45 protein-coding genes are annotated in these 57,671 nt (G+C 54.3%); 39 read left to right on the plus strand and 6 right to left on the minus strand.

Annotated features, from left to right (window positions below):
• Positions 1-555: 555 nt before the first annotated feature.
• From BM062_RS00010 to BM062_RS00020, 3 genes are all read right to left on the minus strand, one after another.
• Entirely contained in the window at positions 556-1,038 is a 483-nt protein-coding gene (locus BM062_RS00010; protein WP_092391834.1) for a GTPase domain-containing protein, read from the minus strand.
• Positions 1,039-1,160: 122 nt separating this feature from the next.
• Positions 1,161-1,679 (minus strand): hypothetical protein, encoded by a 519-nt coding sequence (locus BM062_RS00015; RefSeq protein ID WP_139219945.1) that lies wholly within the window; start codon positions 1,677-1,679, stop codon positions 1,161-1,163.
• A 40-nt stretch (positions 1,680-1,719) separates the two neighbouring features.
• Positions 1,720-3,168: an SEFIR domain-containing protein gene (locus BM062_RS00020; protein ID WP_092391838.1), complete on the minus strand. Its 1,449-nt coding sequence runs from the start codon at positions 3,166-3,168 to the stop codon at positions 1,720-1,722.
• A gap of 132 nt (positions 3,169-3,300) precedes the next feature.
• On the opposite strand from BM062_RS00020, the gene BM062_RS00025 reads away from it, so the two are divergent.
• From BM062_RS00025 to BM062_RS00075, 11 genes are all read left to right on the plus strand, one after another.
• On the plus strand, positions 3,301-3,588 hold the full coding sequence (locus tag BM062_RS00025; RefSeq protein ID WP_092391840.1) for a hypothetical protein: 288 nt from the start codon (positions 3,301-3,303) through the stop codon (positions 3,586-3,588).
• 1 nt (position 3,589) lies between these two features.
• Positions 3,590-5,026, plus strand: a complete 1,437-nt coding sequence (locus BM062_RS00030; RefSeq protein ID WP_092391842.1) for a baseplate J/gp47 family protein — start codon at positions 3,590-3,592, stop codon at positions 5,024-5,026.
• On the plus strand, positions 5,026-5,670 hold the full coding sequence (locus BM062_RS00035; protein ID WP_092391844.1) for a hypothetical protein: 645 nt from the start codon (positions 5,026-5,028) through the stop codon (positions 5,668-5,670). The genes BM062_RS00030 and BM062_RS00035 overlap by 1 nt, the downstream gene beginning before the upstream one ends.
• Positions 5,671-5,685: 15 nt before the next feature.
• A complete protein-coding gene (locus BM062_RS00040; RefSeq protein ID WP_139219946.1) occupies positions 5,686-6,516 on the plus strand; it encodes a hypothetical protein in 831 nt (276 codons plus the stop codon).
• 7 nt (positions 6,517-6,523) lie between these two features.
• The gene (locus tag BM062_RS00045; RefSeq protein WP_175500831.1) at positions 6,524-7,306 is read left to right on the plus strand and encodes a hypothetical protein; all 783 of its coding nucleotides are present in this window, start codon (positions 6,524-6,526) and stop codon (positions 7,304-7,306) included.
• Complete coding sequence (locus tag BM062_RS00050) at positions 7,303-7,770, plus strand: hypothetical protein (protein ID WP_139219947.1); 468 nt, start codon at positions 7,303-7,305, stop codon at positions 7,768-7,770. Before BM062_RS00045 ends, BM062_RS00050 begins: the two co-directional genes overlap by 4 nt.
• A 74-nt stretch (positions 7,771-7,844) precedes the next feature.
• Positions 7,845-9,287 (plus strand): phage tail-collar fiber domain-containing protein, encoded by a 1,443-nt coding sequence (locus tag BM062_RS26205; protein WP_092391850.1) that lies wholly within the window; start codon positions 7,845-7,847, stop codon positions 9,285-9,287.
• Between the two features lie 10 nt (positions 9,288-9,297).
• The gene (locus BM062_RS00060; RefSeq protein ID WP_092391852.1) at positions 9,298-9,900 is read left to right on the plus strand and encodes a tail fiber assembly protein; all 603 of its coding nucleotides are present in this window, start codon (positions 9,298-9,300) and stop codon (positions 9,898-9,900) included.
• Positions 9,897-10,196, plus strand: a complete 300-nt coding sequence (locus BM062_RS00065) for a hypothetical protein (protein WP_092391854.1) — start codon at positions 9,897-9,899, stop codon at positions 10,194-10,196. Before BM062_RS00060 ends, BM062_RS00065 begins: the two co-directional genes overlap by 4 nt.
• Positions 10,196-11,194, plus strand: a complete 999-nt coding sequence (locus BM062_RS00070) for a hypothetical protein (protein WP_092391856.1) — start codon at positions 10,196-10,198, stop codon at positions 11,192-11,194. The genes BM062_RS00065 and BM062_RS00070 overlap by 1 nt, the downstream gene beginning before the upstream one ends.
• A gap of 2 nt (positions 11,195-11,196) precedes the next feature.
• On the plus strand, positions 11,197-11,703 hold the full coding sequence (locus tag BM062_RS00075) for a hypothetical protein (protein WP_092391858.1): 507 nt from the start codon (positions 11,197-11,199) through the stop codon (positions 11,701-11,703).
• 98 nt (positions 11,704-11,801) lie between these two features.
• Here the strand turns inward: BM062_RS00075 and BM062_RS00080 are convergent, their stop codons facing one another.
• Positions 11,802-13,769 carry a patatin-like phospholipase family protein gene (locus tag BM062_RS00080; RefSeq protein WP_092391860.1) on the minus strand — a complete coding sequence of 656 codons (1,968 nt, stop codon included), beginning with the start codon at positions 13,767-13,769 and terminating at the stop codon, positions 11,802-11,804.
• 256 nt (positions 13,770-14,025) lie between these two features.
• Between BM062_RS00080 and BM062_RS00085 the strand changes: the two genes are divergently transcribed.
• The 3 genes from BM062_RS00085 to BM062_RS00095 are packed head-to-tail and all read left to right on the plus strand — an operon-like array spanning position 14,026 to position 23,249.
• Positions 14,026-15,954: a defense against restriction DarA-related protein gene (locus BM062_RS00085; RefSeq protein WP_092391862.1), complete on the plus strand. Its 1,929-nt coding sequence runs from the start codon at positions 14,026-14,028 to the stop codon at positions 15,952-15,954.
• 5 nt (positions 15,955-15,959) lie between these two features.
• Positions 15,960-22,808, plus strand: a complete 6,849-nt coding sequence (locus BM062_RS00090) for an SNF2-related protein (protein WP_092391864.1) — start codon at positions 15,960-15,962, stop codon at positions 22,806-22,808.
• 12 nt (positions 22,809-22,820) lie between these two features.
• On the plus strand, positions 22,821-23,249 hold the full coding sequence (locus tag BM062_RS00095) for a hypothetical protein (RefSeq protein WP_092391866.1): 429 nt from the start codon (positions 22,821-22,823) through the stop codon (positions 23,247-23,249).
• Here the strand turns inward: BM062_RS00095 and BM062_RS00100 are convergent, their stop codons facing one another.
• Positions 23,250-23,621, minus strand: coding sequence for a type II toxin-antitoxin system VapC family toxin (locus BM062_RS00100; RefSeq protein ID WP_092391868.1), 372 nt, complete (start codon positions 23,619-23,621; stop codon positions 23,250-23,252).
• Positions 23,618-23,815, minus strand: coding sequence for a type II toxin-antitoxin system VapB family antitoxin (locus tag BM062_RS00105; protein ID WP_092391870.1), 198 nt, complete (start codon positions 23,813-23,815; stop codon positions 23,618-23,620). Before BM062_RS00105 ends, BM062_RS00100 begins: the two co-directional genes overlap by 4 nt.
• A gap of 147 nt (positions 23,816-23,962) precedes the next feature.
• On the opposite strand from BM062_RS00105, the gene BM062_RS00110 reads away from it, so the two are divergent.
• From BM062_RS00110 to BM062_RS00230, 25 genes are all read left to right on the plus strand, one after another.
• Positions 23,963-25,501: a hypothetical protein gene (locus BM062_RS00110; protein ID WP_092391872.1), complete on the plus strand. Its 1,539-nt coding sequence runs from the start codon at positions 23,963-23,965 to the stop codon at positions 25,499-25,501.
• Positions 25,488-26,318 carry a hypothetical protein gene (locus BM062_RS00115; RefSeq protein ID WP_092391874.1) on the plus strand — a complete coding sequence of 277 codons (831 nt, stop codon included), beginning with the start codon at positions 25,488-25,490 and terminating at the stop codon, positions 26,316-26,318. The genes BM062_RS00110 and BM062_RS00115 overlap by 14 nt, the downstream gene beginning before the upstream one ends.
• Position 26,319: 1 nt before the next feature.
• Positions 26,320-28,665 (plus strand): lysozyme family protein, encoded by a 2,346-nt coding sequence (locus BM062_RS00120; RefSeq protein ID WP_092391876.1) that lies wholly within the window; start codon positions 26,320-26,322, stop codon positions 28,663-28,665.
• A 172-nt stretch (positions 28,666-28,837) separates the two neighbouring features.
• The gene (locus tag BM062_RS00125; protein ID WP_092391877.1) at positions 28,838-30,340 is read left to right on the plus strand and encodes an AAA family ATPase; all 1,503 of its coding nucleotides are present in this window, start codon (positions 28,838-28,840) and stop codon (positions 30,338-30,340) included.
• Between the two features lies 1 nt (position 30,341).
• Positions 30,342-31,244 carry an HNH endonuclease gene (locus BM062_RS24875; RefSeq protein ID WP_139219948.1) on the plus strand — a complete coding sequence of 301 codons (903 nt, stop codon included), beginning with the start codon at positions 30,342-30,344 and terminating at the stop codon, positions 31,242-31,244.
• A 126-nt stretch (positions 31,245-31,370) separates the two neighbouring features.
• The gene (locus BM062_RS00135) at positions 31,371-31,859 is read left to right on the plus strand and encodes a hypothetical protein (protein ID WP_092391881.1); all 489 of its coding nucleotides are present in this window, start codon (positions 31,371-31,373) and stop codon (positions 31,857-31,859) included.
• Between the two features lie 5 nt (positions 31,860-31,864).
• Entirely contained in the window at positions 31,865-32,350 is a 486-nt protein-coding gene (locus tag BM062_RS00140) for a hypothetical protein (RefSeq protein ID WP_092391882.1), read from the plus strand.
• Positions 32,351-32,353: 3 nt separating this feature from the next.
• A complete protein-coding gene (locus BM062_RS00145) occupies positions 32,354-33,247 on the plus strand; it encodes a hypothetical protein (protein ID WP_092391884.1) in 894 nt (297 codons plus the stop codon).
• Positions 33,248-33,250: 3 nt separating this feature from the next.
• On the plus strand, positions 33,251-33,844 hold the full coding sequence (locus BM062_RS00150) for a hypothetical protein (protein WP_092391886.1): 594 nt from the start codon (positions 33,251-33,253) through the stop codon (positions 33,842-33,844).
• Positions 33,845-33,865: 21 nt separating this feature from the next.
• Positions 33,866-34,357 (plus strand): defense against restriction DarA-related protein, encoded by a 492-nt coding sequence (locus BM062_RS00155; RefSeq protein WP_092391888.1) that lies wholly within the window; start codon positions 33,866-33,868, stop codon positions 34,355-34,357.
• A gap of 775 nt (positions 34,358-35,132) precedes the next feature.
• A complete protein-coding gene (locus tag BM062_RS00160) occupies positions 35,133-36,806 on the plus strand; it encodes a hypothetical protein (RefSeq protein WP_092391890.1) in 1,674 nt (557 codons plus the stop codon).
• A gap of 27 nt (positions 36,807-36,833) precedes the next feature.
• Positions 36,834-37,262 (plus strand): hypothetical protein, encoded by a 429-nt coding sequence (locus BM062_RS00165; RefSeq protein ID WP_139219949.1) that lies wholly within the window; start codon positions 36,834-36,836, stop codon positions 37,260-37,262.
• 9 nt (positions 37,263-37,271) lie between these two features.
• Positions 37,272-38,891, plus strand: coding sequence for a hypothetical protein (locus BM062_RS00170; RefSeq protein WP_139219950.1), 1,620 nt, complete (start codon positions 37,272-37,274; stop codon positions 38,889-38,891).
• A gap of 28 nt (positions 38,892-38,919) precedes the next feature.
• Entirely contained in the window at positions 38,920-39,621 is a 702-nt protein-coding gene (locus BM062_RS00175; protein ID WP_254784839.1) for a hypothetical protein, read from the plus strand.
• Between the two features lie 82 nt (positions 39,622-39,703).
• Positions 39,704-40,522: a hypothetical protein gene (locus BM062_RS00180; protein WP_139219951.1), complete on the plus strand. Its 819-nt coding sequence runs from the start codon at positions 39,704-39,706 to the stop codon at positions 40,520-40,522.
• Positions 40,523-40,541: 19 nt separating this feature from the next.
• Entirely contained in the window at positions 40,542-41,333 is a 792-nt protein-coding gene (locus tag BM062_RS00185; RefSeq protein ID WP_092391898.1) for a hypothetical protein, read from the plus strand.
• A gap of 247 nt (positions 41,334-41,580) precedes the next feature.
• Positions 41,581-41,952, plus strand: coding sequence for a holin (locus tag BM062_RS00195; protein ID WP_371326531.1), 372 nt, complete (start codon positions 41,581-41,583; stop codon positions 41,950-41,952).
• Positions 41,936-42,202, plus strand: a complete 267-nt coding sequence (locus BM062_RS24880; RefSeq protein WP_139219952.1) for a hypothetical protein — start codon at positions 41,936-41,938, stop codon at positions 42,200-42,202. The genes BM062_RS00195 and BM062_RS24880 overlap by 17 nt, the downstream gene beginning before the upstream one ends.
• Positions 42,199-42,636, plus strand: coding sequence for a D-Ala-D-Ala carboxypeptidase family metallohydrolase (locus BM062_RS00200; RefSeq protein WP_092391904.1), 438 nt, complete (start codon positions 42,199-42,201; stop codon positions 42,634-42,636). The genes BM062_RS24880 and BM062_RS00200 overlap by 4 nt, the downstream gene beginning before the upstream one ends.
• Complete coding sequence (locus BM062_RS00205) at positions 42,633-43,157, plus strand: hypothetical protein (protein WP_092391906.1); 525 nt, start codon at positions 42,633-42,635, stop codon at positions 43,155-43,157. The genes BM062_RS00200 and BM062_RS00205 overlap by 4 nt, the downstream gene beginning before the upstream one ends.
• 314 nt (positions 43,158-43,471) lie before the next feature.
• Positions 43,472-45,247 (plus strand): ShlB/FhaC/HecB family hemolysin secretion/activation protein, encoded by a 1,776-nt coding sequence (locus BM062_RS00210; protein WP_092391908.1) that lies wholly within the window; start codon positions 43,472-43,474, stop codon positions 45,245-45,247.
• A 37-nt stretch (positions 45,248-45,284) separates the two neighbouring features.
• Positions 45,285-54,884 carry a hemagglutinin repeat-containing protein gene (locus BM062_RS00215; protein ID WP_092391910.1) on the plus strand — a complete coding sequence of 3,200 codons (9,600 nt, stop codon included), beginning with the start codon at positions 45,285-45,287 and terminating at the stop codon, positions 54,882-54,884.
• Positions 54,881-55,246, plus strand: a complete 366-nt coding sequence (locus BM062_RS00220) for a DUF7674 family protein (protein WP_092391912.1) — start codon at positions 54,881-54,883, stop codon at positions 55,244-55,246. Before BM062_RS00215 ends, BM062_RS00220 begins: the two co-directional genes overlap by 4 nt.
• 341 nt (positions 55,247-55,587) lie before the next feature.
• Positions 55,588-56,112: a hypothetical protein gene (locus BM062_RS00225; RefSeq protein WP_217647547.1), complete on the plus strand. Its 525-nt coding sequence runs from the start codon at positions 55,588-55,590 to the stop codon at positions 56,110-56,112.
• Complete coding sequence (locus tag BM062_RS00230) at positions 56,109-56,468, plus strand: immunity 8 family protein (protein WP_092391914.1); 360 nt, start codon at positions 56,109-56,111, stop codon at positions 56,466-56,468. Before BM062_RS00225 ends, BM062_RS00230 begins: the two co-directional genes overlap by 4 nt.
• Positions 56,469-57,671: the final 1,203 nt, after the last annotated feature.

Genomic DNA, 57,671 nt, shown 5'->3' on the forward strand with positions numbered 1-57,671 from the left:
ATAATTGAATTTGTGGGCACAATTCATTTCGCACCCAATTCAATCATGCGGACATCGGATCAGGCAGTACAGACGTTACTGGGAAGACGCTTACTATTGGATGTTGAGATTGCTGTTATCTAGACTGGCAGCTCGCGCGATTGCTGTTAACGTTTTCGGCGTGTATTTCAAGATAAAGGTCTGGTGTTGAGAGGTTTCCATAATGCCCCCAAATATCTAGATTTTTTTCGAGATTAATGCGAACCACGAGGTCTGATTATAATGAATCTGTTCTGTGCTTTATACATAGATTGCCACCAGTTATACAGTGACTGCATCCATGCATTGTTATACCTTTTTTAGGTTTGCATCATATATATTCGCTATGTTTCGTGTGGTCGATATGCAGTATAAGCAATCTATCTATAGGAGCATCGGCCTTGCATTCGCGCGCATTAATCTAGTCAAATCTAAAATAGATCTAGCTCGAAATATCTTGCCTGAAAAGGTATTTATGCTAAAGGGCAGATTTCTATTCATTGACTGCACCATTACCTATGCCGCACGATGGATGGACTAGCACGCAATGCGAGTTTTCGAGTTGATGATTTGCGCATTGATGTGTGAGAAGCGTTCACCGTTTAGCAAGAAATGTTTCGTTGGATAGGACTTCAGGCGGGTAATAATAGCATTGCTATTTGATAGGCTACCGCTTCGACCAGGATCAAGAAGGAACGCATGCATTTGGAAGTTTGCAGTGGTTGCTACTACCTGAAAGATCGCTTCCATGGAAAGACGGGCGCGCGGCACGGTTGGCTGAATTGCCATGACGATGCCCTGGCAGTTGGGATCCGTCTCGGATGTTTTTAGCGCTTTGCGAAAGTCTGCGAGAGAAAGCAAGTGCTCCTGTGGAGAGCTGCAAATGACATAGATACTCCGGCCCGTGGATAGATCGCTTATTGAGCCACGAAAGGAACTTGTCCGGCAGCCGGTGAGGCTCTTGATGATGGTGGACTTACCGGAGTTTCGATCCCCAATGATTGCGACAAACTTGCGCATAAATTTCCTCCTGCGAGAAATATTCATTTAGAAATAATGGATCGGAGCAGATGATAGGCGCTTCAGAGGCGCAATGGTTCATCCAGCGATACGTTCTGTATGTCCACGTAATGAGCTTTTAACTAGTCTGTGTCTGCCCAGCCGGACCCCGCAAAGTAGGCCGAGTCCCTGACGATTAAAGTCAATTTTGACTTGTAGATTCTAGAATTAAGATCTTTGTAGTGAATTTCGATTGCAGCAGATGCTCCGTAAATTAATACATTCTTTTTCTTGTCGGTACTGGTAAGTCCAAATCCGTTTTTTACGCTTTTCCCAGGGTGAAGTACTGCGATGCGACCCTCCTCCGAAAAGCAACGTTTCACTTCGTCTTTGTAGCGGTCACGAGCGGTTGGCTCAACTAGCATTTGGATGATTTCACTGCTGGCAGCGAGGCGGATTTCTGTAGCCGGGCGATTGCCAACGTTATGAACCACAAGATTGAACAAAATGGACTCACTACCTGCGTCGTGTGTGGTAATTTCTGCAGTGACAATTGGACGATTAGTTTCTAGCCACGACCGTCTAGAGAAAATGGATGCCGACAGCGACACTAAGAGAGCGCCCGCAGAAATTACGGTAGGGAGAGTTGAGAGCGCGTCCATTGCAATTTAGTAGCCTGCGAAAATGAAGAAGATATTGTTATTAGGGCTTTGTGGCCAAATTGTTATAGCCTAATAATGCACCAGGATTAAAGCTATGGTGGCCCCATTGTGGAAGTCTGAACGACGAATTTCCTTGATAGGCGGTTAGTAGCTGTTCTAGTTCAATTGGTTTTTCAATATTCAATAATATTTTGACGCGATCGAAATATGATTTTGAAATTGATCTAGCAAAGATTTCAAAAGGACTGTTAAAAGAATTTAAATATAGCAGTGTTTCTGGGAACCACCGCTGACTCCAGTCGAATTCGTTCTTCATGTCTATATCTGAGCGCATGAATGCAACAAAATCTGCTTGCATGAGATGGCGAAATTCAAGTCCTGTTCCTATGCAACGTTCCTTCAATAGATCGGAGTGAAGCGAAAGACGCCGTAATTTTAACCGTTCATTTCGGTATTCCAAGGATTCTAAATGCGTTCGGAATATCGAAAAATTGGTACTTACTTTTTTCCCATTGTCTAAATTTCCAGGAACGTAATATTGTTGTTGAATTAAAGTATTTGCTTGGTCGAACCGCTCATACTTTATTAGGATTGAAAGTGCATATAAGAAAAGCTCATGAACTAGAAATTTGAAGTTGTCAAAATCGCGATTGCTCCATGATGTAATGTTCGCGGGGCGGTCCCTATATGGGATCAAATCTTCTAGAAAACGGAAAATTCTTTGAATAAATTCAGTTGTCGGTGCGTATTCCGCAATAGTTGTAAATAACTGAATTGCTTCGTTTCGATGCGGAAGAAATTCATCAAGGTTTTTTACCAGGGCATCATCGAATTCGCCATCAGATTTTGGTAATCTGAATCTTTCAAAATTTGAAGAGAACAACCGGCAGTATTCATGAAGAGCGCCGGCGGCATATGCTTTATCGTTTTTAATCGCGTCAACGCACCGCTTGAAAAGGGCCGTAGTTCCTAGGGTGAGGTGCTCACCTTCTGATAAAAATGAAGGTCTGTTTCCAATCTCAGGCTTAACAAAGAGCGGTTTGTCGAATATCCATCGCAAGAGCTGCTCAAAATTATCTGCGTACCGATCGGCACTGCTGAGATCAATATAGATACGTGACTTGTAGTAGGTCGGCAGATACGGTTTGCCATTTTCGCTTTTTGAGGTTATGACAGCGACAAATTTTTCTTGTGCCTGGTTGTCGTAGACCTCTTTCGAAATGATCTGCGTTTCGGTGCCCACGCCACCGGCTCGACCATCGGCCTTTGAAGCATATAATTCATCGCAAATGATGGCGACCTTTTTGATTTCCGAGTTGTTTACCATTTGCTCCATAAAAGCGATAGAGTCGTGTCCCTCCCTCAAGTCCCACTTGTCCAAGATTACGTCAACGCCCGATTCGCGTAGTTCTGTTGCTAGATTGAGGACTAATTGCTCGTGTTCGGGAGTCGACCAGCTATAGGAAATGAAGAGTTTAGGAGGGGTCATAGATTTCCTTTAAGGAGGAAGAGCAATATTGACATAGATAAATTATATCATTATGGCAATATTGACAAGTTGTCTTAGTCGTTAGGAAAACCCCCGCATTCCCTCTCTGGCGATGGTTCTATCATCATCGCCATGAAACCGACTATCACCGCCCAAGACATTCAAGCCATGGTCAGCCACTGGCTGAGTACGCCGCCTAACGGCTATCTCGGTTCGGATTACGGTGCTGATCCCCAGTCGCTGTTGCAAAATCCCATGGCCGCCGGCATCGGCGATGCGTTCATCGGCAAGATGCGCGAGGACGTGCCGGCGCTGGAGGCGATGCCGGCTGGCGCCGTGAATGTGTTCTACGTGGATACGCTGCCGGACCGCCGCGAATTGATTGTTGACATCGCCGGCTGGCAGGAGCGGGTGAGCTGACATGGCCTATTCCAAAGAAGACTTTGATCGGGTAATCGTCAATTCGGTCTCGCAGTTTCCCGAGTTAGCAGCGCTGTACCAGGTGGGCGATCCGCGGCTGCTGCAGGCGCAGTCCGCAATCGCCCAGATGATGGCGATGATGTCGCAGCAGATCGAGCTCGGCGCGATGGAGCCCTTTGATAAGGTGCGTGATTCGACGGTGCTGGCCGATGCCTCGCTGAAGGGATTGATGCCGATGGCAACACCTGCGCGCGTGAAGGTGAAAGTCGAGAACCCAACCAATGCGCCTTTTTCCATTGGTGCTGGTCGCGGCCTGCTGGATTCCAGCGGGCGCATGTACGTTGCCGATTCGCCAGTAACGGTGCCAGCAGGTGGCGTGGGGCATGCTGAGTTGCTGCAAAAGCAGGTGCGTTCCATCGAACATACCGTGACCGTTTCGCAGGCATTTTATAAGATTGAGGTGCCGCAGCCCAGTGACGGGCGCTTTATCAGCGGCATCTCAGTCGCCGATGCGGCCGGCACACCGTATACCTATAGTGTGGAATTTACGAATGTTGCCAACGGCGACAAAGTATTCCATGTGGAATGCGACGAATACCGGCGCTTGTTCGTCGTGTTTGGCTATGCCGGTTATGTTGGGTATCAACCCAGTGTTGGTGAGGTGCTGACCCTGACCGTATATGAGACCACAGGGGACGTGCGGCCGGACGCCGGCAGCCCCTTTGCCCTGGACTATGCGATAGCACCGCAAGATGGCCTGATCAAAATCACGATGGACTCGTTGCTGATTCCAGGAGCTGCGCCTATCGACATCGCGACGCTGCGAGAGCTCTGCAAATACCCGTCGGCCTATGACCAGACAGCGGTGTACCTGGGCGAGTTTGATTTCCTGGTTCGTCGTAATATCGCCGGGCTGAAATTTCTCTCGATCTGGAATGAAACGATTGAAGAGTTGGTGCGCGGGCCGAGCCTAGACAATATCAATCGGCTGTTCGTTTCCTTTGTTCCACCTGATGGCGCCACGCGTGAGTCAATCGAGCAAGAGATTGCGCGCGTGATCAAAGCCGCAGACGACTCCTATCGCATCGTGTTCATCACGCCGGCCATTCTTGCCATTGGCATGACAATCATCGCGGAGGTGGCGCGTATTCACGACGCCGTTGCTGTCAAAAAGCAGATTCTGGATGTGTTGCTGAAGGAATACGGCGAGAAGGCCGTGCCGATTCGCGCCGGCATGCTGGTGGTGAAATACAAGGCCATCTATGCACTGCTCAAGAATAATGTCCAGGCGCTGCAAGATTCGGGGAGTGATTTTTCAGTGACGATCACACCGATGCAGGGCAAGCAGCTCCCTGAGCATTTCCGCTACATGACCCCAGAAAGCCTGAATGTCTCGGTGACGCTGGCTAATTACAATCTCGGCTCCTGGGGGCAGTAATGGACGTCGACAGCAGAATTCCGTCGCTTGCGCCGCTCCAACGCAGCCACGACGCCAACGCACTAGAAGCGGAGTTGAAGCAGCTGGTGTTGTTTCTGTTCGAGACCTACTTGCGGGACGCCGAGCGCGAGCTGAACGTCTATGGCGTCCCGCACCTGGGTTCCTTACCCTTGATCGAGCGGCACGTAAAGCGGGAAGGGTTGGCACTGATCCGCACCGAAGAGCCGGCCATGCGCTATCTCTATAAAGCCTGGCGTGCGCGCAATCCAAAACGGGGATTACATTTCCTGCGTATGTATCTGCAATTGCTCTGGCCGAATGGCTGGATCGTGGAGCAGCTTTGGCAGGATAAGGGCAAGCCCTATCCGACGGCTTTGAGCAGCGCCAGCAGCATTGGCAACGCAGATCCTAGCGCCACGCATTATCTGACCAGTCGGATCCGGGTGTCGATCGATGATGAGGGAGAGTTGGGAATGAACATTCCGATGGTAGCGCCCGCGTTGCGCGCGGTGATCGCCGCCAAGTATGTGCTGCAGTTATCGCTGCTGAAGCGTTTTGAGAATGAGGTTGGTCTATTTAACGGCGCCATGGCGCAGCAATTTTATCGAGCTGAAGGCGAAGCGATACTGCCTTCACCACACTAGATATGGGAGAGTAGGGTGCGAACAGGTGTGATTCAGTACAACCTCAATGAGCGTGGTCGCGAACTGACTGGGAAGCCGCGGCATTTTAATATCGACAAAGTCGCCGCGTTTATCAATGGCGCCAGGACGCAGGAGCGTATTCAAAAGCGCGATATGTTCGGCTATTACGGCCACTGGCCACGCGTCAAATTCGGCATGATGCCGCCGGAAGGCGGAATTTATCAGGGCAAACTGGTCAAATTGGAGCCGGCCATTGCGACGGTGCATCTAAAGGCCTTCCCAGATGGCACCATCGAGCATGAAGAAGAATTCCTGGCGACGGATGCTGGCCGTACTGCGCAAAAGATGTTCGAAAGCAAAAAGGGCGGATTCTCTTCGGCGCTGAGCGAGGTCGAAGGGCGTTTCTTCGGGTTCGATTATGTCAATGAACCCAATTTCGATGACAACCGCGGCTACGTGCTGGATGCGGCAAACGCAGATGACGGCGGCGGGATTCTGGATGATGCTGTCATTGCCGACTACAACCAGAATTTGCACGGCATGCTGGCATTGCTGGATAGCGCCCAGGCTAGTCTCGGGGATGCGCGAGCGGATCATGAGCGTGCGCTGACGGTCATCGCCAGACTGGAGGAGGAAAACGAACAGTACCTCGCTATGCTGGCCGGCAGACAGGCTACGTTGGATTCGGCTGGATCGCTACCCATGATGGTCAGTAAGGCCGGCGTGAATGCAATGCGTGCGGGTGCGGCTGAATTCAAACGGGCGATCTTGCCTGGCATCGTCGTGCCAGATCAGGCAGAGGGACGTAGCGTTGACAACCTAGTCAATCGTCTGCTGCGGCGCTGAGGATCCCATGCTTGAATTGAAAGAAGCCTTTGGCCGGTACATGGGGCGTTATTACGCATCGCTCACGCCGACCACCAGAGCGATGAAGTCGTTTGTCGAACGCGGGGTCAGTACAAGCATCGTCTGGGCGCCGGATCGGATGATTGACCAGGTGCAGGACATGCTGGGCGCTTGGCGCAAGAACGACAACGACGGTGGGCCGGGCAGCAGTGCGCATCTGCCGGTAATGATTGTGGCGACCGGCAAAGACTACTCGCCGGTGCCGGGGGACTTTTCTCGCCAGGTACCGGAACCGGAGTGGGTGACGCTGCCAGACGATCCGCTGAATCGGATTTTTCAGTTACGGCAGATGCAGGGTGAACGCCGCGCGCAGATCGTCATTTGCGCCGCGGAGGATGAGACGGCGCGCAGCATGGCGGCTCAATTTACTTTGTTTATCGCAGCGGTCGTCAATCGCCGCTTTGATGCGACTTACCGCTTTGCCAGTATCAACCATCAATGGCCGGTGATGCTGGAAGCGACTGATGTGCCGGCCATGAATATCGACTCTGGGCAGAAGAACCTGACGATCTTGGCAATTGATCTGACTCTGAAAGAGACGATTCCCTTGTTTTCTGGGCCGAAGGCAGGCGAACGGAACGACGGCAAGGGCGACGGCAGCGCTGATAATCCGCATGGCTATCCGGAGGTGGGGCAAATGGTCTCGCACGATCTTGTGCACAACGTCCATAGCCATGTTGCTGATGGTGCGCCAGATGTGCCCCGGCATCAGGGAGTACCAGAACTATGAAAATCCAAGCCTCTATATCAGGCTATGGTATGGCGCCAGCCACGGTGTATTCCTTCTACGAGGCGGAATCGGACATATTGCTAGTCAGTAAAGAAGCGCTATATCGCGCCGACCGCTTCAGCGACGCAATTCTGATCGGTGGCGTTGGCCTGGCCGACCGGGATTGCTTGTTTACCGATGTCGACTTCATGGATGCCATCGAAGAGTTTTTTATTCGCTCCAACGGTAAAACGCTGATGATTGACGATAAGGCCGCGCGATGTGATCCGCGCCAGAAGCTGGAGCCGGATGGCATGAACGACTTTGGCAAGCGGCTGTATCGCGTATCGCCGGACATCACTTGCGGGCAGGTGGCGGTGCTGGCGACGGCGTTGTATGTCAAGAAAGCGTTGGGAATCGGTAGTGCGATGGCAATGCAGGATTGGTTTCTCGCTGCCGGCCAAGGCGGGTTCGTGACGATCTGAATGGAAAACTGTCGTAATGGCACGGGCGAGCTTGGCCGAAAATAGCTTTCATATTTTTAACCAAGGCAGCCAGAATGTCCGCCCTTAATTCGACTAATGCTATAGCCAAGGCACAACCAAGAACTATCATTCCGACCATTACCGAGGTCGGGTTGATTGCCTCGACCAACGCTGCGAACACTGGCATTGAAATTGCGATTACCCACATTGCTTTCGGTTTGGCGAAATACAAACCAAGTGGTGCTGAGGAAGTTTTGCAAGACGAAATAATGCGGGTTGCCATTGCTGGCGGCGGCAAAGTTTCCTCTACGCAGATTCAAGTACATGCAGAGGCAATTGCACCTGCCGGTTCGCCATTTTGGTGCGGTGAGGTCGGTTTTTTTGCCGATGGAATCCTGTTAGCGATATACAGCAAACCAGATGCCCCGACGCTGTATTTTGCAGACGATAGCGTCACAACCGTCTCGTACACTTTGGGCTTCTCTGCTCTACCGGCAGATACCGTGACAGTGCTGATTGATCCGAACATTAATACCGCCATACAGTTGATTGGGGCACATGAAACCGCTAATGACCCTCATCCGCAATATCGGAGGCTCGCCACCGAGACGCACACTGGTGTACTCGAAATCGCCACGCAAGCCGAAACGGATGCGGGCACGGATGACGAACGCGCGATCACTGCAAAAAAATTGGCACAATGTTTGGTTCGCTTCGCTCCTCTCGATAGTCCAGCTCTTTCCGGCACACCGACAGCGCCGACGCCAGCCAATGGCGACAACTCGCTCAAGATTGCCAATACGGCCTTTGTGCAAAAGGCCATTGTCCAGGCGGTGATCGGACAAATCGTGTTTGAGGCGCGCACCAGCGCCCGCGCCGGGTATCTGAAACTCAATGGCGCGCTGGTCGATCGCGCCGATTATCCCGACCTCTGGGCCTACGCCCAGGCAAGCGGCGCGCTCATTGCGGAGGCAACTTGGGCGAACGGTAACTGGGGTTGCTTCTCTTCTGGCGACGGCGCCACAAATTTCCGCATTCCTGAATTGCGCGGGGAAATGCTGCGTTGCTGGGACGATGGGCGCGGCGTCGATGCCGCACGCGGTATCGGTACTTGGCAAGATAGTCAGAACCGACTCCACAGTCATACCGCCAGCGCGGGAGCGGTCGGCGATCACATTCACACCGGATGGACGGATGCTCAGGGCTGGCACGGCCACCATGGCGGTACGTCCTGGGCAGGCGATCACGCGCACTCCGTCAACAGTTCCCCAGGTAACGGTCAAGGTGCCCCCGGCGGCAATAGCGTGCAGCAAAGCGGTGGCGCAATGGCTACCAGCGTCGCCGGCGGCCATTCTCACGCCTTCGACACCGATGGCAACGGCACGCACCAGCACAACATCGGTATTGGCGGGGCCGGCAATCATACCCACGCCATTACGGTCAACCTCGACGGCGGCAATGAAGCCCGCCCACGCAACCTCGCCATGTTGGCGATGATCCGCGCCTATCCAGTTTAAGGAGCAAAAAATGCTGATTCATCAATACGACAACCACAACGGTCAATATCACAGCAGTCGTTTAGCCGATGCAGATCCACGCCACCTCGACCGCTGGCTGATACCGGCATTCAGCACCACGGAGACGATGCCGGAACGCACCGCACTGTCCTGGCCGTTTTATCGTGATGGTGCTTGGACCCTGCTGCCGGACTATCGCGGCCGCATCCTGTATCGCCAGGACACCGGCGAGGCGGCCGAGATCCTTGTCGCCGGTCAGACACCCGCCGAACAGGGTTTAACGGACGTGCCGCGCCCCTCGGACAATCACGCCTGGCGCGATGGGGAGTGGAAAATCGATCCTGCCGTGATCGCGCAAAAACAACGGGCAGCAGCGATGGCCGAATTCGAGCGGCGTATGACGTTGGCCCGAGCGAAGAACACCGGCAAGGCTGACGCCTATGCGGCTGGCTTACTTTCCGAAGTGGAAATTGACCATTTCCGGCTCTGGTCGGCCTATCAGCTCGCACTCGTGCGGGCAATTGAGCAAGACGGCTTTTCCGACGCTGTCGTTTGGCCGACGGAGCCTGACGAGGATCATGTTCTGGCACCCCTATCGCGACTCTCGGAATGAGTCAAGAAAAGAACACGGTCGCAACGGCGATATTTTATCGTCAGGTTCGGGATTTCGTCGCAAAAACACCGGTTTGGGGTATGGCAATCCGCTACCAGACGAAGCCGGACGAGCGTTTTGATATGACACTGATCTCGCGGCGTATCTATGGGCGCCCGGATGAGTTCTTGGTCGTGATGGCCGCCGCTGGCTTAGATTCCGTTGAGCAGGAGTTGCCAGAGCAATTGCTGGTGTTGCCAACAGAGTCTCAGCTGCTGACGCTCAAGACGGCCGCGCGTTTTGGGAATTTCGGATAATGGCAAACATCAATAGCGCGAAATTGGCCGCGGTGCTGGGCATTCGTGGTTCAGCAAAGGCAGCGGATCAACTCCGGAAGGCCGATGCGGAGCGTCGTGCCAAGGCCGTCAATCTTCTACGTCCGCGTGAGGTCAAAGGCGAATACAGCGCTGAGCGGCTGTTGCTTACCTCCCTGGGTGGTCAGGTTCGCCTGATTACCAACGATGACCTCGTGGTTTTTAGGAAGAATGCCAAGGCGTTGGGCAGCAAACTCAAGCCTGGATTGACGGCGCAGCAAATTATTAACCTGTCTTTGCCGGAGGACCGAGAACGGGCCAATGAGCAGATCAGGATGGCAGTGCCGGCGGGAACAAACCGGGGAGACATCCGGTTTGTGACTGACGCATCGGCTGACTCGGATGTGGCCCGACACTATGTATCGGTTGAGATCATGAATTTTGATGCGGCAGTTGCTTCGCCAACAGATCCCAAGGCCCTGGCTAAATGGCTAGTCAAAGACAGTCCCTTGAAATTTGAATGCGACTGCGGCCGGTTCACATATTGGTATCGCTATATCGCCACGGTGGGTGGGTTCGTCAAAGGTCGGCAGGAAGCCGCGTATCCCAAGTTACGCAATCCCAGACTCAGCGGTGTGGCTTGCAAGCATGCGCTACGCGTGATGAAGGAATTCAGCAGCAGCTTGGCGGTGCGCGGAATCGTCGCCGGCATGGTGGAACGCGGACAAAAGGGCGCCATCAAACAGTCAGCGGTGATTGCGCAGGCCAAGGCGCGCGAGATCGCTGCAGCACAAGCGCGTAAAAATCGAGCTATCAACGTCAAGCAGCCGAGCAAATCTGCGGAAAGTCTGAAGAGCGCCGTGATAGCCGCAGCAAAGAAGGCGGATAAGGCGGCAGGTATGGCGATTATTGAAGCAAAAAAAACACTGCAAAAACTCAAGGATGCCGGTCAACTCTCTCAGACGGACTTCGACGTGATCACGATGAAATTGAAGGGATAGACATGCTGCACAGCGTACCAATGCAAATCAACAAGGCAGCTCGCAGCGTCACGTTGCGCCACCCGAATGGCATTCCATGCCACGCTTTCCGGCAACGCGTAATGCGCCAGGCAGACGACAGCATAGGTGGCATGCCCACGCTCGGCGGCCTTGGCGTGTTGGATTCGTCGGATGAGCCGGATGTCGAGTGGGATTTACTCGGGGACGCCAAGTTGTTGATCGTAGAAAATTTCCAGCCATCGACGGTTATTGACCGCGGGGATGCGCTGGACAACGCCGAGCCGCAAATTTTCGCTCTGATCGAAGCATTGACACCGGTAGAGGACCCCGCGCACTTTACGGCGAAGACCAAGGACGTGCTTTATATGCTGTTGCATGCGGACGTCAAGATCGCCTATGAAATCGTGGCAATCGACGGCGATATCAATATCGCTCCGTATAGCAGAAAGTACATTTTGCATAAACGCGATGATTTGACTTATATCGATGGATTTAAAATAAGTAATTGAATCCCCGCTGAATTGTAACTAGGACGATTCAGCGGATATCTTCGCAGCTAAACTCAAGTCCGGGCGGCGTTTGATCTTTGGACATTCCTGGAATGTCGTCAAAGTACCGTTTTACATGCCGTTGGCGGTGTCAGTTCGAAATCTTCCGGCCTGCGTCCTTTCGCGCGTTTGAGGTCGACCTGTAGGCATTGTGGCGTGTCCAATTCAAGGTGTCCAACTGTGTTGACCGACAAGTGCGAGGCGAGCATGCGTCCTAATTCACGATATCCCCAGAATAGATAAGAGCTTGAGTTGTAGGTTGATGCGACGGTGCCGAGTTGGGGAAATATCATCCAGCCATCTTTTTTTCCTCTGATCTTGGCTCTGACCTTGGTATTGTGTCCGTAAAAGACTTCAAGAAAACAATTTACCTGGTTTTTCTCGCCGCACTTATCGGGATAACCCTGTGCGATCGCCCGCTCATCCCATGCTGCCTTGATCAACCAAATGTGAGCAATTCGCGGAGCGGCCCCATCCACAGCTGGCCAGGTAGCTGTCCCTTTAACGACCGGATTTTTCCACGCCGAGAGGTTATAAACGCGCTTAGGTTTATGCTGCGGCTGCCCCTCACAGACGTCCTTCAGATGTTGCAGCGCATCGAATTCCAGTGTGATATTTTCTTTTTGAAGAGCCTTGCGTACTGTGCAAATGTCTGACATATCGCCTTCAACGTCGGCGGCGGTATCTACCACGATAATGTCATCGAATCCGCGCTTGAGCAGGCTGTAAAGGCCAAGATTCTCGGAACCGCCACCATCGCTCAGGTGCAGCTCTTGCACGGTTCCCTGACTGCTCTGCATGGTGGCATCGACACCCCACCGAAGTGCGGGGATTCCGTTGCTGAATTTATCTACAACGGTTTGCTCCACCTTATTTTCGATGCCTTGCGCATCGGCAAAGCCGGCGGATGCGCGCACACTGGTGCCAAGATCTTTTATCGGCATTGACGCGAAGTCGTTGATATAGCCGTTCCGGATAGAGCCATAACCGAATGGTGTCATTTCAAATATATTTTGGGTGTTAGGCTCCCACGATTTATTTCCGTTTGTTGAGTTGACGATCCATAGCGGCATAATTTTTAGTGCGGCGGGTGCAGCTGCCGTGGAATAAAGGTCGTGAAGTTGTGACCAAGTCGTTGTGCCAGGATCTACCCGGATCCCTCGTTTGGCAACGTCTGTATCGGGCGTGCCGGCATTGGTGTATTTCCAATGTTCTGTCTCATCATGCTCGAATTGACCGCTGAGTTTAGTGACATCCCGTGGTTTGGGGCTTAGCCCCCATGTTCGTTCAATGCCGTATTGATAAATGCGAGGCACAGCAGAAGCGCTGCCGAACGCATGGAGGGCAACTTCTTTGGTCAGAGCGTTGAGGACTCCGCGACGCATTTGTTGTTCAGGAGCGCCCTGTAGGCCGCCATTGAGATAGACGGGAGTGGGTTGGATAACATCTGGCCAGCGAACAATATGTGCTTGCCAGCGGTAAGGGTCGTCTGTGCCTAATAAATTTCCCATCGCTCGGAAATGTGCAGGGCCATCGCATTCAGACATACCCTTTACCGGAGGTTTCAGTTTGGCGGCCTGCATCGCCTGCTGTAGCCTGGAGTCTGGCTTATCATCTTTTGTCCAGTAAGTGGGGATGCAATCGTCAAAAATCTGAGAAAGCGTGAAATTATGGCGCTTTGACTCAAGCATCTTTGTAAAGTACCAGTACGCAGCATAACTGCCACCTGAGACGGAAGAGATAGCATCCACTTGTTCTAGTACGCCCGCATCATGCAGACCATGGAGCACACCATGGGCAAACATGGCCGCTTTTGTTCCGCCACCGGATAACGCGAGGCCAATGGTGGGTTGTTTTTCTTTGTCTGGTCGGTAACTTCGCTCAAGCTTGTAGTCTTCCGCAAGCGAGGCCGGCGTGATTTTTTCGATTGAATTGCGAGGTGCTGGTATCTCTTGCGCCTGTAACGACGCAGTGATACTGACTGCTAGGGTGAAAAAAAAACCCGAAAAAGGCTGTATGCGTGGCATTCCGATTCCCCCTCGTCATTACCGTAGGTTGAGCGTGCACTACATTATTTTCATTTGAGGATTGGCATCCTCTTGTATTAGCAACAGTAGTGATGGTAGTTTTTTGTTGATTTTCGGCAATTATGAAGTCTTTTGAGTTTTTTCGATATCTATATTTTTAAGTTGTTTTCCTGAAGCGATCGCGTATTCCTGTAGGAAAACACCCCTCAAATCGCTCTTCCGTTACCCCTATCATTTGCTTCAACGAAGGGGATACATGGACGAATTCACACGCATCGAAGCCGACGCCCATCGTGGCGCAATGGGGCATAACAATCTGTCGGAGCCCACTCAGGCGCAGAAACTGGCAGGTAACTACAAAGTAGGTAGAACGACCCTTCATGGCATGGCCATCGCCATCGAGCAGCCGCGCGGATCGTTCCGTTCCGGCATCGATGCGGCGGGCCGGCCATGGCAAAACAGGATGTCAGCGCATTACGGCTATCTCGTTGGTACGACTGACAATGATGGCGACGAACTCGATGTCTTCATCGGCTATTACTCAGAGTCGCGAGCCGCCTTTGTTATTAACCAGGTCAATCAGCAGACCGGTGCATTTGATGAGCACAAAATCATGCTCGGCTTTCCGGATAGCCAGGCGGCATCCTGCGCCTATCTGGAGAGCTATCACCGAGGCTGGCAGGGGCTGGGCGATATTGTCTCGATCTCCATTCCTCAGCTGAAATGGTGGGCCAAGCATGGCAACCACACCAAGCCGATCAACGCGGCGATTCTTCCAATTTTAGGGTATGACAACATGAATAAAGTAATGTGGGATGGTGAGTCTCCCATTGGCAAGACCTATGATGGGCTGCTATACGACATTCGGCGCCACGATGAAAACGGGTTGATGTACGACCCGTTGAGCGTGACGGACATTTTGGATGATGCGGAGGGCGTCTATACCTTCGATGCGCTAGTGACACCATTTGCGAAGCTTGAACGTAAGATGCAGATCTTGCAGAGCGTCATGGAACGCACCGGCGGCACCGTCAAGCCAGTCACCATGCAGATCACGGAACCGTTCAAGCAGCGCGGAACAGCCAATGTGGCGGTGGTCTATGAGTTGTCGGATGGGCAGACGCTCAGTATCTTCTTTCACAATCCAGACGTGACACCGCAAAAAATCGTGCCAACGGACGATCTCATTTCGTGGAAGTGGATGCTCAATAAGAAGGATGTGACGATTGTTGCTGCGCCTGAGCGCGGCGTAGATCTGAACGTGCGCGAGGTGGTAAATCGGCTTATGCGCCTTGCCGAGAGAAATTCAGCCACGTTTCAGCGCGCCAATGCGAAGCGCTCTGCGCGCATGCAGGCGATTGAAACATTGAAGGCGGCGATCGCGGAAAAAGAAGCAACTTTGGCGCGGTTGCAGCGCGAGCTGGAAGTCAGGCGCGTCGAGAAGGAGTCTACGCCCAGTGTTCCGGATAGCTCCGGCATTGTGCCGGCGACACCTATCTCTGATCCTGTCGCCGAGCCGGTCACTGAGCTAGCTCCTGAACCAGCCCCCGAACCTATTGTCGTGGCTACAGCACCGCCCGAACCAGTCGCGGATCCTATTTCCGCCGAGACGGGTGAGGTTGTACCGGACGAGATCGTGGTGCCAGAGGTCATTGAAACACCGGAGAGTAGCAATCCAATTCCCGATGATGAATTTCCGCTGGCGGCCGCCGACCTTGTTCCCGTCACCCCTGCTGTCGTGACCGTTGATCCGGTTGTCGAAGCTAGTCCGGCTAGGGTGGAGCCGATGGCAATGACGGATCCCGTCGTGGATCCTGTGGGCGAACTAACGTCAGCTCCAGAATCGCAAGCGGAGGCTGAAGCCGATGTCGCAGAAGTGCCGGCGCCGGCGGAAGTTGCTACAAAGGCCGCTGTTGAGCCTGCTGCGACGAGTGAGCCGACACCGGTTGAGCAATCCGCACTCGCTACTCCTGAACCGCGAGCCGAAATGACGGCAGACGAAGCATTCCTGCAGTCTGTGATCGACGGCCAGGTCGACATCTTTGATCCTGCGCTGTCGGCCAATATCGAAGCCATCCTGACGCGCAATCCCGACAACGCCGAGATCCTTGCGAAATGGCAGCGTGCCGTTTCCACCTACACCGCCGCCATGCTGGCAGCAGCTTCCCAAACATTGAGTAACTGAACACCATGAACCAAGTATTAGACGTATGTGAAGTAGAAACAAGCGAAATTTCCGATGCACCTGTGGTTCTTGATACGGCGTTTCAGCAAGCCTGGGACGGGCAACGCAGCATTGTTCCCGTTGACGCTGAATTCGTCACCCAGTTTATCTCTGGCCGGCGGATGCAATATCGCAATGCGCCGACGGCAGATGCTCCTTACGAATACGCAAGCTATGCGTTTCGAGATGGCAGTGGATTTGTCACCGTTCAAGACGTATCCGGCGGCGAGCTGTCGACCATCGAGGTGCGCGCGGTCGACGTGCCGGAATACCTCCAGGGATTGACCGACCCGAGTGTGGTTGAAGGGGTGTTGCTGGATGACGCCGGCTCGCTGGTCACGTTGCGCTTGACTGCCGAATTGGGCAGCCTGGTGGCGCAGTACAGTAAGCTCAAGAGTAGCGACCAGGTAGCGGATCAGCTTGCCATGTTGAAGTTGGCCGCGCGTGTGAGCGAGATTATGGCGTTGCTGGGCCGGGCGCAGTTGCCCGACGCCGTGGCGAGTACCGATACATCGTCCTATTTTGAGTTCGATGAGCACATCAAGCCATCCGCACGCCAGAAGAAGAACAAGGCAGCCATGGCGTTGCTCAAGCAGATTGACGCCGGCGAGATCGATGCCGAGACATTGAGCGCGGAACAAAAAACCGTCCTGGCTGGGTATTCCGGCAACGGCGGCGGCATGACGGGCGCTGACGGCAAGACCGGCAGCCAATACGAGTATTACACCCCGAAGCCCCTGGCCGAGGGTGTCTGGTCGTTGATGGCCGACATGGGTTTTACGGGTGGCAAGGTACTCGATCCCGCCGCCGGCACCGGCATTTTCGGGGCAACCTCGCCGCAACATGCCGTGATCGATGCGGTGGAGCTGGACGCCACTTCCGGTCGCGTCAATCAGCTGGTCAATGGCAGCGCGCGTAATCACGTCACAGTCAGCGCTTTCGAAGCCGTGGCGGCCAATACACCGGACGAGATCTATGATGCCGTCGTCACCAATGTACCGTTTGGCGACAACGCCGCGCGCGGCAAAGAAAAGCTCAAGGATCCGCGCTATCAAAGCGAATCGCTGGAAGCCTACTTTATCCTGCGTTCCCTGGAGAAGCTGCGCCCGCGCGGCCTGGCCTGCTTTATCACCAGTAAAGCTTTTGTCAGTAGCGTCAATGAGCAGAAGCTGCGCTATAAGGCGTCCCTGAAAGCCGAATTCATGGGCGCATATCGCTTGCCCAACAAGATGTTTGATGCGACGGGCGCCGATGTGACCACGGACGTGATTGTGTTTCGCAAGTACAGCAGTGAGGCCGTCGAGAAGATCGAGGAATTACAGCAGCAGGATCCCGACAAGTTGCATGTAGCTGGCGTTCTATGGGACGAATTTCTGGCCGGTGGCTATTTTAAGGGCGCTGGCCGACGTTTCATGCTGGGCGAAACCACCATGGACAAGGGCCGCTTCGGTGAGGTCGAGAAGGTAATTAGTGATGACAGCATCGGCAACATCTCGAAGCTGCTGCGACGCTTTGGCGAGTCGCGCATCGATTGGGATAGTTTGAATGCCGCGCCGGCGTTGCCGATTAGCTATAGTGATGGCGACGCTATTGCGGTCGCCGGTCGCACGATGGTCTATCAGAACGGCGTGTTTGCGCCTGTAAAACAGTCGCCGGCAGACGCCGAGATGGTCGATATGGCCGATCGCCTGTATTCGCCGCTGCGCGCGGTCAATCAGGCCGCCACATGGAGCGATGCCAGCCGTCTGTATGCCTACATGATCGAAAAGGCCGATTATCAGGGTATGCCGGCGTGGGTGAAGGATTGTGTCGTCGGCATCGACAATGCGGTCAGTCTGAGTGAGCAGGCGGCCGTGTTCGATGTGCTTAAAACCGCGCTGGCGCTGCGAGATGTCGTCAATCAGCATGCCCCTGAAGAGCCGTTTAACTATGCCGAGGTCTACCCGCAACTGGGCGAGGCGATCAAAAGCCAGGTCAAGAGCGTCAGGGCCGTGCCGTCCGGTATATCGAAAGTGTTGCGCGATGCTGCAGCCCTCCTGGGCATTTGGTACAACGTCAAGACCCGTGCCTTCAGCAATCGCTGGATGGGCACGTCCCTGGCCGAAGTAGCGGTCGCTGAGCTGGCGCCCACCCAGAAATACGAGCGTGCCAAGTATGAGCATGCGGACGATGCCGGCTTTATCGCGCTGGCGCACTTGAAAGAAGCACTGAGCAGCGACTTCGATCCAATGGCCGGCGACGCCTGGTGTATTTCGCCGGACGGCCAGAGCGCCATGTCTGCCGAGGACTATTACGCTGGCAACTATGCCGATTTCTTGAAGCGCAATACGGCGGAAATCGAGGCAGTGACCGATCCCGCCATCCGCGACAAGTTGGTGCGCCAGCGGCAGGCCGCCGATGATCGTCTGGTGAAACCGGACGTGTCGGCGCTGACGATGAACCTGGCAACACCATTTGTCGAGCTCGAGCGCAAGGCCGAGTTCTTGCGCAAGTATCTGCATCCGGGCTTTGCCGTCGTATCCAGCGCGGATGGGCCGGTGATCGGCTTCGAGGGGACGAAGGGCAAGATGGCGGATGAAGATTTCCGCAATCTGAAGCGCTACGCCGAATACGTCAAGAGCGGCGGCCTCAGCACCCGCACCAAGCAGGAAGACAAGGCCATCGATTCGACCCTGGAGCCGGTGCGTATCGAGCGCCTAAAACAGCTCATTACCCAGACCAATCAGAAATTTGACGCCTGGACGAAAGCCAATACCAGCATCCAGGCCAGCCTGAAGTCGCAGTTCGAACGTCCCGATAATCTGTTCTTTCGCGAGGTGGACGATACGACGCCGTTGGAAATTCCGGGCTTGAATCCCGCATTTCAGCCGCATGGCTATCAGAACGCGACGATTCGCCGGTATGCCAAGCGGATGGGCGGGATATTGGGCTTCGACGTGGGACTCGGAAAGACGTTTACGTCATTGACGACCGTACAGCACATTCAGAGCATCGGTGTGAAGAAGAAAACCTTCTTTGTGGTGCCGAACTCGACCTTGACCAACTGGCAGAAGGAAACCAAGAGCTGTTACGCCTCGACCGAGGATTGCCTGTTTGTCGGTCTGGAGACGGCCGTCGATGGATCCGCACAGTTGAATTCTGGTAACTATGCGCGCGACCTCAATATTGTCTTAGAAAACCGCCATCGCAAGATCTTTATGACGTTGGAAGCATTCGCCATGATTCAGATGCGCACAGCCACGCTGGAAGAGTACGAAAGCCATCTGAAGCAGCACGACGCTTCCTACGACGGCGATGAGACGAAAAGCAAGGCGGCGTCCATTATCAAGGAAGGCAAGCTGGCCGGCGTCACCAAGTCCGGCGGCAAGGGATCAGCAGCGGTGCCGTTTTTCGAGGACATGGGCGTGGATTCGCTGGTCTTCGATGAGGGCCATACCATGAAGAACAGCAAGACCACGGTGGATTTCAAGGGCGCCAAGTTTCTGTCGGCGCCAGTGACTTCCGACCGCGGCCTCGATGCGCAGATTAAAACCTGGTATGTGCGCGGTAAAAGCAAACTGGGTGACGGCGTACTGGTGCTGACGGCTACACCGATCACGAACAGCCCGCTGGAGATCTATGCGATGTTGACCCTAGCGGTGGGCGAGCAGGAAGTTAATCGGCGTATGGGGGGCGTGCGCGGTGCCGATGCCTTTATGGAGGCGTTCTGCAACATTACGGAGGAGGAAACGACCTCGCTGTCCGGTACGGAGCGTCTGTCACGGGTTTTCCGGGGCTTGCAAAACACGGCGCTGCTGCGCGACGTGCTGGGCCAGATCGCCAACATCAAGACGGCCAAAGAGGTGGATTTGTCGATCCCGGAGGCGCAGGAGCTGCCTACGGCGGTCGAGCTGCCGGAAGCGATGACGGAGGAGCTGAAGCGCATGCAGCGGCTGTACAGTACCGCATCGCGCCTCGTCCGCGAAACACCTGTTTCACCGCATGAACAGGACGAATTGTTCGCATACTTGAAGCAGAGTCGTGAAACGCCGGAGCTGGTGGCGCACCCGTTCAATTTTATTAACAAAGTCAGCAAGCTGATTGCGGATCCAGAGACCGCGCGCCAAACCTCGGTCTACCTGTTCCCAGCTTCACAAGTCGAGCTTGCCCAGTTGGCCGTCGATCAGTTCAATGCCAAGAAGGTGACGGAAGAGCGAAATCGTCCTACCTTGATGCAAAGTGATGAGAGCGTAGTAAAGCGGACGATCAAGAAGGGCGGCGGTGACGGCGATGGCGCTGATGTCGAGGTGCTGACGGTTCGCGTCGTGGCGACGATCGATGGCGACAAGATCGTGATCGATACCGAGTCGCAGGCGACCCAAAACGTGTTCCAGAAGATCGCGACCGTCCTCAAATTGGACTTGGATGTCACGATCCCGCCCAAGCTGGCCGCGTTCTTGGGCAACTTCCAGCAGGAGCAGGCCACCCCCAAGGCAGGCGGCAAAGCGAAGCAGTTGGTGTTTTGCGACATGCTGGCGCTGCATAACAAAATCCGCATCATGTTGGGCAAGCGCTGCGGCATTCCGTCTGGTGCGATTGCGATTGTCAATGCCGAGGCGATCAAGGACGCCGGTCAGATGCAGGATGTGCAGGACGGCTTTAATGCAGAAGGCGAACAAAACCGCTTTACGGTCGTGATCGCCAACAAGAAGGCCGAAGTTGGCATCAATCTGCAAAAAGGCACGCAGGCCATCCACCATCTAACCGTTGGCTGGACACCGGATAGCCTGCATCAGCGCAATGGGCGCGGCGTGCGCCAGGGGAATAAGCTGCAAAGCGTAACGATTTATCACTACGACGCCGACGGCACCTTCGACGAATATAAGCGCGGTATCGTCAGCAAGAAGGCAGACTGGATCGGCGAACTGATGTCCGGCAAGGGTAACTCGGTAAAAATTGCCGGCGGCATTTCTAATCAGGACGTGGAGATGTTGGCCGAAGCCGCCGGCAGCGCCGAGGGTATGCGTGCTGTACGAGAAAAGATCGCTAGCCGCGAGGCGGTGGAGCGGCAACGTAGCGCCAAGGATGCGCTGACGGCCAACCTGTCGACCATGATGGCGCAACGGGAGGTGGTAGCGCGCTACCCGACTGTCGGCATCTACCTGGGCGAGCAGGTGGCCGATGCTGCTGAAGCCTATTTCAAGCTGACGGCGGTGAAAGGCCGTTACGCACGCTACGCCGATGCCAAGGATCCGGCGCAGACCGCGCGTATCGCTGAGTTGTTGTCCAAGGCCCAGGCGGTGTATGACCGGATTGCCAATCCGATCAAGGCAAGTATCGCCATTAGCCCGGATAGCCGCCTCAAGACACTGGAAGAAGCATTTGGTCAAACCAGCTGGATCGAGACTGCGCGCGGATCGCAGGTAATCAAGGGGATCAATCGCAACGGGATTATGAGCAGCGTTGCCAGTTCCGCCGGCGGCAATCGTTATACCTCGTTTCAGTTCTCTGTCGTTGACGAGTCGCCGATTGCGCAAAACTGGGATGCCGAGACGACGACGGCGCGCGTGCTTGCTGACGAATCCGAAGCAAAGGCACTGAGCCTCTGTGCCGACGCCGGCGTGTCGCTGGGCCGGATTGAACAAGCTAAAACCGGTGAGGCCAAGATTATCCGCAATCAGATTGTCGGTACAGGGGACTTCGTGATTGATCGCAAGGATCGCCTGTGGATTGTGGAAGATGGCAAGACGAGTAGCGTGCGCACGATCGATGCCGAAGCGGCGAAGCTTCAGCGTGCGGATGAAAGTATTGTGTTTAGCGGCAATATCATTACCCAGGAACACCCCGATAATGCCGTTTATCGTGCTACGGTGTTGCGGGCCGCGGCTGTCGATGATGGGCTGATTGCACGCGCTCAAGGCGGTCTGAATGCCGCTGCAATCGGGCTTTTGTACTCAGCGTTAAATTCAGATGTGAAGGCCGCCCTGAAGGTGGGGCCGAGGATTAACGCGCTTCCCGACGAAGTTACTTTGCCGGAGCCGATGTTTCCACTCGTGCTGAAACCAAGGGCAGATCAGTCTTTGCCGTTGATCAAGCGTATCGCCGCCGAACAGGAGGGGAAGGTTGAATACGTGACAGATCAGCATGGTACCGTCCGCGTGCTGGTGCCGGACGATGCCACCGTTGAGCGTTACAACAAGCCGTCGTTAGAGAAAACCGCAAAAATGCTGCTGCGGTACGGCATTGCACAAGGGATGAAGGTGAGTGCGGCTGCGCTGAAAGCTTTCCATGCCGAAGATGATGCTGACTTGGTTGCGGCGCTGGTGAGGGCGGTCAATGGCGTGATAGGCACGATTGACTACACCACGATGGAATCCGCCATAGAGGCCGCCACCACGTCGGAGGAGTTGGTGTGGTTGTGCAAGCAGGCATATATGTCCTATTATGCGGCGCTGGATTGGGACGACGCGGCGATCAACGCGCATTACAGAGAGACGTTTTCGGTAATGGTAAATGCCGCTTATCGTCGCAAATCCCTGGCGCTCACGCAGCCTGTACCGACGCCGGCGGCCGAGATACCTGTCATTACCTCGTACGATGTACAGGTTCCCCTGGACAAGTATGTTGCTATCATCGGGAATACGATGGCTTTCAAGGATACGATCAAATCGGTTGCGCTGACGATGGGCTTTAAGGCCATGTTCCGAGGCAAGTGGCCGTCCAGGCAACTACAGAGCGCGCCGGTCAATTCGTGGGTGGTGCCGCGCGAGGTCTATGAAATCATCTTGCGTGACTATGCGGAGCAGGTCCGTACCTACAATATCTCTATCGCTTAACAGGAAGTACAAATGCAATTCGTCAATTACTTACCCGATCAGGTCTACCTGGCTGACAAGCTGGCAGACCACCGGGCCGAATTTGAAAAAAACAACTCTGGCCAATCGCACAGCGAGTTTATGGCTAGGCTCGCCAACAAGATCGTGTGCGCCGCACCACAGAACTATCTGCGCTTCGGCCCTTATTGGTGGGCGTTGAAGGCGGCATTGATCGCCCGAGGCTATGCCTACTCGGGCGAACTTGAACCGATGATCGCTAGTGTCTACTGCGGTCTGAATGAAAAAGGGGAGCTCGATGCCGACATCACGATCGTGGCAGCTTTTGAGTTTGCTGAGATGTATGACGCTACCCAATTCCAGGGTGTGCGGCAATTCGATCTTTTCGGCAATGGCGAGTTTTACGTGTTGATGGATGAGAGCGTCGAGATGACGCCCTCGTAATTAATGCGTCACAGGTTCAAACGCTAGACCCATTTCTTCGGCGATGACCTTGAGGCGCTTGTCTCGGGTCCATAGGCGGGCGGCATGGATTGCCGTGCTGGCCAGCAGATGCGTATCAATATACCCAATGCCGCGCCCCATGAGCTTGTGTTGTTCGATGAAGAACAACGTTTCCTCGTTGGTGGCGGTGGGTAAATGCGGTAGCGATTGCAATAAACTCAGAATTTCGCTCCGGTTACCCAAGCTGCCGCAAGCGAGTTCACCGATGACGAAGGGGTGACAATAACATCTTCCCATTTCTAACAGCACAGCCAGTGCTGGGCTGCCGGCGCGCAAGTGGTCAATCCAGATGGATGTATCGACCAATATCATTGTGCCTCGCTTTTACGACGTGAAATTTCTTGCAATTGCGGTTCGCTGCCGCCCAAACGCGCCAAGCGACGCGCGCTTTCACGCTGAATTAATGCGTTCAGCGCTTCCTTCAGCAGGGCATTGCGTTCGTCCAAGCCGCACAAAGTTTGCGCGCGGGCAAGAAGGGCATCATCTAAATTGACCGTGGTACGCATAGGGTGCTCCTTGTAAATGAATGAACCAATTATAGCATCAATTGGTGCTTAAATAGGTTCTTGATGCATTCCCCTAGATGGAAACCGCCGAATAGTCGTGCCGTTTTTTTGCTCGACAATGCTGAATACAGACGATTCAGAGCGAACATGGCAAAAAATATTGAGAAGAATGCGCCCAGCCTCTTCGGCAAAATGGGCACGTCGGCAAAAAAATGGTTCTCTGGGAACGTCGAGAAGGTGGACGACCTGGGGAAGGACGATCCCTATGCCTTTGATTTCGGCGCCGCATCGCAGTCGCTCCTGGGTACTGGCCGCCGCGCCGCCCGCATGCGGGCGCAGATATATCAAAAATGGTCATTCATGGAAGGCGACCCCATTGTGTCCGGCGCGCTGTCGCTGATCGTCACGTCCGCGCTCGGCGGCCATGAGACGACGGGCAATACGGTCTTCATCGAAAAGAAGGCCGAGACGATCAAAAATATCAAACTCGCCAAGATGGTGGATGAGATCGATGCCGCCTTGACGCCCAAGCTCAATCAAATGGCGCATTGCATGGCCTACAACGGCGCGACCTTTGGCGACAGCTATGCGCGGCCCTATGTCGATAGCAGTGGCATCCGTGAATTGTATTTCGGTGAGATTGTCCGGCCACCTATGGTCCAAGCCTACGAGAAGGGCAATCGGACCGTGGGGTATATGGTGTATTCCGGCGCCAAGGCGATTGAGCGGTTAGATACCACCCAGCTACTGCGCCTCAAAATGCCGCGGCTGGTCTGGGTGCCGCAGTTTGCGGTGCAGGACAAGGTCATCAAGATGGCCTTGTCGGAGAATGATCTGGATGAATTGCCGATCCTGCCGTCAATGGTGGGCGGCTCGTTCCTGCACCAAGCGGAAGAGGCTTACGACCACTTGTACGCGTCACTGCTAGGCTTGATCGGCCAGCGCTTCGCCGATTCGATTGATGAACGCGTGCTGGGATTCAATGGCGATGGCATGACGGGAGACCAGAAGAAGAAATTTGGCGATGGTGTCATGATCATGCTGAAGCAAGCGAAACAGCGCGCGCAGTGGGCAATTGAACATGGCCAGCCGATTCTGGAGAAATTCACCACAGTGCTGCCATATCACGGCGACAAGCAGCTCACGAATTTATCGCAGCTGGTTGGCGACTCGGGCCGCAATGGCGAGCTGTCGATTGAGGACGTGATGATGCACGCGCGCTTGCTGGGCGGTGCGCTAGGGGTGGATCTGTCGATGCTGGGCTTCGCTGATCAATTGTCCGGCGGCCTGGGCGATGGCGGCTTCTTCCGTGTGAGCGCTCAGGTCGCCGAAAAATCCCGCATCATTCGCGGCGCGCTGTCCGATTTCTTCAATTCCGTTATTGATCTGCACACGATGCACCGCTACGGGATCGTGTTTTCGGAAGAAGAGCGGCCATGGAACATTAATTTCTATGGTTCCATTTCTGCCATGGAGGCGGAGAAACAGCGGACGCGCCTGGAATCGGCGAATTCAGCGGCCATGCTGGCGCAGGTCATGTCGCAGATCAAAGAGATGGGCCTGGATGAAAAGACGACCGCCATGTTCCTGGCGAAGCAAATGCTGCTAGACGAAGATGAAGCGGCCGCCTATGCCAAGGCCATGGCCGCTAAAGCTGTCGAGGAGAGCGACATTGGGGCTGTTTGATAACGTAGCCAATAGCATTGCCTTGCCAAAGAGCGCCGGCGCCATTGCTGCCATTGGTCAGGCCAAGAAATATCTGCCGCCGCGCTTGGGCGCGCTGGTCAATACGGACTTGGGTGTTGGCAATAAGCTCCTGAGTGGCGATCTCGGCGGCGCTGCGCTCTCTGTCCTGGATTCAGGCCTACTCGCGAATTATTTCCCGCGCGTGGATGGCCTGGCTGCGTTGGTAGCCTATTGGGCAACGCCGACGCCGCTATTGGGCGGCATTACGCCGGCGGAAGCTAAGGCGATATTTGATGAGTGCTCGGCAACCCGGTATGCCAAGAAAAACCTGTTTCTGATCGAAGTCACGGATCTGATGCCGTCCAGCATGGATTCGTTGGTGTCGAAGCTGATGACCGGCGACGGCGCCAGCATGTTTAACTTGTTTGCGACCGAGGCCAATTATTCACCCTGGACGATTACCGGCGACAAGGTACGGGTGGGATCGGGCTCAATCGATTCGGTGCATAGCCTGGAATCTATTGATCTGCGACTCACGACCATGGACGATTCGGTGGGTACGCTCAAAAAATGGTTTGAATCGAAGGCGGCCGCGGCGACCAAGCGGGACGGCTGCGTCGGCGTGCCCATCGAATACCTGGTCAAGATCCGTATCTTGCATTCGTTCATTACCGATGCCAGCAATCGCGGCGGCTACGAGAGCGTTCTATATATGCGTCCTGCCGGCATTGAATACGACCTGTCGCGGCGAGACGACACGGTGCAAGAAATTCAAATGACGTTCTCGCAGTTCGATTCCTTCTTTCCGGTAGCCTGACATGACCATTCAATCCGATAGCTTTGGTTTCCTTGTCGGTGATCCCGCCGACTGGGGCGAAGCGCTTAAATTATGGACGGCTATTCAGGATGACGTGCGTGGTATCCGCCAGGCGCTCACCTCAAGCGCTGTCGCCGCTAAACGGGCTACTCAGAGCAGCACGGCCCCAGCTCTTGCCTTGCCGCGCCGTCAAAGCGCCGCGGCTGCCAAGGTAGCACAGATCACCTCCAGGACGGTTGTGCAGCCTACGTCGTTGCTGAAGACGGCAGTTGTCAGCAAGGATGTGCTACGGGCGGCCATTCCTGCAACAGTGCGTCGCGATGTCAATGGCAGGTTCGTGCGGACTGTTACGCCAAATGCGCCGCGCGCCGGACAAGATCAGTCGAAGGAACGCAATGAAAAGGGCGAAAGCACTGATGGCCGCTCGGCTGTTTCCGGGAGAATCGGCGCGGTGGGCGCCATGGCATCGAATGCGATTGACCGCACGCCGGATGTTGATCCTGCCATCGCCGCCGCCAAGGAACTCAGTGCGATTGTGACGCCGGTCGGACGTGGTTTCGGCAAGATGCTTGGCCGTGACGGGGAAGAAAAGAAGACAGTATGGTTCAAGCGACTCTGGACAGAGTTACGTGGGTTGCGCCGAGATGAGACGGAATTCAGCAAGGCGCAACTGCGCAAGCTGGCGGCGATTGAGAAGAAGCCCGCCGCCGGCAGCAGCTCAGGGGGATTGCTGAGCCGATTGGCGCCAAAAATTCCGGGATTTGGAATGCTGGGCAATTTGCTAGGCAAGGGTGGCAAGGGGTTGTTCGGGTTCGGCAAGGGCTTGTTCCGGCGCCTACCGTTGCTGGGCGCAATGCTGGCAGGCGGTTCCGCGCTGGCCAGCATGTTTGGTAACGACGATCCAGATCAAACATCGGCAGAAAATCGGAAAGGACGCTTTGCCGGTGCCGGCAGTGGCATCGGTACGTTGATCGGTGGCGGCATAGGGTTGGCTTTTGGCGGCCCGATTGGCGCGATGGTCGGCGGTATTATCGGGGACAAGCTGGGTGAGGTCACGGGGGAATGGCTATCAACCTTTGACTGGAAAGCGATTGGCGAAAAGATCACGGCAACTTGGGATGCTGGCGTTCAGAAATTCAGTGACGGGTGGGATGCGATTTCGGGCTTTTTTAAGGATAAATTTGAGATTGCCAGGAATGCCGCCAATGTGGTGAAGAATCTCGCCGATCAGGCGGGAAACGCTGCTAACGATGTTGTCAAAGAAAAAACCGGTGTTGATGTCAAGGCAAACGTGACCAATGCTGCTACGGCAATCAAGAATACGGCTGTTGGTGCTATGGAAGTTGTCGACCAGCATGTGGTCAAGCCAGTGACTGCCGTCGCTGGCGCCGCTGCCAATTATGGGCAAGGGCGTGTTGCCAAGATGGCTGCACCGATTGGTCGTGTGGTCAATGAACGCTGGCAGGCTGCAAAGGACTATCTGGTCGGCGGAGCGAGTTCTGCCGGAGTTGATCCTGGTGTGGTGGCGCAGATCGCGCATTTCGAGAGTGGTTTCAATAAGGACGCCACCCCGATCCAGAAAAACGGCAAGAAGCTATCGAGCGCCCACGGCTACGGCCAGTTTATCGACGGGACTTGGACCGACATGATCAATAAATATGGCGGCAAGTATGGTATTGATGGCGCCGGGAAATTGTCGAAGCAAGATGCGGAGAAATATCGGAGCGACCCTAAAATTCAGGCTGGCATGTTGGCTGAATTTACCCGGGAGAATATTGAAAAGGGGAGGAAACTAGGTGGTACGGACGACGCGGCGAACGTCTATGCCTATCACAATCTCGGCGATGGTGATGCCAGCCGCATCCTGAAAGCGGTGAAAAATAATTCGGAAACCTCGGTGCGAGATGCGCTGGTGGGTGGTCGTGAGGTTAGTGACAGCGAGCGCTTGCGGATTGAGGCCGTCATCAAAAACAACAAAAGCTTGTATGGTGACGGGACGATCTCTGCTGGTACCGCTTATCAAAATATGGGCAACAAAATGCGCATGGGCGAATTCTTCGCGCAGGATGCGAGAGCGATGCAGGCGAAGAGTGTTATGCCGTCGCTAGGGGAGACGCTGCAATCACCAGCTGTACCGAATATCTCTGCCGTCCCGAATATATCGACCGCGCCTGCAATAGCGAAGATGCCGAATATCCCCGAGATCGCGTCAATATCGCCGGCGACGCAACTCAATGCCAAGCCGTCGAGCACGTCGGTGACGGTCGTGGCGCCAAAGTCTGACGTGGGGCAAGATTTACGTGACCGCAAAATTGCCCATGTGGTGACGGGTGGTATGTCACAGTGAGTGTAGGGTCTATATTTTTCGATTGGCACCTCTTTAGGGAGAGGCGATTAATTCCAAGACATGAACGCGTTGGCTTTGGCAGGAAGAGCTTTTTTGCGGTGTGGTATTGAATTGGTTGATAATAGGTTAATATATATTTCATTGCAATTAAGAAATATTCTTGGTGGGTCATATGCAAATATGCTTAAAGCAGCGGAATACCATTTTCGAAGCTCCTGAAGGTGCCATTTTTCCTTTAGTCGTTCTTCAGTGGGATAACTGGAATGATTTCAGCTATAGCACGGTATTTATGGCATTCATTTTCCATTCGGCTAAATACGACGATTTCACGGCTCTTGGCGTTATAAAAATCCAGTATCTTGGTCAGACGAAGGCTGACTACACGTTTTCTCAAGAGCTGGTTGGGCCATTCTCGTTAGCGGATTTTCCAAAGCACTTCTGCTCCTTAGGGGGGCAGATGGAATATTATAAAAATCTAAAAAAATTAGATGATATTGGGCTGGCAATCGACTATCTCGAAACTATGCGGGATGCGGCTTTTAATCCTGAGATACGTAATATGTTTCAAGATGATGATTGCTTTAAGATATCTTTGCTTCGTGAATCAGAGGCGAGGATTGCTTTAGATAAAGGCGGTGATCTTTTCGGACGAATTGCAACTCTTGTCAATTCGTTCGCAGCCGAAATTCGCCTTCCAGGATCAAGCGATTCTCATAAATTTGAATTCGATTTTTCCGAGTTTCACGGTTTACCTCATCGTTTGCACGCGATGGTCGGATTGAACGGTGTCGGGAAAACTCAGGTCATGGCACGACTAGCTATGCTGATGAGTCGTTTTTCGAAAAAAAATGAAAAGGAGAAAACTTCGACGCTTGAGACGGAGGGAGCACTTTCGCCTGTGCCATCTATATACAATGTAGTCGCCATTTCGTTTAGCGCTTTCGATGAATTTGAACGGCCTACGATCTTGCAAGGCGAAAAATTTCGCTATAGCTATTGCGGATTAAGAAGCCAGAGGGGACGCCTGTTAAGCGAGGATGATCTCTTGGAAAATATTCGTCGAATAGTCACCGACGAACTAGATGATGGCAAGCGCCTAGTACTCGCTGAAGCTCTGACCCAAATCATTAGAGTAGAAAACATACAGTCCTTCGTTAATGATCCAGAAGGGCATCGTACGCTCTATGAACGGTTAAGCGCAGGGCAGCGCATTGCGTTGAATGCCCTCTGTCATACTTTGGCAAAATTAGAACCTAGAACGCTTGTTCTTTTCGATGAGCCGGAATTGCATCTTCATCCGCAGTTGCTTACCACAATGATGTCGGCTTTTATGGATCTGTTGAAGCTGTACGATTCATTTGCGGTCGTAGCCACGCATTCTCCGATTGTCATTCAGCAAATCCCAAGTCGTTGTGTGCATATTGTGCGTCGAGATAGGATGAAGCCTATGGTATTGAAACCCAGATTTGAGGCCTTTGGTGAAACACTGACGGAAATTACTCGTCAGGTATTTACCTCCACCGAATCTGACCGCGACTATAAAACCACCTTAGACGTACTACTCAAAGATAACGGCAATGATGTCGAGCGAGTCGAAGCCATTTTCGACGGTAAACTGAGTATGAATGCGAGGATTTATTTAGAGTCGCGACGCGAATCGACGGCGGAGAAATAACGTGCGTCCTCAAATACTGCCGGCGTTGAACTACAGTCAATATTCGGAAGAAATAATTAATTCAAAGCACACGAGTCAGAGACGGCGACTAAAAGCAGAGAAGGCGGTGGTCGATGCGAGAGTGCAGACCATGGTGCCTGCATTGACTAATCTGCAGTCTATCGCTAAGGTGGGTTGGCGGACCATGACAAGTAAGGCACTTAAAGGGTGCTATGAGTCTTCGACAAAAGCACTTGGGGTATTGAAAGATCAAATACTTGATGATCTGGAGCGGCAAGGCTCGGTCAATATCGAGAAATGTCCGTACTGTATGTTGCAATCCCCATCGACGTGGGACCATTATTTTCCGCAAGCGCATTATCCAGAGTTTTCGATTTACCACGGAAATCTCGTATATGTCTGTTCTGATTGTAATCACGAAAAAAGCGATCACTATAGCGAGGTGCAACTTGAGTATTTGCATCCCTATTTTTACGGAAATGTCGCCACAGTCATTTTGTTTTGCAAAGCACATATTAGAAATGGGAAGCTTGGTTTTCGCTTTTATTCTGCGACCGCAGATCCAGCATTCGCTGCCCTTGCAGTTATCGGGCAACGACATATCGTGAATCTCAAGCTGGAAATTGCCTTTCAAAGTGAAAGCTCTACTGTCGTGAGCGATTTTTTGTCGTCAATTAAGGAAGATTTTCCGCAGGGGATTAGCGCGGAGCAATTAGACAGATTGGTGCGCAAAAATTATCGCATGGTTGAATCTGCTTACGGGCCTAATGCCTGGGAGGCTCGCTTGTGGCATGCCATCGTTTCTTTCGCCGAATTCCATGACTATGTAAGCGTTCAACTGCCGCTACTTCCTGTTCGACACCGCGATGGAATAGATCAGATAGCACCTGCACCGCCCAATTAGGCAATGTCGTCTTCTCGGCAGAGTTAGAATAAGGCCGTTTTTTCAAACTGGAAAACACCCGCAAGTCATCCCCTCATTAGCGAATAAAGTTAGGCCCATCATCTAACTTACCCGCATGAGGGCACCATGACCGTATCCAATCCCGCTTACCTGCAGAGCCTGTACAACATCACCCGGGCGATGGGCGATAAAGCCATTTCCAGCGATGCAGCCTTTGAAATCGAAGGCTTCGAGCAGATGTGGCTGCTGACTAAGCAATTCCCATGGCCTGAACTATCGAGCGCCGGTGAAATTGAAGTGCCGATGCCGCTGGGTTCGGCGAAGTGGGAGGCGCAGCAGGTCAAGATCAACCAGCAAGGTCAAATCACCTTGATGGAGACCAAGGCCGGCCACGTCTCTAAAATGATGCTGAACCTGATTCGTACCGGCGGCAAATTCAATGCCAAGGTGTACGAAGGCACGCCGTCCCAGTTCTCAGTCGCCAAGCCGATTTACGATTGCTTTATCCAGTTGGATAACCCGGATCGTGATTGGGAAAACCGTTCTCAGGTGCTGAATATCTCGGGAACGCTGTTTTTCCATTACTTCAACGAAGAAATTCCAGGCAATATTTAAGCGCCATGGCGGAGTTGTCTAAAACGCTGAAGGAGCTGGCTTTGCTCTTCTGTGCCAAAGAGCGACCGGTGGGCATCGTGCTGGAAGAGGAAACGGTACTCGCCCAGGCGCTGGCCGCCGCCAGGTATTGCGGTGGCTACGGACCATTCGATGCTTTGCTGCCGGCGGCTCCGGTCGCGGCGATGTTGCCTGAGATGCATGATCCCAGGGAGTCGTCTTCGTCGTATCCACGTTTTCCTGTGCCAGACAATCTGTATCCAACGAGCGATTTTGTCGAGATTGACACGCCGCTGACGCAGAGCGAATGGGCGATTGTGCGTCCATTGTTCATTCTCTACGTCGAGCGAGAAAACGCCGTCTATCTGGAAGCGTCTCGTTCCCTTGGCGTCGATGTCTACGGCCGCTCGGCGTCCGAGATCGCCCAGGATATCGTTCAAAAAGAGATGGATGTCCAGCGCTTGATGTTCTGCATGCCGATCGTGACGGTATAGCGCATGCAACTGATTTTGTCCTCAGGCACGGTGCTGCGCGGCGATCTGTTGCTGAGCGCCTGCCTACATTCCGATCTGGCGCCGGTGCCGATGACGCTGGAAGCGGTCGTCAGGGCGACAGAGGCAACGGTAGCGGGGCTCAAGCAAGGTGAAACCATCAGCATAGCCAGTGAGGGCTACGTATTTCGCGTTGTTCAGGTTCAGCGCAGCAAGGTGTCGGCCAACGTCCAGGGCAGCGACCAGATGGCCGTTTTACACATCGTGGCGCTGTTTGAGCCTTGTCATCAGATCGCGTTCCGTCGCAAGATTGCAGTGATCAAGGAAGGGGCGACGCTAGGCAGTATCTATGGCGCGTGCGGTGCACGCGTCAAAATCAACGCGGATTATCCGATTGCACGCTTTGCCTGTTATGCCGGCGGCGTGCCGAGCTACGAAGTCGCCAAGGTGTTGCAGGAAGAGGGCGGCGCGATTTATACCGATGGCCGTGAAGTCACGTTCATTCGCCTGCAGGACATTTTCAAGCAAGAACCGATTTTGCGCCTGGAGCAAGATACGAGTGAGAATATCGATAGCGGTTTCATGGAGCGCCACGAGGTGCCGTCTTTCTTTTCGACGGATGCCTCCGGTGCGTTCGTCTATGGTAATCGCTCCAAGGTACGCGCTATCGGCTATCAACCAAGGACCGATACCCGCATGCTGTGGAACATGACGCGCGCACTGATTCAGAAAAAAATCTTGAAATCGGACTATTTACCTACCGTCAATGCCGGCAAGGTCATTCAGATAGAGCGCGTCAACTACGCCATCATCACCGCTGCACATGCCTTCGAGAGCGGATCGGACGGCGGCGATAGCCGCCTGTATTCCAAGTTCTGGCTTGGCACGCTGGAGGAATAACGCATGCTGCCTTCACGTATCCCTGGCATCGTCCGGTCCTATCTGGCGGTTTCGCGCGAGTGTCGTGTCGAAATCCCCGGCCTGACAGATGGCGCCGATGTGCTGCCGCTGGCGGAAATTGAGTATCCGATTGGCGACAAGAGCAAAGCGGCCAGCCATGCTACCGAGATCGAGATCGTGCCAGGTGATCTTGTCTGGCTGGCATTCGAGGGCGGCGATCCGCGCTATCCGATCATTACCGGCTTTCGCAATGCTAGGGCCGGCAACGCGATTGACTGGCGGCGCTGGCATCACGCGAACATCGAATTGACCGCGGACGGGATATTCCGTGTCAACTGCGCACGCTACGAGATCAATGCCAGCGAAATGGTCGACGTGAAGACGCCGCAGGCGACGTTTTCTGAGAAGGTGACGTCTGTCGGCTTGCTTACCTATCAGGCTGGGCTGGCGGGATCTAACGGTGGTGGCGGCCCAGGAGCGCAAATTCAAGGTGGCATTGAGAATACCGGTGGCGAGATTGTCAGCAACGGCATCGGGGTGGAATCGCATCATCACGAAGAACACGACGGCCCACCGACTGGCCGGGCGAAAGCATAATTAAATTCACTTAGGATAGAAATGGCAAAGAACCTCATTTTCAGTTTTGACGACATGGGCAGTAAGAAAGACGCAGCAACCAGGGCGGTAGTGCGCTACTTCGCGCGTGCGGGCTCCCATATCGTCCAGGGCGACGTGTCGCCCAATATCAAGCGCTCATCCGGCGTGTCCTATCGGGAAATGCTGCTGACGTTCGCCGATAGCCAGGTGGTGACGTTTTCCATTAAACAATCTGGAGATATATTTCAGGTCAAGTTGAACGGGAAGAGTGTTCCTCTAAAGCATCAGGACGACCAGGTGGCGGCCATCGGCGAGATGGTCGGCATGATGGATGCCGGTCGCTCGAAATTCCAGGCCGCCATGGCGAAGGTGCGTATCCAGTTACCCGACAGCATACGGACGGCGGCGCCTAAACTCGAAGTCGCGCTGCAGGAAAAGGTGAATGCGTTGGACGAAGCTATTGCCGTAATTAAGGAAGAAATTACGGCAATAGGAAAAATTACGTATTCTTAATTTCGCATCCCGTTATGAGCCCGAAACCCGACACTTGGACCCCTGTGGTTGTTACATTCAGGACGCTGGCACCATTACCCGATTTTACATAAAAGTAAGTCGAAAGCAGTACATCCCTTATATTATTTGCCGCAAGACTTGTTGCTATAGTAGCATCGGCAGCTGCCGGTTGATTGATTAGGAATTGTCCAGGGCCCGCATTAATTGTAAATACAACCCGCCCTGCGTTTAGCCCCGAAGGGACAACCTGAACACCGCTGATAGTCACGTTAGAATAAGTAACCGAGTCCTTTGTTTCTGTCATTACTGCGTCCATTTTTTCTCCATTAATATTCGTTGGATTAAAAAATAATCCGCTACCGACTTGGCGGCGGACATTGGGGTAGTGCAAAGACAATTTAGTCCACTTCCCTTCTAAAAAAAACCTGTTAACCTTACTAGCTAGGCCTCTGAATATATGCTTAAAAATTTTGTCCGGTACGTCCGCTTGCCGGCCTGAATCTCGCCGTTGCTTACTCCCTAAACCTCGATTGAAAACCGCTCCAGATTGGTACGTTTTCTGGATTTTTGTCGTTCAACTCCCTTGATAAATCGTGAGTCACAACAAGGGGATGTAAAAAACTCCGATAGGGATCTAAATTAAGGCGGGTCACGAACATGGAAAACCGCCAAAAGTAGCACTGCGTCACCGCGTAATAATTGAATTGCACATACCGCGTGGGTACTTCACCTGCGCCGACATTGGGGCAAATTTTAATTACGACAAGGGTGATCTATGCCGAAGCAACATGCGGAATATAACAACGCAAAAACAGAAAAAGTCAGTACGTTTTACACGAAGTTGAAGGAAACGGCGGTCAGCAGCACCGGCGTGTTTGATTCCGCGAGCGCCGGCGCGTTCATTGCCGACGCGCAGAGTCTGTCGGCATCGATTACCGGCGTCGAGGTTCCTGAGAATTTACAGATTCTCTTTGATGAGTCCGGCGATGGCCGCGCCGGCATCGCGGGCGCTATTCTGGACGGTGCGGCCTTCTACGAAGCTGAACACGGCGTAGAACCGACCGCGGATGTGCTGGAATGGGCTATTCACCAGGCCTATGCAACTTCGGAAAGCGCGCGCTCCAAGTACAAACTCGATTCGGCGTCAAATCTGGCACATGATCCTATGTCGTTGCAACAGAACCGCGCCGTAATCTCGATTACAGCCGCCATGGCCGAAGCCATTCCTGTGGCGAACTATCTGCCTGCCGATATCGGGTCCAACGAAGCACCGCTGGTGATCGTCTCGCACGAAGCCGGTAGCACCTTCGGCCATTATGGCGCCGGCGACCTGATGGACGGCGTCTTGAGCGGCCGCGCCTACACATCGGCACAGCGCACCCACTTGCTGAAACGCACCGGTGACGATTTCGGCGGCAAGGTCACGCCGATTCAGCTGACGGCGGATACCTGCGACCAGGATGCGCCGTCGGCCAAGTTGCTCAAGGGTCGCACCATCATCTACATCAACGGCTTGCCGGTGGCGAAAGAGACCAGCGCTGATGCGCCTGCTTCGGCGTCACCGATTAGCGGCTATGTCCGCCTGGGCGGCACGCTCTTCACTGTGTCCGGTTCGATGAATTCGGATACTGGTGCGGTGAAAGTCACGACTGTGCCAGCTTTGCCGGCGAATACGCCAGTGATTGCCGAGGCGGTCATCGACTTCGAGAACAACAAGGGCATTATCCCGATCGTCAATACCATTGCGACACGCTTTCTTTTGCGTGCTTCGCCATGGAAGGCCAACGCCTTTGTGTCGACCGATAGCCAAACGCAGATGGCCAATGAAATCGGCTTGAATCCCATGGGCGAATCCATGTTGGCAATTCGTAATCAATTTGCCAATGAACGCCATTACCAGGTGCTGGAGAAGGCCGCCCGCATTGGTGCCAACAATGCCATGGTCTGGGATTTTAAGTGGGATACGCAAGGTCTGGAAAAGACTCGTGCGCAGATCTGGCAAGACGGCTCCTGCATCCTCGGTGCGGCCAGCCAGCAGATGGCCGAAGACACGATGGATCACGGCATCACCCATTTGTACGTATCGAAGAAGATGGCGGCGATGATCCAGGGCTTGCCAAGCACTTTGTTTGTCCCGTCAGGTGTGACTGCCCGTCCTGGCATCTATCGCGTTGGTCGCCTGTTCGGTATGTACGAAGTGTATTACTCGCCGCGCATCGTGGACGTGGACCAAAAAACGACCCGCATTATCTGTATCGGTCGCTCGACCCAGGTGGCGCGTAATCCGTTTGTGTTGGGCGACGCTGTGGCCCCGATGTTGATCAACATGAACGCCGACGAAGATCAGCGCTACAAGCAAGGCTTCTATGCGCGCAATTTCACGGCGGTCAATCCGCATCTCCCGTCAGCCATGGGATGCGCTGTCATCGAAGTGATCAATCTCGACTAATCCACCCACACCGAAGGAGCGGCACAAATGGCAAACACATTACATTTGGGCGCTTCTTCCCTGACGGGGAAGAGCGTCAATGCATTGGTCGAAGAGACATTCGGAAAGTCCGAGTTTCCTCTCGCCTTGCGACTTACGAATAACACACCGCGTAATCTGGTATTTCCAGATATCCGGGCCGAGCTGAAGCCGAATTTCAGTGCGCCAGACAACCAGATCGAGGTCACGTTCAAGGATCACGCCCAGCTGACGCGCTTTGCGTCGGATGTGGATTCCTTGTCGGAGCTGAACCAATGGGGCGATGCGATGGCACTGGACGCGCTGGACGGCGGCCAACTTGATGAGGTGACCGCCAAGGTTCCTGCTGGCGGTAAAGGCCAGAAAAAGGCTGCGACGGAACCAAAATCGCCGGCGAACACCGTAGCGGACGACGCGTCGAATATCGACAAAAAATAAGGAATTTCTATGTCTACTGCTTTTAACCGGCAGCTTGGCTCTCAATCTGGTGTCCAATTGAATCCCTTGCGGGATATGACCGATGGCTATGCCCCGGATAACTCCGATCAGGTGTTCGGCATCATAATGCGCGCCACACGCGGGCGCATCGATAAGCCGTTCCGGGTGAATCGCGGCAACTTCCAAAAGAAGCTCGGCCGCGGTGAGTCGTTGCGCGCGTCGGCGCTGAACGAGGCACATATCCACGTCTATGAGGCCTTACAGAAGGGCGCGGCGTCAGCAGTGGTGCAGCGGCTGACAACCAATGCTGCCGTGCTGTCGATCATCATCGTGACCCAGCCGGAGGCCCCGGCAATGGACTTGCAATTTACGGTTGCTACTGATGTGCCGACCGATAAACCATTTTTGTTATCTGTAAAGCATCTTGAGTGCTACAACGACGGCGTGGTGGTCGAGTTGCATGCCGATGCGGTGACGGAGAACGGCGCTCCGGTAGCTAATCGCATGGTGACGCTGCGTTTACGCGACAAAGACCACAATACGCTCTACGAATTTGTTGGATCACTCAATCCGGAAGAGCTGGACGACTATCAGCAAAGCGCCTATTTGCCCGATGTGGTGGAGCGCACGACCGACAACGTTGAGGTGCTGGTCGGTGGTGATGCCCAGATTGCGCCTACGTCTAATGCGTATGGGCGGGATGCTAATGGCCGGCCCAGGTTCGCCATTTCTCCGGTAATGGCCTATTTTACCGAGGGTAGCACCGCCTACGGTGTATCGGATTTTGCGCGTGCGCGGGATTTGTTGCAAAAGACCGAGCACGATTACGCTTATATCGTCAGTGGTGGTTCACATGCGCCGGCGCTGCTGTCTGCCTTGGCGCAACTGGCCTATGACGCGAATCGGCAATTTGCCTGGGATGTCCCTGGCACGCTGTCGCCGGAAGCGGCCATAGCTTTCATTGCGCAACTGAACTTCGATTCTCACTACTGCCAGGCGTACTGGGCGCCGTTGAAGTCTGACGACCCGCTGGGCTTGAACGGGAAAGTGGTGCTCGGCACGTCGGCGTACAACGTGGCACGGCGCTGCTTGCGCAATGCCCAGACTGACGCCAATGGCTTTGCGCCTAAAAACTATCCGATTGCCGGCAAAAACTGGCCGCTGGATAGAACGGGCATTGTTCAGATCCATACGCCTGACGACGACTTGAGCGATCTGGCGGATGCCAAGATTAATCCGGTGATCTACGTCAAATACAACGGTGGCGGCAAATACGTGTTCAGTGATTCGCTGACTTGCGCCAAAACAGCGGTCTCTATGAAAAAGCTGATCTCGGTGGCCGATATGTCCAGCTCGATCGATGACTGGGTCACGCGCTTTGCCAAAGAGGCCTTGCAGCTTCCCATGGAAGTGTCCGTCAAAAAGACGGATGCCTTTCTCAAAAAGCTGTTCAAGGATGCTAAAACCGCGAAATGGATTGTGCCCAGCACCGAGATGGACGGAGAAGCGTTTCAGTACGTGGTGCAACCCAATGCGCTGCGGCCGGCGGATCGCATGGACGTGTCCTATTCCTTGAAGTACGACGGCACCAATCGCCAAACGTTCGTTACCCAAACACTTTCCCGCTAATCGGGCTTTACAAAATGAAAGGAAGAAGATGAGTCATTTAGCTGCAACAGCGATCCGCAATACCTTCTTTGGCAAGGATGTTGCGCATAAAGGCCGGCAGGCGGTACTGGATTCAGCATCCGATGACGAAGACAGCAATGCCGCGGCGGACTACGCCGCGACACATATCGCGCTGGGTACGGCATCAACCATCCAGGAATGGATCGAAACGGATGATCTGGATGAAGACGAAACCTTGGCTGATCGCCTCCTGGCGAATATGGTCGGCCTGGTGGACGCGAATAAAGACGGTGAGCTGAGCGACGACGAAGCCGACGTGCTGGAGACAGCATTGGAATTCGCCTGGGACTACCTGGGCGAGAAGGGCGTCTCGGATGAGGATTGCAGCAAGCTCCTGAACGATTGGGACGAAGCAGCAGCAGACCGGATTCGGGATATTCTGGCCGCCAGTTTGCCGGATGGCGATGAGGCGTCGAGCGTCGATATCGACAATTTTGTGTTTGGCGACGAGGGCAGCGACGCGGTGCTGGACGCCACCTACAAGAAGCGCATGGTGATCCGCAAGGGCAAGAAAGTGCGGATCAACAAGCGGATCTCGGGCCGCGTCCGCCTGACGGCCAAGCAGAAAGTCAGCATACGCAAGGCGCAGATGAAGGCGCACACGGCCAGCGCCACTATGCGTCGCATGAAATCGATGCGGCTGAATCGGAAGATGGGCTTGAGCAAGTAATCGTTCCCAGTTTGCATTAACACTTCAACACAGCGGGCAGCCAGGTGGATCGGCTGCCCGCAATTTTATGTCGGGTAGAAATATGACAGCGCCAGAGCAAGGCACGACGGCAGACCAGCAAATCCTCGGTTCCCAGTGGTTAGGGCTCTCCGAGCATTTGATCGCCAAAATCTATCCAGTAGATAACAAGGGGCTGCGGGAAGGGCAAGAGCAAATTGAGGTGCATGCGCCGGTGACCGCCGGCGGCAATATGGAAGCAACCCTGAATTGGCAGTCGCCATTCGAGCAGAGCAGCCCAGATAGCAAAGCGCCGGCCTTAATTGCCATGCTGCAGTCGGGGGCGCTACTGCCTGGAATGAATGATTTTTACTCGTTCTTCGGTCGAAAATCGAAGTCGGCGTCAGGCAATACCGACGTTGGCGCCATAGAACGCAATATTAAGAAATTTGAAGGCCGCACCGGCATCACCAAGTTGAACTCGACCCAGATCTTTACCGGCATGCCCCCCATAAAAATCAATGTGTCATTGGTGTTCCGCGCGTTCAGTGATCCCAAAAGGGAAGTGGCAGCGCCGCTGCAACAGCTATGGGCTTGGGCGTTGCCGCAGAAACTCAGCGGCGACAGCCTGGTCGGGCGTGCCGCCGGCGGCGGCGATGGGATCGACGGCGCGATCAACAGCATGTTCCCGTCCGTCGCGCCGCAGCTGATCGGTTTTCAGTATAAGCAGCGCACCTTGGCGCCGATGGTGATCGAGACGATCGGCGAGCCGATTGACGCGCCTATCGATCAGGATGGCTATTACACAGAAATCACCATTCCCTTGACGCTTGCGACCTTGACCGCGCTGGACCGCGACGATCTGAAGAAGATCATGGGGCCAGGTTCCTATTCGTCCAATTAATTAAGGATTCTCGAATTATATGATTGCTTTCTCACCCCTCCGAACACGTCGCCTCGCGGTCAAGTTGCGCGAGCTCTCCATTGTGAACGCCGGCGCGCTGGTCGCCGTGCCGCCCGAGCGTTTCGAAGAATCGACCACGACTTTCTTGCAGATGGTCCTCGAGTCAGCAGATGCACCGACCGAGCGCCATGTCACCGATCCAAAAAACTGGACGGTGCAAGAGCGCATGCTGGTCGTTGGCCATTACCTGGCCCACACCACAGGAGAAGAGGGCGGTGGCGCCAATTTCATGCTGGGCGACGGGTATTACATGGATTACCTGAATGTCAGCCGTGACATACCTGATTTCCCCATCTCTCTTGGCAGCCACGGCGGCGACGAATGGCAGATCTCGCCGGTGACAGGGGCGATGGCGGAAGCCATTGAGCAATTGCATGGCCATATCCCGAAAGTGGCCGGTCAGTTGCATTGGATGGTGGGCGCGATGGCCGCACAACTGTTACGGGTGGGCGAGCTGGCGCCGGATCCTGCGCTTGATTCCTTGAACTACCTGGAGTGGTTGAAAAGCCGTATGCAGATTATCAGCGAATACCCGGAATCGGAATTCTTGGGGTTATACGCGATGCGTCAACGAGGTAACAAGCTGCTGATGCATTTCTTCGAGACGGTTGAAATAGACGAGGGATTCGCAGCATTACCACATGAGGGATCGGAGGCAGAGTCATTGCCTCCTGCGCGATTTCCAGTTTCAGCCTGCGTCAGCGACTTCGCGAAGAGAATTACTGGAAAACCTGCGCAATATGGCAGTTAGCTTGAGTTTATATTCAAGCACCTCCTTTCCAGACGCGATGCGCATGGGCATATCGGATGCACGGGATTTTTTGGAATCGAAAGCATTTGACACCTGGGTGAAGAATCGGGAGTTAGAACAAAAGGTGCAGCTTGCCTTAGTGGGGCGTCTGGATGGGGTCATCAAGGCGATAGGGGGACTAGGTAAGGCAATCAGTCGTTAGGGGAAAGATGGTGTGTGCCATCGCTTCCGCTGGCACAGATCATTTATGGAAAGAGTCATGGCAGAACCAACGAGCACGCTAGCCGCAGTCTGGCTGGCAATCACGAAATACCTGTTGCCGCTGTTACCTGGCGCAGTAGGATCTGCGGTTGCCCTGAAATTCTTGGGCGAGGGTTTGAGCTGGTGGCAGAAGCTGTCCAGTTTCGCGGCCGGCCTGGCTTGCGCTATCTATATTGCGCCGGTGATGATCGATTGGTTCGCCGTCAGCGGCACGCGCGCTCACTCAGGTATTGAGTTTCTGGTTGGCCTATTTGCGCTGGCGACCGCGCGCGAGGTGTTTAAGGAAATCAACGAAGCGGACATCATCGGCACGCTCAAGCGCCGGTATCTGGGAGCAAAAAATGATCCAACTAATTAATACGCTAGCTAATCTGGTGTTATTGGTGTTTTGTTTATGGGCGGTCCTGAACAAGCATCTGGAAACGCAGGTGTTCGGTACTGCCGCACTATCCCTGGTAGCGATTACGTCCTTTGTGAACATCATGCGGCCGGACGCCTTTGGTTTTTGGAGTGAACAATCAGAAGTATTGTCGAATGTTTCCGTAGCTATTCTGGCCGTATGGTTCTGGCGCCGGTGGCATCAATGCAACTGTATGGAAAAACCATGAATCTGAGTCCTCATTTTACGTTGGAAGAGCTGGCGTTTTCGCAAACGGCGATCCGCAACAGCCTGGATAACTCGCCGCCGCCTGTCATACAGAAGAATCTCAAGCGTGTTGCCGAGACCTTGGAGCAGGTGCGGGCCCTGGTAGGCAAGCCAGTTTCGGTATCGAGCGGCTATCGATCGCCAGCCGTCAATCGGGCTGTCGGTGGCGCCAGTAAAAGCGCTCATGTGTCGGGCTTGGCGGCAGACATCAATTGTCCGGGTGTCACGCCGAAACAACTCGCCAATGCCATCAAAGCCAGTGGCATCGCCTTTGATCAGCTCATATATGAAGGCACTTGGGTACATATTGGCCTATCGGATGGGACGCCGCGTCAACAGGTGCTGACAGCCGTATTTGATAACGGCAAGGCGTCATACCAAGTGGGGATTGCATGAATCTCTTGACAATTATCTTGCCGGTGTGGGTTCGGTGGTTGACGTTAATTTCAGCCGCCGCAGTGTTCGGCACCATCGTCTATAACAAGGGCAGGCAGGTGGAAGGGGAGAAGCACATTGCTTATCTCGCTGAGCAGTCCGCACGGACCCTCAAGATCGCCAAGGCGCAACAGATGGTCGTGACGCAAACACAGATCAAGTATGTCGACCGCATCAAAACCATTATCGGAAAAGGAGAAACAATTGAAAAGCAAGTGCCGATCTACATCACACAAGCGGATAACGCTCGCTTTGCTGTCAATGCAGGCTTTGTGCGCTTGTACGACGCCGCCTGGTCCGGTGACGATCCCGGACCTGCCGCCGATTCTGACCGAGAACCCGCCAGAATTTCGCTTGCTCAGGTCGCTGCCGTTGACGCCAGCAACGCTACCACTTGTCGCGCCTGGCGAGAATTGGCGTTAGGGCTACGCGAATATTATGCACATCTGCAAGCGGCCACAAATGCGACCAAACAATTTTAGTGACTGTTATAGTTTTTAACGCAATTTGGAAAAACGCCGAGCTCCCAGGTTACGCGCGAGGTTCGCGGGGAAATCGGTTGCATCAGCATGACGCAAAATAACGCGTTTATGCGGTATTCCTATGATATCGAATCATCGATAGCGCGTAGGTATTATTTCCCTGTAGAAATACGTTGTTTTGATGCAACTAAATAGCACGAATTTGGGGCATCAATGTCAACCTTTGCAAAATTTTATCGTTAGTTAACAAATAACATTCAAGTCCTCACTACACTTCTCCTTTCCAAACAAAAACAGCAAAGAAAGCAGTCGAAATGGGGAAGCGTTTTAGACGTAAGGGGAACCTGTGCGATTTCGCCAAGGGCGTTAGCCTGGCTTTGCTATTGGCCGGCGCCATGCCTATTGCGCACGCTCAATCGGTGCAGACACCGGACAGCGAAGAGCAGCGCCGCCGTAGCCAGGCCGAAGCGCAGGAGAGGCAACGACAATTGCAGGCGCCGAATGTTAATTTGCAAAGCGCTGCGCCGGCAGAGGAAATCGACAGCCTTGCGCTACCGACCGAATCCCCTTGTTTCGCCATTCATCAATTCATCCTGGACGTGCCTGCGCAGCTATCGCCCGCGATTCGCGCTGCCGGCGCCAGCGATCTGCCGTTTGATCACTTCCGCTTTGCGCAAAATTACCTGCGTCGCTACGACGGCGCCTGCGTCGGCAAAAGCGGCTTAGACCTGATCGTCAAACGTCTGACGGCCTTGATCTTGAGCAAAGGCTATAGCACAACCCGTATCGGCATTCCCGGACAAGATATTGCCGGCGGCGCGCTCAAACTCGTCCTGGTGCCAGGCGTGATTCGTGCGATCCGCTTTAGCGATCCGACCTTGTACGGTACTTGGAAAACCGCTTTTCCGACCGGCCCCGGCAAGCTGCTCAATCTGCGCGACCTGGAGCAGGGGCTGGAACAAATGAAACGGATTCCCAGCCAGGACGTGGACATGCAGATTGTCCCAGGCGAGACGCCGGGCGAAAGCGATGTCGTGATCTCCGTGAAACGCAGCAAGCCGTGGAAGCTGACCGGCACGCTGGACGATAGCGGCGCCAAGGGCACCGGCAAGCTGCAAGCAGGTTTGAATCTGTCGGTGGACAATCCGCTGGGACTGAACGACCTGTTCAACATTGGGATTACGACCGACGCCGACCGCAAGGCCGGCCAGCGCGGTACGACCGGGAATAATGTGTACTACGCAGTCCCTGCAGGCTACTGGAATTTTGCGGTTTCCGGCAGCACCTACGATTACCACCAGCAGGTGGCGGGAGCCAATGAAACCTTTGTTTCCAGCGGCAAGTCGCGCAATCTGGAACTCAAGATTGCACAGCTATTTCAGCGTGACCAGGTGCAAAAGAATAGCTGGCAGTTCAAGCTCGGCAAGCGCTGGAGCCACGGCTATGTGGCCGATACCGAAATTCAGAAACAAAACCTCGACACCACGTTTGCCGAGGTGGCCTGGGTACATACCCATTACTTCGGCAGTGCGCAGCTCGACCTGACGGTTGCCAATAAATGGGGTGTCGGCTGGTTCAACGGTCAAACCTATGCCAAGGACGTATTAGGCCAGGAAGACCCCAGCACGAACAATCTGCACTACACCTTGCAGACCATCGATGCCACCCTCAGCGTGCCGTTCAAGATCGCCAGTCAACCTTTGACCTACATCGGCACGTTTCGCGGTCAACTCTCACGTTCGCAATTAAATCTGATAGATCAGTTCAGTATCGGAAATCGGTACACGGTGCGCGGTTTCGACGGTGAGCTAACACTGGCCGGGGAACGCGGTTTCTTTCTGCGCAATGAATTGAATCTGCCGATTGCCAATAGCGGCCAATCGGCCTATATCGGCCTCGATGTCGGCAAGGTCTACGGTCCGAGTGTGCAATATCTGCTGGGCGACAAGCTGGCCGGCGCCGCCATTGGTGTTCGCGGCGGTCTGTTTGGTCTGGCTTACGACGTGTTTTCCAGCTGGGCGCTGTATAAGCCCGAAGGTTTTAGCACTGCCATGCCGGCAGTCGGTTTCAACCTGAGTTACCAATACTAATACCTGCGTTGTCCTTACCCTGAATCGGATCACCAAGATGAACAAGCAAAATTTCCGCGTCATTTTTAATAAAAACCGTGGCATGTTGATGGCGGTGGCGGAGAACGTAACCAGCCAGGGTAAAGGATCGGAAGCAGGCAGCACGTCGAGCGCGACTGGTGCACCGCTGATGCGCTTTGCACAGTTGACGGTCGCGGTAGCCGCTCTGTTTGGCGGCGTCACGCTGGTGTCCGCACAGATTGTTGCTGATCCGAATGCCGGTAACCGTCGACCGACCGTCACGCAAACCGCCAACGGCATTCCCCTGGTGAATATCGTAGCGCCGAACGGCGCGGGCGTGTCGCAAAATCAGTACACGCAATTCTCGGCCGGCAATGCAGTGCTCAATAATTCCGCAACGAGCGTGCAAACGCAGCAGGCAGGATGGGTGGCTGGCAATGGCAATCTCACGCCTGGCAATTCGGCGCGGATTATCTTGAACGAAGTGACCGGCACCAGTCGCAGTCAGCTCAATGGTTATATTGAAGTGGCCGGGCAGAAGGCGCAGGTAGTGATCGCCAACGTCAACGGTATTTCCTGCTCTGGATGCGGCTTTATCAACACCTCGCGTGGTGTCTTGACGACCGGCACGCCGGTGTTCGGTGGCGACGGCAGTTTGCAGGCATTTCGGGTAACACGCGGCGATATTCAGATCGGTGCAAACGGCTTGAATGGCAACAACCTGGATCAACTGGACCTGATTGCGCGTTCGGTGTCGGTGAATGGTCAGTTGTGGGCGAATAATCTCAATGTGGTGGCTGGTGCCAATACGGTCAATTACGCCGACCTTGGCGTGCAAGTGATCCAGGGCGATGACGGCAAGCCGACAGTGGGGATAGATGTTGCGTCAATCGGCGGCATGTACGCCAATAAAATCAAACTTGTCGGGACGGAAGCCGGTGTCGGCGTCGTTAGCCTCGGCAATATCGCAGCGCAAGCCGGGGATCTGAATATCGATAATCAAGGCATGATCACCCTGAACGGCAAGACTACGGCCAGCGGCCAGGTGCGTATTGTCGGCAATGACGGTATCACGAATTCGGGGACGTTGTACGGGCAGCAGGCCGTGCAGCTCTATAGCGCAGGTCAGATTGCCAATAGCGGCACGGTCGCGGCGCAGAGCGACTTGGGTCTGTTCTCAGGCAGCATCAATTCGACCGGCGCATTAGGCGCGGGGGTCGACGCAAACGGCCACGCCACGCAAGCAGGCAGCATCAGCCTCACAGCGGCAGGCAACATCGCGGTCACCGGCCAGAATACGGCGAGTACCGATATTCAGATCGGCGGCGCAGTTCTCAACCTCGCGCATGCGCAACTCAACGCCGGGCGTAATGTCGGCCTGGCCGCACGCGCCGGTGGCATCGATCAAACAGGCGCTTCGCTGCAAGCGGCAGGTACGGCGACAATCAATGCCACGGGCCTTGTCGTCAATGACCAGGGCAGTGTCAATGCCGCACAGATTGGGATCAACGCCGGCAGCTTGTCGAACACCGGCGGCAGCATATCGCAATCGGGCACCGGCGACACCAGCATTGTGACTTCCGGCGCATTGAACAACGCGGGTACTATCGCCACCAACGCCAATAATCTGTCGATCCAGTCGGGCAGTCTGAGCAACAACGGCGGTCAGATCAATCATGCAGGATCTGGCACGACCACGATACAGACCGGCACTTTCTCTAACGTCCAGGGAGCCATTGCGACCAATGGCGCGGCGAGGATCACGGCAGGCGCTGCCACCAACAACGGAACGATGACCGCGCAGCAGACGCTGGATCTGACGGCGACTTCGCTGAACAACAACGGCGGCACACTGGCCTCCAACGCCGCCATGTCGGTCAATGCCGGTACGCAGTTGACCAACAGTGCCGGCACCATCCAGGCCGGCACTACGGCCAGCCCGAGCAGCGTCAAAGTCACTGCGGCTAACCTGGATAACAGCAGCGGTGCGCTGGGCGCGGGGACGATCGATCTGGAAGCCACCAACCTGGTCAATGCTGCCGGCAAGATCATCCAGAACAATACGAACGGTACAGCGACTATCAACGTGTCGCAGTTGTTAAACAACAGCAAGGGCATTATTGGTGTTGTTGCCAATAATGTGACCGTAGCAGCGGGGACCATCAATAACGATAGCGGCTCACTCGCCCATACAGGCGCCGGTGCTTTGACGGTCAACACGGGCGCGTTGTCGAACAATGGCGGCGTGCTGGGCACAAACGGCGCTGCCACAATCACGGCTAGTTCCATCGTGAACCAGGGCGGCAAGTTGACAGCGGTCGGTAACGAATCGGTCACCAGCACCGGCAATGTCGACAACAGCCAGGGCGGTTATATCGGCGGTGCGGCGGTGACTGTGAATGCGACAGGCGGTCAGATCAACAACCAGGCCGGCGTCATCGAAGGCGCGACGGCAGGGGCGACAGTGAACACCCAGGCGCTCAATAACGCCGCCGGTAAAATTCAGAATCTCGGCACGGGTGCGGTTGCCGTGACTGTCGCCCAGGCACTGAACAACGCCACAGGCAGTATCAGCGGTAAAGGTGCCGTGACGGCGAATGCCGGCAGTATCAACAATGCCGCCGGTGCCATTGGCGCATTGGGCGACTTATCCGTGTCTTCTTCCAGTACGCTCGACAACACCAACGGTTCCATAGAGGCCATGGGCAATGTGGCAGCCACTGCCCAGGGCGCATTGACGAACGTCGGTGGCAAAATTGAGGCGCTGGGTAGTACCGGCCAGTTGCAGGTAGCTGGTACCACGATAGATAATACCAACGGCAAGATCATCAATATCGGCAGCGGCCAGACCACGGTGGCTGCTACCACCAGCCTCACCAACGCGAATCCGTCCGCTGTTTCGGGCGCCGGGCTGATCGGCGGCGCCGGTGACGTGACCATTGCCACCCCAATCCTGTCCAATACCCAAGGCGGGCAAGTGATCGCTGGTGGTGCGTTGAATCTCAATACGCCGAATAGTGTAAACAATACCGGCGGCCAGTTGATCGCCACCAATACGCTGACGCTCAATCAGTCCGGCACGACGTTGACTAATGTCGGGGGAGCGATTAGCGGCGGCAATGTCGCGCTGACCACGGCCAGCATCGACAATAGCAACGGTTCCATTGCCAATCCTGCCGGCAGCGGCAACATAGCGATCAACACCGCGACGCTGACCAACACGAACGGCGCTATTGGCAGCGGCCAGGATCTGCAACTGGCGGCTAACACCTTGACCGGCGATGGCAAAATCGTGGCTGGCCGTGACGGCAATGTCGGCCTGCAGGGTGACTACACCTATGACGCCGGCAATCAGATCACCGCAAACCGTAACCTGACGCTGTCCACCACCGGCAATCTGGTCAATACTGGCACCTTAGCCGCCGCTGGCAATATTTCGCTGAACGCCGCCAACGTGTGGAATGCAGCCGGCGCCGACATTGCGTCAGGAAATCCAGGCGACACGACAACGGGCACCACGACCATCAATGCCGGCGCTGGCGGTATCGCCAATGCCGGCCGCATTGAGGGCAACAACGTCAATACCACCAGCAATCAGCTTGGCAATACCGGCACGCTGATCGGCAACAAAGTGACCGTGAATGCCAATACGGTGACCAATGACGGCGCGGCGGCCATCATTGCCGGCGTCAATCAGGTCAACCTGTGGGTAGCCAACACGCTGACTAACCAGAATGGCGCGACGCTCTACAGCCTGGGTGACCTGAACATTGCTGCCAATGGCGCCAAGGATGCGAACGGCTACCTATTCAACCAGACCGGCACCATCAATAACCTGTCGTCGATGATCGAGGCCGATGGCACCTTGAACATTGCTGCGAACCAGATCAACAATGTGCGGCAGAATGTGCAGACCAACACGGTGACGGTGTCCGATACGACCAGTACCATGACACAATCACCATGGTGGACCTCGCTTGCGCCAGGTAGTACGCCTACCCGCAATTCAAATACGCAGATGCATAATGACTATTATCTCAATCCGTCATCTATCGTCTCGGTCACACCAATAGTGACGCCGGACGGCTATTTGATCTACAAGGCGGTGGTGAACCTGTCAGCTAATGATTCGGCGTTCCAGATCATGACAGGCGGTTTAGTCTATCCATTGCCCAATGGCGCCGGCGATATCCAATACATGAGCCAGTCACGGGTGGCAGCGACTGCCGGCCAGCAAGTGATTTACTTTACGGCACGCACCGACAATCAGGTCAATCCCGACCAGATCGCCGGTAACAGCGCCTGGGCCGATTACAACGCCAATACCTTCCGCAATGTGTTGGGGACGATTACCTATTCGAATCAATACGGCAACTGCACCACCAATTGCGTGCGTTTGATCACGATTCCCGACTATACCGACCCAACCGCGACGTTCCAGAATGATACTCAACTGCGCCACGCTTACTTCCCCGGCAGCTATCCGGTCGAGGTCGAACGGATTGCACATCAGGTCGTGACAGAAACCCAACTGGCGACGACGACCGGCGCCCCGGCCAAGATCACCTCGGGCGGCGATATGCACATGGCTATCGGCACGCAGTTGAACAATAACAACGGCCAAATCGCTGCAGGCGGCAATCTGACCATAGACGGCGTGGCGTCAGCGGACGGCAGCAACAATACGAAAATCGTCAACACCAGCACGCAATTGACGCGGACCTATTCATCGACCAACCAGTCTGGATTCGGTACGTCAGACAGCTTGCCGGCGCCAGCGGTGGAATGGACGACCTGGAGCAATACGCCGATTACGCTAAATATTGGCGTGGCAGGTGGCACGATCACCAGCAATCAGGCCGTGTCGATTTCGGGTGGTCAAGTCAGCAATAACAGTGTGGGCGCCTCAACGCGCCCTGTTGGCACCAGTGCAGGATCGCTGGGCCTGGGTGATGGCATAGTGCCGCTTTCCCTGGTCGGTGGCGGTAATGTGGGCAGCATCCCGGTCGTTGTGCCGGGTGCTGCGCGTGTTGTCGACGGTGCGCGTGCCGGCGCGGTCAATACCGTGTTGCCAACTAACGGTCTGTATTCCGTGCGGCCGCAGCCGAATCAACAGTATCTGATCGCCACCGATCCGCGCTTTACGCAATACGGTAATTTCATCTCCAGCGACTACATGCTGGGTCTGCTGGGCATCAATCCGGCGGCTACGCAAAAACGCCTGGGGGACGGCTTCTATGAAGAAAAGCTGGTCACTGACCAGGTCACGAATTTGACCGGCAAGCGCTATTTGAATGGGTACGCCAGTGCCGAGGACGAATACAAATCGTTGATGACCAATGGCGCACAGTACGCCAAGCAGTTCAATATGGTGCCCGGCCTGGCGCTGTCTGATGCGCAGATGGCGGCACTGACCACCGACATAGTCTGGCTGGTGAGCCAAACTGTGACTCTGCCGGACGGCAGCCAGCAAACTGTGCTGGTGCCGCAAGTGTATCTGGCGAAGAATATGGACTTGACGCCGACCGGCGCTTTGATTGCCGGCGATGCGGTGAGCATCCAGGGTAAGGACATCATCAATACCGGCGGCACGATCTCGGGCAAGCAGCAGCTGTTATTGGCTGCCGATCACGACATCAGCAACATCGGCGGCACGCTTTCCGGCGGTAATATTGGCCTGTTTGCGGGCAACAATATTCTCGATCAATCCGTGACCAACACGGCGATCAGCAACTTCGGCAACAACAGTTCGACCGTTACGGCAGTCGGTGCGGTCGGCAAGATCGCCGCGACGAACAATTTGGTCATGTCCGCCGGCCAGAATCTGACTTTGCATGGTGCCCAGGTCGGCGCCGGCGGCAACGCGATGCTGACCGCAGGCAATGCGATCAATGTTGAAACTGTCGCAACAGGCACGCATTATGTGTCGCAGGCCGGGAGCACCACTACCGACCAGCAAGTCACGCATTCCGTCGGCAGCACGGTTGCAGCGGGCGGCAATCTTGGGCTGGTGAGCAAGGGCGACCTGACCGTGACAGCGGGCAATCTGTCGGCAGGCAAGGATATGCTGGTGGCCGCCGGTGGCAACGTCACGATTCAGAACGCGACGGACAACAACAGTTTCCACTCGGAGGGGCAAGGTAAGGCCGGCCATACCGAAGGATCGCAGGTTCTGGACGAACATATGCAGAACGCCGTCGGCAGCAGTTTGACGGCGGGGGGCAATGCGACGGTACTGGCCGGCGCCCAGCAAGATGCTTTCGGTAATGTGGTCTTGGTCAAAGGCGCGCCAGCGAAGGATTTGACGCTCACCGCCAGCACGATCACAGCGGGAACCAATGCAGACGGCCTGGGTAATGCCACCTTGGGCGCCACGGGCAACGTCACACTAGGCGAAGCGATCTCGCATGCCGATTTTAGCCAGGAAGATCGCAGTCATAGCCACGGCCTGCTGTCCTCCAGCAGTAGTCATGATGTGATCACGAAGACCGAGAACACCGCACTGGGTAGCACGGTATCGGGTAACCAGGTCAATGTAACCGCCGGCAACGATGTGACGGTGCGCGGCAGCGGTATTGCGGCCACCAGCGACCTGAACATCAGTGCCGGCAACAACGTCAATATCGTGACGTCCCAAAGCAACCAGACGGAAACGGGTCTCCATGAGAAGTCGAAATCGGGGCTGATGGGTAGCGGCGGGATTGGCTTTACGGTAGGCAACCGTTCGCAGAACGGCACGGAAACGGCGACTTCCACAACCAATAACAGCAGTACCGTGGGCAGCATTGACGGCAACGTCAATATCAACGCCGGCAACACCTACAATCAGAGCGGCAGCAACGTGATCGCCATGAAAGGCGATATCGGGATTGCGGCGCAAAAGGTCAATATTGTTGCGGTCAAGGACACCAGCAGTGATACGCAGACCAGCGCATATAACCAGAGCGGTTTGACGCTGGCGGTGTCGGCGCCGGTGATCACCGCCATCCAAGGTATCCAGCAGATGGGCAATGCGGCCAGTAAAACGGACGATACGCGCATGAAGGTGTTGGCCGGTGCGGCAGCCGGGTCGATGGCTTACAACGCTTACGACGGCGTCGCCCAAAATGCTGCTGCCGGTAAAAGTCAAGCCACCGGCTTTACCGTCAGTCTGACCGTGGGATCGTCCAGCAGCAATAGCCAGAGCACACAAAGCAGCAGCACGGTGGTCGGCTCGAACGTCAAAGCCGGCGGCAACGTCTCCATCAAGGCGACCGGGGCCGGTAAAGACAGCGACATCAATGTCATCGGCAGCAATGTCAACGCCGGACAGGATGCCTTATTAAAAGCCGATGGCGACATCAATCTGAAGGCGGCACAAAGCACCACTACCCAGCAATCGACCAGTTCGTCGAATAGCGGCGCGGTCGGGATTGCGGCAACGTATGGGAAAGATGGCTTTGCTTTCGGGATTACTGCCAGCGCTTCCGGCAGCCGGGGCAATGGCAACGGCGCGGATGTAACCAATGTGAACAGCAATGTGGGGGCAGGCAATACCCTGGTGCTGTCGTCGGGGCATGACACCAATATCCAAGGTGCGGTAGCCGGCGGCAACCAGGTGTTTGCCAATGTCGGCACCAGCGGCCAGGGCAATCTGAACATCCAGAGTCTGCAAGACACCAGCACCTACAAGAGCAAAGACCAGGCTATCGGCGGCACCGTCACTATCGGTTACGGCGCTTCCGGCAGCATCAATGCAAGCCAGAGCAAGGTTGACGGCGATTACGCCAGCGTCACGCAGCAGTCGGGCATCAAGGCGGGTGACGGTGGCTTTGTGGTGAACGTCAACGGCAATACCGATCTGAAAGGCGGAGTGATTGCCAGCACGGCGACGCCGGACAAGAATCTGCTGGTGACGCAGACGCTAACACAAAGCAACATCGAGAATACTAGCCACTACAGCGCCAGCGCTGCAAGTGTAGGTGGTGGTTACGGGATCAGTGGCAGCAGCGGTGGCGGTGGCACGGCGCAGGGCGCCAATCTCTTGACGGTCCAGCAAGGCGGTCAAGGCAGTTCGTTGGGCGTGAGCAGCAAAGATGGCAGCAGCTCGGGCACCAGCTACGGCGGTGTGAGTGCAGGTACGGTGGTGATTACCGACGACAAGGCGCAACAAGCACTGACCGGACAGACTGCGGCGCAAGCGGTCGCCGCAGTCAACAATAATGTCGGTGTCACCAATGCTGGCTCGATCTCAAAGGACTGGAACGGTCAACAGCTCAACAGCCAGGTGACGGCGAATGCGCAGATTGTTGCGGCGTTTGGTCAACAGGCAGCGACGCAGATTGGTAACTATGCGGATAAACAAAGGGATAAGCTTAATCTCCAAGCCGATAGTCTCGACAAGACAGATCCAGAGCAGGCTGCATCCGTGCGGGCTGAGGCGGCGACATGGGATGAGAAGGGAAGTAATCGCGTTGCAATGCATACGGCTGCCGGTTTGCTGGGAGGCGGTTTAGGTGGGGCCGCCGGTGCGCTGGCTTCAGCGGAAGCAATGACGACCATCAGCGATGCCATCAAGGGAATGGGGTTGCCGGATTCTGTGAGTAGCGGCTTGGCGCAAATCGCTGCAACCGCGCTGGGTGCCGCAGTCGGAGGCGGTTCTGGCGCCGCTGCTGCGTTAAGTGTGGATGCCAATAATCGGCAGTTGGATAAAAAAGAAGTCGACAAACTGCGTGAGCTGATGCAAGGGAAAAGCCCTGAGGAGCAGCAACGTTTAGTCGATGCTGCTTGTGCGAAAATCCGTTGTGCTGACGGCATGTCGGATACCAATCCTGCGAAGGCTGATGCGGTGACGTCGCAGCAGAGGGGGCAAGACTATGTCAACGAACAAAACACGCTCACTAGCACCGGACTGTTTACCTACGGTGCATTAGCTACAGCGGGCGACGCCGCAAGTAGTGTTGCGGATTCAGTCAGCAGACAACCGATAGGCAGGCTTGCCAGTCTGGCCGCTGGACAAGCGATAGATTTGGGATACGGTATTGTCAATCTCGGCATCCAAGTGTTAAGTCACGGTCCATCGGCAATTCCACAGAGTCCGCCGGATTTCCCTGGTGATTCTAACGGGCCGACAGGCAGTGCAGGGGCGGTGGTGACAGCAACGTTACCGCTTTATTTGTGTGCCCCGCCGGTGTGTCTAATGACACCCCCTATTGTTACTGGGACGTCTGGTGCTAAATGGACCAATCTGACTTTCTCTAGTGGATCGGATTCTGGAAAAAGCAATGGTGGGAACGATGGCCTTAATAATGGTGCGACATCGAATGGAACTGCGAATAGCGCAACAGGGGCAAAGCTCACAGATGATCTCGCCTCAAACATGTTGAAGCCGCAAGTCTCGAATCCAAAACTTGCTGGGCTAATGGATGATTTGTATCGTGATGGCGCTAAGATTGGCACCGGGAGTACTGCGGATGCAGTTCGCTATGAAACCGAAACTGGAAATTCAGTCGGAGGCGTCTTTCATACCCAGAAAGCGCAGAATTATTCGACTGCACTGCAATATTGGTTAGACTCAAATCCGAACGCGTCATTTAGTGATCGTTCTGCCGCACAAAACGTGTTGAGAGATCTTCAGAATGCATTAAAGGGAAAATGATGGAAACATGGGAAGATTTTATTGTTCATTTGACGAGGGTCGATTTTCTTCGATTGGCAAGAGATGAAGCAATTGAAGACTGGGGTAGTGACATTCCAACCACTCTCTTGTTCGCGAGCATGGGAAAAAAGATTGTCGAACACTTTGATAAATGTTCAACGGATGATCTCCTATACATATTTGATGTCATCGAAGGCGGCATGAGGGAGAACAATGATGTCCTGAAAACTTATGTAGCTACAGGTCTTTTGGAGGCACTTTTTTCACGGGCTGGTAATGATATTTTGCTTTGGGAGAGAATTGACGCGCAGCTCGGAGAAGCATCAAGAAATTACTTGATAGCTTGGAGGGATTGGCATTAGCAGATTGCTTTTTAATCAGAGGCGGCAAGACTATGTCAACGAGCACGACACGCTCACCAGCACCGGACTGATTAGCTGCAGCGGGTGATGCCGCAAGTAGTGTTGCGGATTCAGTCAGCAGACAACCGATAGGCAGGCTTGCCAGTCTGGCCGCTGGACAAGCGATAGATTTGGGATACGGTATTGTCAATCTCGGCATCCAAGTGTTAAGTCACGGTCCATCGGCAATTCCACAGAGTCCGCCGGATTTCCCTGGTGATTCTAACGGGCCGACAGGCAGTGCAGGGGCGGTGGTGACAGCAACGTTACCGCTTTATTTGTGTGCCCCGCCGGTGTGTCTAATGACACCCCCTATTGTTACTGGGACGTCTGGTGCTAAATGGACCAATCTGACTTTCTCCAGCGGGCAAGACTCTGGGTCGAGTGGTGGTAGTGGCGATGGCGCTAGTGGGGCGAATAACGGGGCTAATCCTATTACATCGGGCGGTACTGCCAATGCAGTATCGGGACAAGGATTGAGGGGGCAGCTTGCCAGTGAAAATCTTGCGAATATTGCTGCTCAGGACCCAAGGTTGGCAGCTGCAGTGAAAGGAAGTAGTACGGCCAGCCCGAATTTTAGTATCGGTACTGGCACAGTAGCGGAAGCTGATCAATTAGGTCAAACTTGGGTTGGTGACGGCGCACGATTGGTCGGAAATCAAACAGCCTGTCCAGGCTGTTTGATAAGTGCGGACGGAACGAGAATCTATAGACCTCCGCAACCTAAAACTTCGTCATTTGCGACAACAGGTGTACAGGCAAACTTTGTTCAACAAACATCAACTGGAACAGTGATCAGCAATGGTCATTTGAATGTGACACCATGAAAGCGATTATTAAGTCGATGTGGATAGATAGCGCAACTATTAATTTGGATAGTTATTTTCCAGATGATCCAGAGTGTTTCTGTTTATGGATTGAGTTCAGAGTAGGTATCAAAAATGAGGACAGTGCCGATGATTTTCGATTGCTTGTTTGTACTGCGAAATGGTTGATAAACGAACTTGATCGGAAGAGTGCTACGTGGGGTCGCCACATGCTGATTGTGTCTGAGTATGATCTTGATGTGATTAAAGCTGAAATTGATTTGTGTGTTGAAAGCTGTACCGGCGAAAACTGGTCAGCCATTGCCCAAAAAATTTCCAGATTCGCGGCATGGGAATTTGAAGATTATCAATCGTAGTAATTTTCTCGCATTCATCTCAAAAAGGGCTGCATTGCGGCGACTCTTTTTATATCTATTTGACGTAAGTGCCGCGGGGTAACACAAATCAATTGTAGTAAGTATTAGATGGCATGAGTTAGTACCGACGCCAAGTGTCAACTCATAAGTCCCTATTTTCTGAGTTGCACAAAAAATAAAAATGGGAAATCTTCGAAGTATGGGAATTAGATTCAAATGGCTAGTTTTTATTTCTCTGACCATAGCTTTGGCGATTTGGCTCCTGATCCATTTGGCACCTAGAAGCACATTTTTCCCGCTCGGGTATAGCCGACTCTTATTCGGCTTTCTTCCAATGGGACTAGTATTCCTTCTTATGGGGATATCGTCACTGTATTCCGTAAAAATATGGCTAGACGATTCGCCTGCCCGGCTGTTAGGAATTGTGGCGTTGACGATGTTTTTAGTTTTTCTTTGGCCGATTGCATGTTCGATGAATACGCTACTTGATTTCGGGGCGGCTCGGGAGGTGATGGTCTATGTCAATGACAAATATGTCACCAGTGGGAAAGGGCGTTCCTGCAATCTGGTGATGGAAAATCCAGAGATTGCGAATGGACCGAGATCGTTGTCAGTTTGGGCATCTCTCTACGACTCTGTGCAAATTGGAGATCGCGTCATTTTGTCGACTCATTCTGGAGCGTTTGGAATACCGTGGTTTGATGGTACGTGGAAACTAGTTGAGGGAATGAAGAATATACCTCGTGAGTGCGACCGTGGGTAGTCGCAACGTCAAAATCACCACATCGGTGCTAACACAATTCTAATTGCAGTAAGTGCTAGATGGCATGCGTTAGCGCCGGCGCTTGCGGAAACGTCCAAAGTCACCCGAACAAATAGCAACCACGAATTCGAGAAGACAGCAAAGTAAAGTGCTCGGAATCAACGTCGCCTGGGGATATGAATCGTATTAAGATCGGCAGCACGAAATGCTGTTTTGATATTGCTCTTCTATTTCATACATACTTTAAACACCTATCACGTGTGACCCACCAATGAAAATTATTGCCGCGTTGTTCGGAAGGAAGAAATCGACTGACGCCCCAGGAAAAAAGCCCTCTTATTTGAACGCGTATGTTGAAAAGCAACTGAGTTTGATAAGTACGTGTATTTCCACCGCGGAGCTGACGGGTTTCGCAAACGATTATTCTGGGTATGTGCGTG

Origin of the sequence: Collimonas sp. OK412 (genome assembly GCF_900112135.1) — a bacterium.
In the GTDB taxonomy this organism is placed as follows: Bacteria; Pseudomonadota; Gammaproteobacteria; order Burkholderiales; family Burkholderiaceae_D; genus Collimonas; species Collimonas rhizosphaerae.

Bases quoted from the DNA above. Each gene is read 5' to 3' on its own strand.
- BM062_RS00010 (WP_092391834.1), bottom strand. From the start codon at position 1,038: ATGCGCAAGTTTGTCGCAATCATTGGGGATCGAAACTCCGGTAAGTCC.
- BM062_RS00015 (WP_139219945.1), bottom strand. From the start codon at position 1,679: ATGGACGCGCTCTCAACTCTCCCTACCGTAATTTCTGCGGGCGCTCTC.
- BM062_RS00020 (WP_092391838.1), bottom strand. From the start codon at position 3,168: ATGACCCCTCCTAAACTCTTCATTTCCTATAGCTGGTCGACTCCCGAA.
- BM062_RS00025 (WP_092391840.1), top strand. From the start codon at position 3,301: ATGAAACCGACTATCACCGCCCAAGACATTCAAGCCATGGTCAGCCAC.
- BM062_RS00030 (WP_092391842.1), top strand. From the start codon at position 3,590: ATGGCCTATTCCAAAGAAGACTTTGATCGGGTAATCGTCAATTCGGTC.
- BM062_RS00035 (WP_092391844.1), top strand. From the start codon at position 5,026: ATGGACGTCGACAGCAGAATTCCGTCGCTTGCGCCGCTCCAACGCAGC.
- BM062_RS00045 (WP_175500831.1), top strand. From the start codon at position 6,524: ATGCTTGAATTGAAAGAAGCCTTTGGCCGGTACATGGGGCGTTATTAC.
- BM062_RS00050 (WP_139219947.1), top strand. From the start codon at position 7,303: ATGAAAATCCAAGCCTCTATATCAGGCTATGGTATGGCGCCAGCCACG.
- BM062_RS26205 (WP_092391850.1), top strand. From the start codon at position 7,845: ATGTCCGCCCTTAATTCGACTAATGCTATAGCCAAGGCACAACCAAGA.
- BM062_RS00060 (WP_092391852.1), top strand. From the start codon at position 9,298: ATGCTGATTCATCAATACGACAACCACAACGGTCAATATCACAGCAGT.
- BM062_RS00065 (WP_092391854.1), top strand. From the start codon at position 9,897: ATGAGTCAAGAAAAGAACACGGTCGCAACGGCGATATTTTATCGTCAG.
- BM062_RS00070 (WP_092391856.1), top strand. From the start codon at position 10,196: ATGGCAAACATCAATAGCGCGAAATTGGCCGCGGTGCTGGGCATTCGT.
- BM062_RS00075 (WP_092391858.1), top strand. From the start codon at position 11,197: ATGCTGCACAGCGTACCAATGCAAATCAACAAGGCAGCTCGCAGCGTC.
- BM062_RS00080 (WP_092391860.1), bottom strand. From the start codon at position 13,769: ATGCCACGCATACAGCCTTTTTCGGGTTTTTTTTTCACCCTAGCAGTC.
- BM062_RS00085 (WP_092391862.1), top strand. From the start codon at position 14,026: ATGGACGAATTCACACGCATCGAAGCCGACGCCCATCGTGGCGCAATG.
- BM062_RS00090 (WP_092391864.1), top strand. From the start codon at position 15,960: ATGAACCAAGTATTAGACGTATGTGAAGTAGAAACAAGCGAAATTTCC.
- BM062_RS00095 (WP_092391866.1), top strand. From the start codon at position 22,821: ATGCAATTCGTCAATTACTTACCCGATCAGGTCTACCTGGCTGACAAG.
- BM062_RS00100 (WP_092391868.1), bottom strand. From the start codon at position 23,621: ATGATATTGGTCGATACATCCATCTGGATTGACCACTTGCGCGCCGGC.
- BM062_RS00105 (WP_092391870.1), bottom strand. From the start codon at position 23,815: ATGCGTACCACGGTCAATTTAGATGATGCCCTTCTTGCCCGCGCGCAA.
- BM062_RS00110 (WP_092391872.1), top strand. From the start codon at position 23,963: ATGGCAAAAAATATTGAGAAGAATGCGCCCAGCCTCTTCGGCAAAATG.
- BM062_RS00120 (WP_092391876.1), top strand. From the start codon at position 26,320: ATGACCATTCAATCCGATAGCTTTGGTTTCCTTGTCGGTGATCCCGCC.
- BM062_RS00125 (WP_092391877.1), top strand. From the start codon at position 28,838: ATGCAAATATGCTTAAAGCAGCGGAATACCATTTTCGAAGCTCCTGAA.
- BM062_RS00135 (WP_092391881.1), top strand. From the start codon at position 31,371: ATGACCGTATCCAATCCCGCTTACCTGCAGAGCCTGTACAACATCACC.
- BM062_RS00140 (WP_092391882.1), top strand. From the start codon at position 31,865: ATGGCGGAGTTGTCTAAAACGCTGAAGGAGCTGGCTTTGCTCTTCTGT.
- BM062_RS00145 (WP_092391884.1), top strand. From the start codon at position 32,354: ATGCAACTGATTTTGTCCTCAGGCACGGTGCTGCGCGGCGATCTGTTG.
- BM062_RS00150 (WP_092391886.1), top strand. From the start codon at position 33,251: ATGCTGCCTTCACGTATCCCTGGCATCGTCCGGTCCTATCTGGCGGTT.
- BM062_RS00155 (WP_092391888.1), top strand. From the start codon at position 33,866: ATGGCAAAGAACCTCATTTTCAGTTTTGACGACATGGGCAGTAAGAAA.
- BM062_RS00160 (WP_092391890.1), top strand. From the start codon at position 35,133: ATGCCGAAGCAACATGCGGAATATAACAACGCAAAAACAGAAAAAGTC.
- BM062_RS00165 (WP_139219949.1), top strand. From the start codon at position 36,834: ATGGCAAACACATTACATTTGGGCGCTTCTTCCCTGACGGGGAAGAGC.
- BM062_RS00170 (WP_139219950.1), top strand. From the start codon at position 37,272: ATGTCTACTGCTTTTAACCGGCAGCTTGGCTCTCAATCTGGTGTCCAA.
- BM062_RS00175 (WP_254784839.1), top strand. From the start codon at position 38,920: ATGAGTCATTTAGCTGCAACAGCGATCCGCAATACCTTCTTTGGCAAG.
- BM062_RS00180 (WP_139219951.1), top strand. From the start codon at position 39,704: ATGACAGCGCCAGAGCAAGGCACGACGGCAGACCAGCAAATCCTCGGT.
- BM062_RS00185 (WP_092391898.1), top strand. From the start codon at position 40,542: ATGATTGCTTTCTCACCCCTCCGAACACGTCGCCTCGCGGTCAAGTTG.
- BM062_RS00195 (WP_371326531.1), top strand. From the start codon at position 41,581: ATGGAAAGAGTCATGGCAGAACCAACGAGCACGCTAGCCGCAGTCTGG.
- BM062_RS24880 (WP_139219952.1), top strand. From the start codon at position 41,936: ATGATCCAACTAATTAATACGCTAGCTAATCTGGTGTTATTGGTGTTT.
- BM062_RS00200 (WP_092391904.1), top strand. From the start codon at position 42,199: ATGAATCTGAGTCCTCATTTTACGTTGGAAGAGCTGGCGTTTTCGCAA.
- BM062_RS00205 (WP_092391906.1), top strand. From the start codon at position 42,633: ATGAATCTCTTGACAATTATCTTGCCGGTGTGGGTTCGGTGGTTGACG.
- BM062_RS00210 (WP_092391908.1), top strand. From the start codon at position 43,472: ATGGGGAAGCGTTTTAGACGTAAGGGGAACCTGTGCGATTTCGCCAAG.
- BM062_RS00215 (WP_092391910.1), top strand. From the start codon at position 45,285: ATGAACAAGCAAAATTTCCGCGTCATTTTTAATAAAAACCGTGGCATG.
- BM062_RS00220 (WP_092391912.1), top strand. From the start codon at position 54,881: ATGATGGAAACATGGGAAGATTTTATTGTTCATTTGACGAGGGTCGAT.
- BM062_RS00225 (WP_217647547.1), top strand. From the start codon at position 55,588: ATGACACCCCCTATTGTTACTGGGACGTCTGGTGCTAAATGGACCAAT.
- BM062_RS00230 (WP_092391914.1), top strand. From the start codon at position 56,109: ATGAAAGCGATTATTAAGTCGATGTGGATAGATAGCGCAACTATTAAT.